This window comes from Polaromonas sp. P3_B1 (assembly GCF_056402935.1).
Genome location: NZ_JBFUGK010000017.1, coordinates 1 through 52,647 on the forward strand (window position 1 = coordinate 1; position 52,647 = coordinate 52,647).

A 52,647-nucleotide genomic window follows, 5' to 3' on the forward strand; every position below is an offset into this window, starting at 1 on the left:
CCGCGCAATGTGTCGGAAGCCATCATGGCTGCCCGCGCCAAGTAAGTAACGTCAGCTGCCGACCCATGCGGGCCGGCAGCTTTTTTTCTTGTCTGCGATTGTGTGCCGCTTTGTGCCCGTGCGAAGCGAACCAGCAACACAGTGCAGACGTTAAACCGTACACGGGCATGTTCTTTATCTGGAGAGAAAAATGGCAAAAGGCAAATTTGAGCGGACCAAGCCGCACGTCAACGTAGGCACGATTGGCCACGTGGACCACGGCAAGACGACCCTGACGGCGGCGATCACGACCGTTCTGGCATCGAAGTTCGGCGGCGAAGCCAAGGGCTACGACCAAATTGACGCGGCGCCCGAAGAAAAAGCGCGCGGCATCACCATCAACACCGCCCACGTTGAATACGAGACGGCGAACCGCCACTACGCCCACGTGGACTGCCCAGGCCACGCCGACTATGTGAAGAACATGATCACCGGCGCCGCCCAGATGGACGGCGCGATCCTGGTGTGCTCGGCCGCTGACGGCCCCATGCCCCAGACCCGTGAGCACATCCTGCTGGCTCGCCAGGTGGGTGTTCCTTACATCATCGTGTTCCTGAACAAGTGCGACATGGTCGACGACGCCGAACTGCTCGAACTCGTTGAAATGGAAGTGCGCGAACTGCTGGACAAGTACGACTTCCCCGGCGACAAGACCCCCATCATCCACGGCTCGGCCAAGCTGGCCATGGAAGGCGACAAGGGCGAACTCGGCGAAGGCGCGATCTTCAAGCTCGCAGAAGCCCTGGACACCTACATTCCCCTGCCGGAGCGCGCAGTTGACGGCGCCTTCCTGATGCCCGTGGAAGACGTGTTCTCCATCTCCGGCCGCGGCACCGTCGTGACCGGCCGTGTCGAGCGCGGTGTGATCAAGGTCGGCGAAGAAATCGARATCGTCGGTATCAAGGACACGCAAAAGACCACCTGCACCGGCGTGGAAATGTTCCGCAAGCTGCTGGACCAAGGCCAGGCCGGCGACAACGTCGGTATCCTGCTGCGCGGCACCAAGCGYGAAGACGTCGAGCGCGGCCAGGTGCTGTGCAAGCCCGGCTCCATCAAGCCGCACACGCACTTCACCGGCGAGATCTACGTTCTGAGCAAGGACGAAGGCGGCCGYCACACGCCTTTCTTCAACAACTACCGTCCCCAGTTCTACTTCCGYACRACGGACGTGACCGGTGCGATCGAGTTGCCAGAAGGCAAGGAAATGGTCATGCCAGGCGACAACGTGTCGATCACCGTCAAGCTGATCAACCCGATCGCCATGGAAGAAGGCCTGCGCTTCGCCATCCGTGAAGGCGGCAAGACCGTCGGCGCCGGCGTCGTGGCAAAGATCATTGCGTAATTCTGCGAATCACTAAGGAATTACCATGGCCACCAAGCAAAAAATCCGCATCCGCCTGAAGGCGTTTGACTACAAGCTGATCGACCAGTCGGCAGCTGAAATCGTTGACACCGCCAAGCGCACCGGCGCGATTGTCAAGGGCCCCGTGCCCCTGCCAACCCGCATGAAGCGCTTCGACATCCTGCGTTCGCCCCACGTCAACAAGACGAGCCGCGACCAGCTGGAAATCCGCACCCACCAGCGTCTGATGGACATCGTGGACCCTACGGACAAAACCGTGGACGCCCTGATGAAGCTCGACCTGCCGGCCGGCGTGGACGTCGAAATCAAGCTGCAGTAAGCGAAAAATCGGGGTTTCGGCCACAAGCCGGGCCCCAAATCGACAGGTTTTAGCCCAGGTTTGCCATTTTTGGCAGCCTGGGCTATACTCTTGGGCTGTCCATTGCATATTGGCTTTGTTGCCTGTATGGATTGGGCGGTTTTATTAACTGTCTTTCACGTCAAAACGTCTGCGGCCAATTGAAGTCGCAGCGGTGAAAGTTACGAAAGAACACATCATGAGTCTGAGCAACTCCCTCGGGTTGCTGGGCCGCAAAGTTGGCATGATGCGTCTGTTCACGGATGATGGGGACACAGTTCCTGTCACCGTGGTGGATGTATCCAACAACCGCGTGACCCAGGTTAAAACCGAAGCAAATGACGGCTACGATGCCCTCCAAGTGGCATTCGGCGCGCGCAAAGCATCGCGTGTGACCAAGCCGGCCGCCGGCCACCTTGCGAAAGCAGGCGTTGAAGCTGGTGAAATCCTGAAAGAATTCCGCGTGACGCCAGACGTCGCAGGCAAATACGCTGCCGGCACCGTTGTGCCCGCAGCCGACGTGTTTGCCGTGGGCCAGCTGGTGGACGTGCAGGGCACCTCCATCGGCAAAGGCTACGCCGGCACCATCAAGCGCCACAACATGAGCTCGCAACGCGCGTCGCACGGTAACAGCCGTTCGCACAACGTTCCCGGCTCCATCGGTATGGCGCAGGATCCCGGCCGCGTGTTCCCTGGCAAACGCATGACGGGCCATCTGGGCGACGTCACCGTGACCACGCAAAACCTCAACATCGTGCGCATCGACGAAGCCCGTCAGCTGCTCATGATCCGCGGCGCTGTGCCTGGTTCCAAAGGTGGTTTTGTCACGGTTCGCGCCGCGATCAAGGCCAAGCCCGCCAACGCTGCTAAAGGAGCGAACTGATGCAGGTCGAACTCCTGAATGACCAAGGTCTGGCTTCGTCCAAAGTGGACGTGCCTGATACCGTGTTTGGTCGCGAATACAACGAAAGCCTGGTTCACCAGGTGGTCGTGGCCTTCCAGGCCAACGCCCGCCAAGGCACCCGCGCACAGAAAGACCGTGAGCAGGTCCGCCACTCGACCAAGAAGCCTTTTAAACAAAAGGGCACCGGTCGCGCTCGTGCCGGTATGACGTCTTCGCCCCTGTGGCGCGGCGGCGGTCGTATCTTCCCGAACATGCCTGACGAAAACTTCACGCAGAAGATCAACAAGAAGATGTACCGCGCCGGCATGGCGTCCATCCTCTCGCAGCTGGCTCGCGAAGGCCGCCTGGCTGTGGTTGACTCCCTGACCGTGGACTCGCCCAAGACCAAGGTCCTGGCCGACAAGTTCAAGGCCATGAACCTCAACTCGGTGCTGGTCATCGCTGATGAAGTTGATGAAAACCTGTACCTGGCTTCCCGCAACCTGGTGAACATCCTCGTGGTTGAGCCCCGTTACGCCGATCCGGTGTCGCTGGTTCACTACAAGAAGGTTCTGGTCACCAAGGCCGCCATGGACCAACTCAAGGAGATGTTCGCATGAGCGCCCGTAACCCATCTTCTCCAAAACTGAAATTCGACGAAGGCCGCCTGATGCAGGTCCTGGTCGCGCCCATCGTGTCCGAAAAGGCCACCATGATCGCCGACAAGACCAATGCCGTGACCTTCAAGGTGCTGCAGGATGCCACCAAATTTGAAATCAAGGCCGCTGTGCAGTTGATGTTCAAGGTGGACGTCCAGTCGGTCGCCGTTCTCAACATCAAGGGCAAGACCAAGCGCTTTGGCAAGTCCATCGGCCGCCGCGACAACGTTCGCAAGGCCTATGTGACGCTCAAGCCCGGTCAAGAGCTCAACCTCGGCGGGGAGACTGCGTAATGGCTGTCATTAAAATGAAACCCACCTCCCCCGGCATGCGCGGGATGGTGAAGATTTCCCGGGACCACCTGCACAAGGGTGAAGCTTACGCGCCGCTGCTGGAGCCACAATTCCAGAAGTCCGGCCGTAACAACAACGGGCACATCACCGTTCGCCACAAAGGCGGCGGTCACAAGCACCACTACCGTGTGGTGGACTTCAAGCGCAACAAGGACGGCATTCCGGCCAAGGTCGAGCGTATCGAGTACGACCCCAACCGTTCCGCCCACATTGCCCTGCTCTGCTACGCCGACGGCGAGCGCACCTACATCATCGCCCCTCGCGGCCTTGAAGTCGGCGCCACGCTGGTGAGCGGTTCGGAAGCGCCGATTCGCGCCGGCAACACGCTGCCGATCCGCAACATTCCCGTGGGTTCCACCATCCATTGCATCGAGATGYAAATCGGCAAGGGCGCGCAAATCGCCCGCTCCGCCGGCACCTCGGCAACGCTGCTGGCCCGCGAAGGTACCTACGCCCAGGTGCGTATGCGCTCCGGTGAAGTTCGCAAGATCCACATCGAGTGCCGCGCCACCATTGGTGAAGTCGCCAACGAAGAACACAGCCTGCGCCGTCTCGGCAAGGCCGGTGTGAAGCGCTGGATGGGTATTCGCCCGACCGTTCGCGGCGTGGTGATGAACCCGGTCGACCACCCGCACGGCGGTGGTGAAGGCAAGACCGGCGAAGGCCGCCATCCTGTCGACCCATGGGGTAACCTGACCAAGGGCTACCGCACCCGCAACAACAAGCGCACGCAAGTGATGATTGTTTCGCGTCGCAAGAAGTAAGGCTAACCCATGACACGTTCACTCAAAAAAGGTCCGTTTGTCGACCATCATTTGGTAGCAAAAGCCGACAAGGCCGTTACCAACAAGGACAAAAAGCCGATCAAGACCTGGTCGCGTCGCTCCATGATCCTGCCCGAGTTCATCGGCCTGACCATCGCCGTGCACAACGGCAAGCAGCACGTGCCTGTCTACATCACCGATCAAATGGTTGGCCACAAGCTGGGCGAGTTCGCACTCACCCGGACTTTCAAAGGTCATCCGGCTGACAAAAAAGTTGTGAGAAAGTAAGGAAAGACCATGGAAACACGTGCAACCCTCCGGGGCGTTCGTCTGTCGGTCGACAAGGGCCGTCTGGTCGCTGACCTGATCCGCGGCAAGAAAGTGGATCAAGCCCTCAACATCCTGAATTTCACGCAGAAAAAAGCTGCTGGAATCATCAAGAAGGTTGTTGAGTCCGCCATCGCCAACGCTGAACACAACGACGGTGCTGATATCGACGAACTGAAGGTGAAAACCATCTACGTCGAGCAAGGCGCCACGCTCAAGCGTTTCTCCGCGCGCGCAAAAGGCCGCGGCAACAGCATCAGCAAGCCCACGTGCCATGTGTACGTGGTGGTTGGCAACTAAAGGCAGCAGGATATGGGACAAAAAATCAACCCAACCGGGTTTCGCCTTGCAGTTAGCCGCAACTGGGCCAGCCGCTGGTACGCAAGCAACCGTGACTTCGCCGGCATGCTGGCTGAAGACATCAAGGTTCGCGAGTACCTCAAGGGCAAGCTCAAGAACGCCGCGGTTTCGCGCGTTCTGATCGAGCGCCCCGCCAAGAATGCCCGCATCACGATCTTCTCGGCACGTCCGGGCGTCGTGATCGGCAAAAAAGGCGAGGACATCGAGAACCTCAAGAAAGAACTGAGCCGCCAGCTGGGCGTGCCGGTCGCCGTGAACATCGAAGAAGTTCGCAAGCCTGAAATTGATGCCAAGCTCATCGCTGACAGCATCACCCAGCAGCTTGAAAAACGCATCATGTTCCGCCGTGCGATGAAGCGCGCCATGCAAAACGCCATGCGTCTGGGTGCCCTGGGCATCAAGATCATGTCGTCCGGCCGCCTCAACGGCATTGAAATCGCTCGTTGCGAGTGGTACCGCGAAGGTCGCGTGCCCCTTCACACCCTGCGCGCCGACATCGACTACGGCACCTCTGAAGCCAAGACCACCTACGGTGTGATCGGCGTCAAGGTCTGGGTCTACAAGGGCGACACGCTGGGCCGCAACGATGCGCCAGGCGCCAAGATGGCGGAAACACCGGCCGACGAAGAACGCAAGCCGCGCGGCCCACGCCGTGATGCACGTCCTGGCGATCGTCCTGGTTCCGACCGTCCTGCTCCACGTGGTGCTCGCGCACCGCGCGGTGCGACCAACACCGCTCCGGTAGATGGAAGCGACAAGCCGGCTGAAGCTACCCCAGGTAGCGAAGCCCCGAAAACCACCGTTAAGCGCGTCCGTAAAGCCGCGCCAGCTGCAGCAGCTGACGGTGCCAAGACCGAGTAATCGGTCTATTAACGGAGAATCAAAATGCTGCAACCCGCTCGCAGAAAATACCGCAAAGAGCAAAAAGGCCGTAACACCGGCGTCGCAACCCGGGGTTCCTCGGTTGCGTTCGGTGACTTCGGTCTCAAATGCACCGACCGTGGTCGCCTGACTGCTCGTCAAATTGAAGCCGCACGCCGTGCGATTTCCCGTCACGTCAAACGTGGCGGCCGTATCTGGATCCGTGTCTTCCCGGACAAGCCGATCTCCCAAAAGCCTGCTGAAGTGCGTATGGGTAACGGTAAAGGTAACCCAGAGTACTACGTGGCTGAAATCCAGCCCGGCAAGATCGTGTTTGAAATCGTCGGCGTGCCTGAAGAGCTGGCCCGCGAAGCGTTCCGCCTGGCATCCGCCAAGCTGCCGCTGCGCACCACCTTCGTCAGCCGCATGATTGGCCAGTAAGGGGAAATGACAATGACCAAATCTACTGAACTGCGCCAAAAAGACGTTGCCGGCCTGAAAGCTGAAGTCAAAGAGCTGCAAAAAGCCCACTTTGGCCTGCGCATGCAAAAAGCCACGCAGCAACTGACCAACACTTCCACGCTGCGCTCCACGCGTCGCAGCATCGCTCGCGCCAAGACTATCCTGGCCGAAACCATCGTCAAGCAAGGAGCCAAAAAATGACGGAAGCTAAAAAATCCCTCAAGCGCACCTTGATCGGCAAGGTGGTGAGCGACAAGCGCGCCAAGACCGTCACGGTCCTGGTCGAGCGCCGTGTGAAGCACGAGCTCTACGGCAAGATCGTGTCCCTGTCCAGCAAGTACCACGCCCATGACGAAAAGGGCGAGTACCACATGGGCGATGTGATCGAGATCACCGAAAGCCGTCCTATCTCCAAGACCAAGAACTGGGTTGTGACCCGCCTGGTTGAAAAGGCTGTGAACGTTTAAGTCCCGGGTTGACCTGGGGCCGGCGATCGCCAGTCTAAAAAAACGGCTCACCTAGGTGGGCCGTTTTTATTTGTGCCGGCGCCGGGTATGACCTTCAGCGCTTCATCGGCTTTTGCACAGTGAGCGCACGCTAGCCGCCTCCGCACTAAACTGCGGAGGTTGATTTTCAACCTATCCATTATTTTCAGAGGAGCACACCATGATTAAAGTAGGCGACACCCTTCCGGCCACCACACTGATGGAATTTTCCGAAGTCGAAGGCAATGGCTGCAGCATAGGCCCCAACCCGGTCGACGTGGCCAAGGCCACTGCCGGCAAGACCATCGCCCTGTTCGCCTTGCCCGGCGCGTTCACGCCCACCTGCTCGGCCAAGCATGTGCCCGGCTACGTGGAGAAATTCGCCGAGTTCAAGGCCGCCGGTGTCGATGAGATCTGGTGCCTGAGCGTGAACGACGCCTTCGTCATGGGCGCCTGGGCGCGCGACCAGAAGACCGGCGACAAGGTGCGCATGCTGGCCGATGGCAGCGCCGACTTTGCGAAAGCCGCGGGCCTGACGCTGGACCTGTCCGCGCGCGGCATGGGCCTGCGCAGCAACCGCTACTCCATGCTCGTCAAGGACGGCAAAGTTGCCAGCCTCAATGTGGAAGGCCCCGGCAAATTTGAAGTCAGCGACGCGGCCACATTGCTGGCGCAAGCCAAGGGCTGAGAGGAGACTCCTCGCCAGGAAGCCACCGCGCGCGAGCCCGGTGGCTTTTTGTTTGGCCCTACAGATCTACCTTGAGGTAATGCGCCCCCGCGATGGGGTTGTGATAGTAGGGCGGGATCTCGGTAAATCCGAGTTCGGCATACAGCGCGCGCGCCGACTCCATGTCGTCCAGCGTATCCAGCAGCACCGAGTGGTATCCCGCCACGCGCGCCGCGTCCAGGATGGCCTCCGCGAGCTGGCGGCCCAGGCCGAAACGGCGAAAGGGCTTGCGCACATAGAGGCGCTTCATCTCGCCGGCATTGGGGTAGTCGACCGAATCCAGGGCGCGCAGCGCGCAACAGCCGGCAACATCACCGTCCACCAGCGCCAGCAGCAACGCGCCTTCGGGCACGTCGTACTCGCCCGGCAGTTCAGCGAGTTCGGCCTCGAAGTTCTGGAAGCACAGGTCCACGCCCAGCTGTTCCGCGTACTCGCGAAAAATCAGCCGCGTGGCGGCCAGCTCCTCAGGTGAGTCGGGTGTGATGAACTGGATGGAGGGACGTTGCACGGGGTCAGCGGCGAAAAGTCGACAACCAGTTTAACGTGGTTTACGCCGGCACCGCCCCGTGCAAGCCCCGGCCTGGACCTGCGGCGGGCCTCAGAAAGCCGGCGCCGCCAGTGTGGAGACCCAGTAGGCCACGCCGGCACAAACAGCCAGGATCAAAACCGCGGCCACACGGGACACCGTGTCGTCGCGCGAGGGCGGCGCCGGCACCACCAGTTCCTTGTCACCATGCAGCATGGCGCCCACCAGGTTGTGCTTGCGGCTCAGGTAAAAAACAATGGCCGCGATGTGCAGCACCACCAGCGCCAGCAACACCCATTTGCCGATGTTCTTGTGGTAGTTGGTCGTCAGGCTGACCGTGGCGTTGGAAACAAAGCGCGTCAGCGGGCCGGCAAACGCGATCTCGTCGTCGCTGAGCAGCCCCGTGCCGACCTGGGCGACCAGGAAACCCAGCATGGCAAAAACCGACCCGGCGCCGATAGGGCTGTGGCCGACGCCATGCTCGGGCTTGCCTTGGCCCTTGAGGTAGTTGATGACGCTCTGGGGCGCATAGATGAAGGCGCCAAAACGGGACCAGCGCCCGCCCACCAGACCCCAGATGATGCGAAACAGCAGCAAGGCCAGCACCGTATAGCCGAAGCGGAAGTGCCAGACCATGGCGTTGCCCCCCACCGTTCCCGTGACGGCCAGGCCGATCACGCAGGCGACCAGCGCCCAATGGAAAAACCGTGTGGGCAGATCCCACACGCGCACCTTATGAAGGTTTTTATTGGTGTACATGCTCACTCCTCGTTCATGTAGGTTGTTCTGTGCAGGGCATTGTCCGCGGCCGGCCCGCTGCAGGCTTGGTGCTTTCCCGTAGAGCATAAGTTCCTGCGGAACTTATCGACCGCCGCTAAACTCAGCCACATGGCAACAGGCAAGCTGCGTTGCCATTGTCCCCATCTCAAGAATAAACCTACGAGGATCCCCATGAAAGCATTTGCCTGTATCGCCGCGGCCGCCACCCTGATGGCCCTGGCCGCCCCTGCTTCGGCGCAGTTTGCCAAGCCTGAAGACGCCATCAAATACCGCCAGAGCGCGCTGTTTGTCATGGGCCAGCACTTCGGCCGCCTCGGTGCCATGGCCAATGGCCGTATCCCGTTTGACGCCAAAGTCGCTGCTGAAAACGCCGACATCGTGGCCGACATGGCCAAGCTCCCATGGGCCGGCTTTGCACCTGGTACCGACAAAGGCGGCAACACCAAGGCCAAGCCCGAGATCTGGACCGAGCAGGCCAAGTTCAAGGAGGGCCATGAAAAGCTGGTCGCCGAAACCGRCAAGCTGGCGGCCGCCGCCAAAACCGGCAACCTCGACACGCTGAAGGCCGCGTTCACCTCCACGGCCGGCACCTGCAAGGCTTGCCACGATAGCTTCAGAAACCAGTAACACCCCCGTCCAGGCTCACGGCGTGTAGCTTGTCCCCCCTTGCAGGGGGCTGCACCTGCGGCCTGGCAAAGCCAGTTCCGCGGCGCATGCTTGAATGAGGGATATCTCCATCCGCGGGACAAGAAAAAAGCCGGTTCATTGAACCGGCTTTTCATTTGGGGGCGGCGAAACGCTTCAAGTTTCGGCCAGCAGCTTCTCGATCAGCTGGTGCAGCGCCGCGAAGTCCGGCTCACCGACATACTGCTTGACGATCTCGCCGCGCTTGTTCACCAGGTAGGTGGTGGGCGTGAGCTGCACGTCGCCCCAGGCCCTGGCGACCGCGCCGGTGTTGTCGATGGCCACCTTGAACGGCAGCTTGCGCGTTTCGGTGTAATTGACGACGTAGCTGGGCGGGTCGTAGCTCATGGCCACGGCCAGGGTGTCGTAGCCCTGGCTCCGGTATTTGTTGTAGGTGGAAATGACCTTGGGCATTTCGGCCACGCAGGTCACGCAGCTGGTGGCCCAGAAATTGACGAGGGTGACCTTGCCCTTCAGGTCGGCGGTGGTTTTTTTGCTGCCGTCCAGGAGCACGAAAGTCGACTCCGGCGCGGCCTGCGCGCCTGTGCATCCGGGTAGCGCGGCCAGGGCCGCCAGCGCCAAAATGCCGGCCAGCGCCATGCGGCATACTGTCTGGCTGGATGTCAATTTCATGGGAAGGACCTCATCATGCAACGTCGCAATTTTAACCAGGCCGGCGTCAGCGCGTTGGGCGCACTGATATTGGCCACCTACCACCAGGCCCACGCGCTATCGCTCGGAGACCTGGCCGGCATCAGCAACGCCGACGCCACCTCCGGCCTGAAAACCGCCCTCGAAAAAGGCGCCATCGCGGCCGTCGCCCTGCTGGGCAAGACGGATGGATTCCTCGGCAACCCAAAAGTTCGAATTCCTTTGCCCGGTTACCTCGAAGACGCGTCAAAACTGCTGAAAAACTTCGGCCAGGGCAAGCGCATCGACGAACTGGTCACCTCCATCAATCGCGCCGCCGAGGCGGCCGTGCCCATGGGCAAAGACCTGTTGGTCAGCGCGGTGCGCGGCATGAACGTGAACGACGCCAAGAACATCCTCACAGGTGGCGAGACTTCGGTCACCACCTTCTTCGCTGAAAAGACCCGCGCACCCCTGGGCGTGAAGTTCCTGCCCGTGGTGACCAAGGCCACCGAAAAGGTCGGGCTGGCCAACAAATACAACGAGTTCGCCGGCAAGGCCGCCGGGTTCGGCCTGGTCAAAAAAGAAGACGCCAACATTCAGCAATACGTAACGGGCAAGTCACTCGACGGCCTCTATCTCATCATCGGTGAGGAAGAAAAGAAAATCCGCCAGGACCCCGTGGGCACCGGCAGCGCCATCCTCAAGAAGGTGTTCGGCTCGATGAAATAAAAAGTTCTAACAAACTGGGTGGGCGAAAGACTGAGCGCACCGGCGATTCCCGTTCTCCTCTATTTGAAGGAGGCGAAGCATTTTCTTACATAGTGTTGGTAAATATGCCCACTCGGGAAATGCCCTTGCGGCGCGGCTGATAAACGTGCTCTGATTGAGACTGGTTGCAGTTAACGATCAGGAGGACAGCAGCCGTGCAAATAACAAAGTCGGTGTTGGCGTACGTCCGCGGGAGCAGGCACTGCATGCGGCCTGGGAAGGCCGGTGCACACCCGGCCGTAACGCGTCTTGCGGCGCTGCTTCTGGCAGCCACAGCCGCCTGGGCATCGCCCGCCGCCGCCGCGGCGCCTTTGCTCGATGAACCGATACAACCGGTTCCCCTGACGCTTAAACAGGACCCCGCCCGCGCGGAAATCGGGCGCCAGCTGTTCCGCGATACGCGCCTCTCCGGCAACGGCCGCATCTCCTGCGCCAGCTGCCACGACATCAGCAAGGGCGGCGGCGACGGGCGCGACCGCTCGGTGGGCCTTCATGGCGGCCTCACCAGCGTCAACGCCCCGACCGTGCTCAATGCCGCGCTCAATTTCAAGCAGTTCTGGAACGGCCGCGCCGAATCGCTTGAGTCGCAAGCCGACCACGTCATGCAGAACCCGGTCGAGATGGGCTCGCAATGGGCGGAGGTGGTCCAGAAGGTTTCGCAGGACCCCAAGTACAAGGCCGCGTTCGCCGCCTCCTACAAGGACGGCGTCACCAAGGCCAACATCCAGAATGCCATCGCCACTTTCGAGCGCACCCTGATCACGCCCAACTCGCGCTTTGACAAATACCTGCGCGGCGACGCCAATGCGATCACCCCTGCGGAGAAAGCCGGCTACGCGAAGTTCAAGCAATACGGCTGCGTCGCCTGCCATCAAGGCGTCAATGTGGGCGGCAATATGTTCCAGAAGTTCGGCGTCATGGGGGACTACTTCGCAAAACGCGGCAACCCGACCGAGGCCGACCTCGGCCGCTACCTTGTCACCAAGGTGGAAAGCGACAAATACGTCTTCAAGGTGCCCAGCCTGCGCAACATCGCGCTGACAGCACCCTACTTCCACGATGCCTCGGCAAAAACACTGGACGAGGCCGTCGACATCATGTTTCGGTACCAGCTCGGCCGTGTCGCCTCCAAGGAAGACAAGGACGCCATCATCCGCTTCCTCAATACCCTCACCGGCGAACTGGACCCCAAACCGTGAAAAAAACGAATCGACTGGCCTGGGTGCCCATGGCGGCGGTCAGCGCCGTGCTGCTGTTCATCCTGGTATTCCTGTACAGCAAAACCCAGAGCTTCGACGAGTCGCATTACTTTGAGGATATTGCCGTGCTGCGGCACTTGAAGCAGCTCGACGCGCAATGGGAGCTGGACGTGCTGAAGTCCAGGATCGGCATCAACACCCACTACGATGCGCTGGCCGACCAGCAGGGCGAGATGGCCCGGCTCTTGGAGGAAATGCAGGCGGACGCCGACACCCACAAACACGATGCATCCGGTGAGGTGGCCAGGGTCTCGACGCTACGGCGCGCTGTCCAGGACAAGGCCACCCTGATCGAGCAATTCAAATCGCACAATTCGATCCTGCGCAACTCGCTGGCATTTCTTCCCACGGCGGCGGAGGACGTCCAGCAGTCCCTTGGAGGCCGCGGCGCCGCGCAGTCGGCGTTCCGGGAAATCTCGGGCAGTGTCAGCCGGCTGCTGCTTGCGAGCATGCTGTACAGCCAGAGCCCGACCGGCGAAAAAGGGGGCGAGATACAGGATGAGCTGGACCGGCTTGACGGCAAGCTGCAACTTGCCCCGCCGGGCATAGCGGACAGGCTGGGAATTTTCCGCGCGCACATCCAGACGGTGCTGCGCGAACAGAAAATAGTCAATGAACTCCTCGTCGGCATTTCCTCGGCACCGACTGGAAAACTGCTGGATGAGGCCAACGACGCATTGGCGGCCGAGCAGCAGAATGCAGGGGTGGAGGGCGAGCGCTACGGCCGCTACCTGCTGATTTTCTCGGCGGTGCTGGTGGTGCTGCTGCTGTATGCGGCGGTCGACCTCATCGGCAGCCACTCGACCATCCAGCGCGTCAACGAAGAGCTCAAGAGCGCCAATGAAACCCTGGAGCAGCGTGTTCGGGAGCGCACCCTCGCGCTCCATGCCAGCGAAACGCAGCTGCACCAGATCACCGACACCGTGCCGGCGCTGATTGCCTACATCGACGCCGAGCAGCGCTTCCAGTTCCACAACCTCGCCTACGAAGAGCGCTTTGGCCTCAAACCCGACCAGGTCCGCGGCAAGACCATGCGCGAGATGATGGGCAAGGAGCTCTACGAAAAAGAGCGCGTCAAGATCGAGGAGGCCCTGGCGGGTTACGCGGCCGAGTATGACCGCGTCCAGCAAACCACAGACGGCCAGGTGCGCGACTATGTCATGCAGTACTTTCCGCGCTACGGCGAAGGCGAGGATGAAGGCAAGGTGCTGGGCTTCTACTCGCTGGGCACCGATGTGACCGCGCTCAAGCGTGTCGACCGCATGAAGAGCGAGTTTGTCTCCACCGTCAGCCATGAGTTGCGCACGCCGCTGACGTCCATACGCGGCTCGCTCGGCCTGATCGTCGGCGGCGTCGCCGGAGACCTGCCGCCTATGGCCAAGAACCTCGTCGGCATCGCCACCAGCAATTGCGAGCGGCTCATACGGCTCATCAACGACATCCTCGACAGCGAAAAAATCGAATCCGGCAAGATGCGTTTCGATATGCAGGCCGTGGAGCTGCGGCCCTTGCTGGAACAGATCCTCGTCGCCAATGAAGGCTTCGCGGGCCAGCACAAGGTCAAACTGGCCCTGGATGTACGGACGGAAGGAGTCAGAGTCAGTGTCGACAGTGACCGGCTGACCCAGGCCGCCACCAACCTGATCTCCAACGCCGTGAAGTTCTCACCCGCCGAATCCACCGTGTTTGTCAGGCTGCAGTGCCGCGACAGGCGGGTCAGGGTCGAGGTGATTGACAGCGGCCCCGGCATTCCCGAAGAGTTCCGCAAGCGCATTTTTCAGAAGTTCTCGCAGGCCGATACATCGGACACCCGGCAGAAAGGCGGCACCGGCCTGGGCTTGAATATCTCGCGCGCGATTGTGGAGCGCATGAACGGCAGCGTGGGCTTCACCTCGCAGACAGGAGTGGGAACGGTTTTCTATTTCGAGCTGCCAGAAGCGGCTGCGCTGCCGGTGGAAGAAGTCAGCGCCCCCGCAAACAAGGCCAGGCACAACGGGCCGGCAAGGCCACTGATCCTGGTCTGCGAGGACGACCGCGACATCGCCCATCTGATCAAGCTGATGCTCGACAAAGGTGGGTTTGATGCCGACCTGGTCCACCGCGCCGATCAGGCCATGGAGCAGGTCGTGCGCAGGCCCTACGCCGCCATGACCGTCGACCTGGGCCTGCCGGACCTGGACGGCATCAGCTTGATCAGATCGCTGCGCCGCGAAGAGCGCACGCGCGAGCTGCCCATCGTGGTGGTGTCGGCCAATGCCGAGGCCGGCGAGCTGGAATTCAACAACCAGCCGCTCGCGGTTTCGACCTGGCTCGAAAAACCCATCGACGAAAACAAGCTCATCCTCAGCCTTCAGCGCGCCATTGCCAACATGGCCGAAGGCAGGCCGCGCATTTTGCATGTCGAGGACGACCTGGACATCCAGCGCATCGCCGCCACCATTGCCCAGGATTTCGCGACCTTTGAGTTCGCCGGCTCGCTGCACGAGGCGCGCGAACAACTGGACAAGCACCACTACGACCTGGTGCTCCTCGACCTCACGCTGAAAGACGGCTCCGGCTGGGAGCTGCTGGACACCATAGAAGCGTTGAACCCAGCGCCGCCCGTGGTGGTGTTCTCCGCGAGCGACACGGTCTCCAAGGAAAGCGATCGCGTGGAAGCCGTGCTGGTGAAGGCCTACACCTCCAACGACCAGCTGTTGCGCACTTTGCAGCGCGTGCTCGACGAAAGCCTTTGGGGCACCGTGCACCCCTTGCTTAGCGAATCACGCCCGTCCAGGCTCACCGGAGGCTAGAGGCTCCCCCCTGTCCAAGCTCATTGCGTGTAGCTTGTTCCCCCCTCAAGGGGGCGGCGCCTGCGGTCTGGCAAAGCCAGTCCCGCGGCCCCCAACCGGATATGACATCATCGCTCCGTTCATGGCCCACTTCGCCCACACCTATCGCTACGCCGAACCGTCGTCACTGGAATTTTCCGGCGGCGCGCACATGAGGCTGGCCACTTCGTCCCCTGGCGCAAGTCCCCACCCGCATTTCTTTGACGGCGTGCTGCACCAGCCACAACTCGCCGCGCAGCTGCTCAGCGCCGTGCACCTGCTGGTGGGTTCACGTTTTTTCACGCCAGCCAACAGCGTGGGCCTGGCGATCATGCTGGCCGACCCCGTGGTCACATCCGGCGGTGGCATGTTGCGGCTGGAGGGTTTTTCGGCCTGCTGCAGCACCTACATACGGGTGGACATGGAGCCGCAGGCCTACACAGGAGACATCGCCGGCAAGGGAACGACCAATATCGACTTCAATGCCACCATGCGCGCCGCGCTGGCCAAGGTGCGGGATGCCGATGGTCTGGCGCTGTCGGTCGGGCGCACCGAATTCTCGCTGCGCACGGCGGGCGCCTCGGTGGTAGAGAAAAAAGTGGAACTGCCCCTGCGCTGGTTGCGCAGCATGGTGGCCGTGCAGGCTTACCAGGCCGCCATGCACAAGGTATTTGAAGTGGACGCCATCCCTGCCTTGCGTTTTCTGCGCGGCCTGCCCAAAGCCTCCACGAGCAAGACACCGCTCTGGGTGATGGCCGGCCCGCAAGGCCTGCGAACCACCACGCAGGGCGATGGCACCGGTGTGCGCTTTACCGACAGCACCCGCTTGCGTGTGCTGGAAAGCTTGTTGCCCAAGGCCAAAACCCTGACTTTGTACGCCGATGCCCAACAGCAAGCCAGCGCCTGGTGCCTGGACTTTGGAAACATGCGGCTGACGCTGGTGCTCAGCGCCGAGGTCTGGCGGGGGTTCTCGGGGGAGGGTCAGGCGCTGCATGCGCTCATGCTGGCGGACGAACGCCGTCCCGTTTCCGCAGTGCGCGCGCAGCTCAACTGGCAAGATGCCTTGCGCCCGGGCGCGCTGGCCGAGCAGTTGCAATGGCCAGTGCCCGATGTGGACAAGGCCTTGCAGGTGCTAGGCGTCGCGGGCCTGGTGGGATTTGACCTGGCGCACAGCGCCTACTTCCACCGCGTGCTGCCCTTTGACTTGAGTCTGCTGGAAGACATGTCCCCCCGTTTGGCTGATGCCCGCGCGCTCCTGCGCGAGGGGGCGGTGCATCTGGTGTCCACCACGCCGCTGGAAGCGCTCGTGCAAAGCGCCGACGTGAGTTACCGCGTGCGCGAGCTGGACGGCCTGATGCGCTGCACCTGCCCATGGTTTGCCAAACACCAGGGTGAACGCGGCCCGTGCAAACACGTGCTGGCCGCACAAGCCGCACTGAACCTGAACTCTTCCGAGCCTCCGCAAATCGATGCCAGAAACTGATTCACAGCCCGCCTGCGATTCGCCGCTTGAAGCTTGCATACTGGCCGGCGACATCACCGGTGTGATGGACCTGGTCGATGCCATGAGCCCCGCCGAACGCGCCGCCAGCCTGCCTGCCGTGGAGCGGCTGGTACACGCGCGCTGGCGCATGCTCAGGCCGCAGCAGCCCAACCCCGCGAACCCGACCCAGGCCCTGGACAAGCACCAGGCCAACAGGCTGTTTCGCGCCATCGACCTGGCCCGCTTCCTCTGCACCTCCGGGCATCCAGCGGCGGACTACTGGATGCACATCGGCGTGCAAGACATTGCCGCTTTCAGGCAACGTTATCAGCCCGCGCCGTCAAGCCAGCCCATTGAGGAGCAACTGCGTGGCGAGCACAACTGGCACTACCGGCGCCATGTTCACCGCGCCATCGTCGCCGGGCTGATCGAGCGGCCGCAAACCGACGAGTATCTGCAAGCGCTCTTTTTTGGTGACTTGCGGGCCGAGTCCAATATTGTCCTCAACCACGTGGACGCGGACCCCGGCCTGGCACCGCATCTGCTGCAGCTGTTTGGCCACGAGGGCACATCGGATGGCAGCTTTGCGGCCGTTGAAAAGTATTGCCACGACCCGGCGCTGACCTGGACCCAGGCTTTCCTGACCCTGTGCGAACGCGGCGTCTATACCCGAACCCAGTTACTTGACAAAACCCTGGGTGCCCTGGCCTGCGACTGGCCGCAATTCAAGTCCGGCTGGTTCTCGCGCTTTCACGAGCGCCTGGCCCCCGCCGTGGATGAAATGGCCGCCTTTGCACCCCGCTACCTGGCGCTGTGCCACAGCCGTATTGCGCCCACCGTGGGCCTGGCCATGGATGCCCTCGAGCACCTGTACAAGGCGGGCCACATAGACGATACGCAGGTCTGCGAGGCCATGCAGCCCGTGGTGACCTCCGCCGTCAAAGGCCGCGTGCTGTCGGGGCTGGAGCTATTAGGCCAGGTGGTCAGGGACACGCCCGCGCGTGCCGCCGGCATCAGCGCCATGGCCGCGCATGCGCTGGCCCATGCGGCCCCGGACGTGCAGAAAAAAGTCATTGCCTGCCTGCAAAGCTGGGGGCTGGACGCTGTAGGCCAGGAGGTGGCGCGCGGCTACCTGCCGTTTGTGTCGGCCGTCAACCAGGCCGCGCTGGGCAAGCTGGTGGGCGTTGCGCAAGCCGTTGCAGTGGCCAGCACGCGGCCGCCGGCAGGCGCCGGTGCATCGGCCCCTGCATTGCTTCCCGCGCCTGCCAGGCTCTCGCCGCTTGACGCCAGCCGCGCGTTGCAACCCCTGGCCCAGGTAGCCGACCTGGTCGAGCGCATGGCCTACGCCTTGGAAAATCCGGCCGATGTAGACGAGTGGGAGCGCGTGGCAGAAGCCTTGGTACGCCTGGCCCCGATACCCGCGGCAGACCGGGCGGCGTTCCTGGCTTTGAAGAAGCGCGCCAGGCGCCTGGACTGGAGCAGCAAGCCGCTGGGCTTTGCGCTGGCTCAGCTTATGGCGTGCGCACTGGGCGACCAAGCCGCCGACATGGCATCCATGGACTCCTCGGCAGGCAAGGTCAGCACCCATGACTTTATCGCCCAGCGCACGCTCGGCCTGATGTCGCAAGCCGCTGCCGGCCTGGGCCTGACACCTTTGTCTGCGCCCACGCACCGCGGCGGCTTCATAGACCCACGGCAACTGGTGGCACGCATCGCGGCCTGCCGGCAGGCGGATGCGGTCTTACCCTTGTCAGAGCAGGTGTTTGCGTTGATGCGCCTGGTGCCCGCCAGCGTGGACGCGGACGCCGCCCGCGGCGCATTGCAACAGGCCTGCACGTTGAGGGACCAACCGGTGGTGCAAGCCCTTCGCCATGCGCTGGGGGACACGGTGGCCGTGCCGCATGATGACGCTGCGCAAGCATTGTTCGTGGCTGCTGCCCGCATACGCTCACCCCGCATGGACGATCCACTCACGCTGGCAGCCTTTGGCGGCCTGGGCCCCGATGGCCCGGCTGCCGCGCAATTGGACTGGCATGTCAGCAGCAGCGAGCCCAGCGAAGCCGGCTATGCCGTATTTCACACCCTGCATATCACTTGCAGGCCCGAGCCGCAACGAGCTGGCTCGCACCACCACGGTATGGCTTTGTGCGCAAAGCACCTGACGAGCGAGCGATGGCAAACCGAAATCGACGCGTCCACCATCGGCTTTGCCGCCAGCCTGCAGCCCTCCAACCTGGAGCCTTTTTTTGCCGAAGGCGCACGGTCCCTTGGCAACAATGTGGATTGGTGGGCAGCGGAGTGGCAAAACCGCGCCTACCTGGATGTGCTGCTTCAGCCCACCACACCGATGACGCCGATGGCATGCCTGCTGCTAGCCGTGGGCCTGGCCGGCAAAGAACCGGGCCAGGGCGCACTGGCGGTCGACGCGCTGGTGCGCAGCATGCAAGACGGGCGCCTGGACGTGACGGCCATGGGCCGGACATTGGCGCGCCTGTGGGCTACGCCGCTCGTCAAAGGCCCGCGCCTGGCAAAGAGCCTGGCAGCCGCCGCGCAGGCCCATGCCGCCATGCCTGCCGCCGTGTTCGCATTGCTGTGCGCCATGGCAGAGGTGGAGTCCGGCGCACCGCGCAAAGACCTGTCGCCCCTGCTGGAGCTGCTGCTGGAACTGAAACTGGCGCAAGGCCTGGATTTGCCGGCCAGCACGCGTACGGCACTGCAGGCCATGCGCCTGAGCGGCAAAAGCAAACTCGCCGTGAAAGCACTCACGCCCGTCCAGGCTCACTGCGTGTAGCTTGTTCCCCCTCAAGGGGGCGGCGCCTTGGGCCGGCCCTTCGACAGGCTAAGGACAGGCCAAGGCCGGACCCTCGGCCCCCGCTGGTGAAATACCCCACCACCAGGTTTGTGCCCAAGGACTCTTCAACCCAGCATGAGCCGCGGGACTGGCTTTGCCAGACCGCAGGCGGGCGGCCCCCCCGGGGGGCAGCGCATTACACGAAGTGAAAAGCGTGGGGGCTTTATTTCTTTTGGGTGGAGCGATAGACCTGCATCACCGTGGCGAAATCGCGGTCGAAATTGATCGGCAGGAAGGTGTCGTTGCCGGGCAGCTGCTTCTTCAGCGTGGGCGAGAAGCTGTAGCTGAACGAGCATTTCTTGACCCTGGCCTGCAGCTCCGGCGACACCTCTTTGTTCATGGTCCAGGTCTCCGTCATGAAGGGCGGGCTTTCCCAGATCGTGCGAATGCTCGAGCCCTTGACGTCGCCCTTGACGACCATGCGCTGGTACAAATCGCTGGCCACGGCGGCGGCAGGGTAAAAACCATGCATCACGCCCGTCACCGAGCGCTCATGCCCGTTCGAAAAAACCACCTCGTAGTCCTTGTCCGGCGTCAGGCCCAGGGCCGGGAACAGCGCGCGCGGCGCCAGGTTGCCCGAGTTGGAGGTGGGCGTGGTGTGCGCGATCTTCTTGCCCACCAGGTCCTTGGGCTCCCTGTACGGGCTGTCGATGCGCGTGATCAAAATCAGCTTGTAGGAATTGCGCTGGCCCGTCGCCTTGTTGCCCGGCACCGCGAAGGGCGCGGCCTGCCCGGCGGTCACCATCTGCGCGGCCAGGCCGGGGTTCACTTGCCCGATCTGGGCCTTGCCGGTCGAAAGCGCCTCGATCAGTTCCTTCTCGCCCAGGATGTCGACGTTGCTGGTGCGCTCCAGCGAGTCGCCCTGGGCGTTCTGCAGTTCCACATTGGCGCAGCGCGACAGGTGGCTGAAGTAATCGCCCCACAGGGCCATGGTCTCGGTCTTGCCGTAGGTTTTGGGCATGGCCACGACCATTTTTTCGCGTGGGCCGGTGAATTTTTCAACCGGCGCCGCCGCAGCGGCCCTGGTTTTTTTGGGGGGCGGAGTTTCGGTTTGTGCCACGGCAGAACCCAGAGCCAGCGCCGCGCCCGACAACACAGCCACATTACGCAATAAAACCTTCATGTCGATCATCCCAGTAGTCATTGATTGAGCCGCAGTTGCGGAAAGCACGGCCGCGAAGCCGTTTCCTCAGTGTGAGGCTGAATTAACTTCTACTTACAAGTGGGCCGACTCTAAAGGGTCATAAAGCGGGAATACCCCCGCCCAGCTGTGGTTTTTTTACTGAAAAAGGGGCCGACAAGGTAGCGCGAAAAGCGCCTTTCCTGATAAGGGCGGCGTTACAAATTGCCGTCGGCCCTCGTGGCGCCGGCCGCATCCATCTTGCCGAGCAGCCACTGCAGGCCGGCCAGGTGCTGCTGGTCATGGCTGCACAGGTAGTGCACCAGGCTGCGCAATGTCAGCGCGCCGTAGCCTTCGAATTCGGCGGTGCGTTCCAGTGCTCCGGGTGCCAGGCCCGTGAGCATATCCATGGTTGTGGCGCGCGCCGCGCGAAACGCCGCCAGGGCTTGCCGCGCATCGGTTGTTGCATAGCCGCGTTCCCGCTCCAGCGCATAGCCGTCCAGCGATGCCAGCACCGGGTTTGTTTCCGAAAGCGTGCGCCGGATGCGCACGTGGTAGCCGTCCACCTCAATGTCGCGCACATGGCAGATCTGTCCCAGGGCCGAGAAGGTCTCGCTCGGGATGCCCTCCCACGATGGCGGCGTCCAGTTCCGGTGGCTTTCGGGAATGGCCGCGTAAAACGCCTCCAGCTGGCGCGGGAAATCCGCCATGGCCTGCAGCGTCGCGGGGTTGAGGGGCCGGGACGCGCTCATTCGCCGCTCTTGCTTGCCGAAGGCCAGAGCAGCGCCTGCGCCACGATCACGCGCTCGCCGTTGAAGGTCGCCGCCGGCGAGCCGTAAAGCGCGTAACCCAGTGCGAGGGCTTCGCTGACACGGTGGCAAAAGCTCGCGTCATCCGGGCCTGTGAGCAGGCGATAAATGGGCAGGCCCTCGGGCGGTGTGTTCGTGGTGGGTGTCATGGCTGCATAAGCTGGCTGATGAACGGAGGGCGATATTACCGTGTCCGCCCAAAGCCTGCTGACGCTGCGCCCGCCCGCGCTCAGGCTTTCGCCATACTCGACAAAGCCATGGTGCGGCCGGGCGCCGGCATGCCGGTAAACGCAAAGTCCAGCTCCGGCACGCGCCCGCTCACGATGTCGGCAATCGCCGCGCCCGATCCGCAGGCATGCGTCCAGCCTAGCGTGCCGTGGCCCGTGTTGAGGAACAGGTTACTCGTCTTGCTCTTGCCGATGTAGGGCACATTGCTCGGCGTTGCGGGGCGCAGGCCGGTCCAGAACTGTGCGCCTTCGCCGTCCGTCATTTCCGGGAAAAGCTGCTTCACTCGGCGCACGATGGCCTGGCAGCGCACCAGGTTCAGCTCGGTGTTGTAGCCGTTGAGTTCCGCCGTGCCCGCAATGCGCAGGCGATTGCCCAAACGCGAGAACACCAGCTTGTATTCGTCGTCGGTCAGGCTCACCTGGTAAGAGACCGCTTCATTGATCACCGGCAGCGTCACCGAATAACCCTTGGCCGGGTAAATGCGCAGGCTTTGTCCGAGCCGCTTTGCCCAGGGCGCGCTGAAGGCGCCCAGGCACATCACGTAGGCATCGGCCTTCAGGGTTTCCACACGCCCGCCCGCTTCGCCGCTGCCTCTGGCCGCCAGCACACCCTCCAGCCGCCCGCCGCCGGCCAGCACGTCGAGGATGTTGGTGTTGTAGAGAAACTTCACGCCCGCCTGCTCGCAGCGCGCGGCCAGCGCTGAAGTAAAGGCCTGCGCGTCGCCCGACTCGTCGCTGGGCGTCATGCTGCCGCCCACGATGCTGCCGCGGCATTGCGCCAGCGCGGGCTCTATGGCCACGCATTCATCGGCGGTTTTCATGTCGAGCTCGCAGCCGTGTTCGCGCATGATGCGCGCCGGCTCCTGCGCCGCGTCGTACTCGGCCTGGCTGGTGTAGAAGTGCAGGATGCCTTGGGTCTTCGCGTCATACTCAAGCCCCAGTTCGCCCCGCAGCTTTTGCAGCGCGCCGCGGCTGTACATGCCCAGGTTCACGATCTGGCGGATGTTTTGCGCGGTGCGCGCCGGCGTGCAGTTGCGCAAAAACTCCAGGCCCCACAGCCACTGGTTCATATCGGCCCGCAGCCGGAACAGCAGCGGCGCGTCTTCACGCGCCAGCCACTGCAGCACCTTGAGCGGCGCACCCGGGTTGGCCCAGGGCTCCGCGTGGCTGACGGAAATCTGCCCGCCGTTGGCAAAGCTGGTTTCCATCGCGGCCGCGCCGCGCCGCTCGACCACCGTGACCTCATGCCCACGTTGCGCCAGATACCAGGCCGTCGTGACCCCCGTGACACCCGCACCCAAAACCATGACTTTCATGGCGATTCCTTCTCAAGTAGAAATTGCAGTTGCGCAAGCGCAATGCCTTGAGGGGTGCTTGAATTCAAAGAAAGAATTGTGGCAACCGCCAAGCCATCACCTGCTTGCGGCCGCTTCCACTGTCCTTGTTACCTGAGAGATTCAGCCGCGGCTTTCGCCTCGGCCTTGCTCCTTCGGTGCGCCGCATATTGCATGCGGCGTCTCTCCAGACGGCTGTGTGTTTCCGGGCAGTACGGGACCTGAGCGATTATGGAAGTTTGCGCCTTCGGTGGCTGCCATCTTTACGGCAGCGCTCTCCTGCTTGAACGGCTTGAATTTACCACCGAAGCCTGTGCCGCCACACCAGGCCGGGGAGAACAGTACAGGTCCAGCGGACTGATTCAAGCGCTTAATAGTAGGCGCCGGTCAACTGCGGAGCTCAGGCTCAGCCTTCGCAAACCGACCGCACGAAGGCGGCCTTCGCCTCGGTATAGGCCTCGCGGTCAGCGGGGTATTTCGCGGCCAGCTCGGTTTTGAGCGCGGCATAGTTCCACGCCAGTGCCGGGTCCGCACGCAACGCATCGCGAAAGCGCAGGCGCTGGTCCCACACCGGGCCGCCATGCACCACCAGGTGCAGGTGGTGGGTGCGATGCCCGTCGGCCCAGCGCATCAGCCACTGGCGGTCCGTCAGCGTTGCGTTGAACTCGGCGGACGCTGTATAGCCCTGCGCGCACAGCGGCGCCACGAGCGCCCTGGCAGCTTGCATCGAGGCCACACCGCCCAGGATGTCGATCACTGGCTTGGCCGCCAGCCCCGGCACGGCCGTGCTACCCATATGCTCGATCGCGATGAAGTCATCGGCAAACAGGAAGCGCAGCCGCTCCCGTTCGGCCTCGAACATCGCGGGCCAATGCGGGTCATATGCCCGCAGCGCCACTTCTTCATGGATGGCAGCCTGCAGCGATTCTTCGTCCGTCATGATGATCGAGCCCTAACGCAGCGCGAAAAATGCCGTGCTCGCCAGCACCAGCCGCTCGTCGAGATAGGCACCATAAAAGTCCGGGACGGCCACGCCCACCAGGGGCTCGGCAAGCTTCTGTCCCTCCGGGCCCAGAAACAGCACGGTCGGCGTGAAGGTGGCCTTCCAGGCCTTGGCCTGCGCGGCGGCCGTTGTGGATTTGCCGTCAAAGCCGGTCAGCGGCGTGCTGTTGTCGTTGATATTGATCTGCCAGGCCTCCAGGCCGGAGTCATTGCGGGCCGGCAACAGGTAGTTGCGCCGCACCAGTTCGCAGTAGGGACAGCCGGGGAGGCTGACCAGCAGCACCAGCGGTTTGCCCTGCTTTGCCGCCAGCCCGGCGGCTTCGGGCAAGGAGGCTGGCACAGGCAAGGTGGCCATTTTGACCCGTGTGCGCTCCTGCCATGCTAGCGCGGGCAGGGCTAAGCTGCCCGCCAGTGCCGCCGTGAAGCCCCGTCGACCCAGCGTCTTCATTCAGCGCACTCCAGCAGGATGCGCGCCAGCGCCGCCGGCTCGGTGACCATGGGGTCGTGGCCCGTGGCCAGCTCCACCACGCGCGAATTCGGCAGCCAGGCGCCGCCCCAGAATTGCGGGTCGCGCACGCGCAGCCGGCTGGGCGTGATGGTCGCCAGTGCCGGCGTGGTGCAGCTCACAAAAGTGCGTGGCACGCTGGCTACGCGCTGCACATCAAAATCCAGCGGCGCCTGGTAGGTGTTGCCCGGGTGCGGCGTCTGCCGGCGCTGCACCCAGTCGTGGTCGGCGCCCTGCAGGCCGAAGACCTCCGGGTCGGGTGGCGCAAAGCTGAAATTCGCCGTGGCCTGCGCACCCGCCATGCGCTTTTGCTGCGTGGCGGCATCGTGCGTGCTGCTCCAGCTTTCGCCCGGCTGCGGCACCACCGCATCCACATACACCAGGTGCTTGAGGCGTTCGCCCATGCGGTCGGCCACCGCCGTGCCAATCATGCCCGCGTAGGAATGCACGGCCAGCGTCACCTCGTGCAGCTCTTCGGCTTCAATGAGGTTGATCACGTCGTTGATGTGGGTATCCAGGTTGATCGCGGGCGAAAGCAGGTGCGCCCGCTCGCCCAGGCCCGTCAGCGTGACGGCAAAGGCTTTGTGGTGGTCCAGCTGCAAGACCTGCGCCACACGCCGCCAGCACCAGCCGCCATGCCATGCGCCGTGTACCAATACGAAGTTGTGTTTCATCGCCTCGGCTCCTTGTGCGGACGTGCCGCGTCAAATCGTCTTGCCGCTCTTTAACTCGGACAGTTTCGCGTCGGAATAGTTCAGCAGCTCGCGCAGCACCTCATCGGTGTGCTGGCCCAGCAGCGGCGGCGGCAAATCGGTGCGCACCGGCGTCGCGCTCAGGCGCATGGGGCTGGAGACCAGCTTCAAATCGGCCTTCACCGGGTGCTGCCACTCCGTCACCATTTTGCGCGCCTCAATTTGCGGGTCGGCAAACACCTCGGCCAGGTTGTTGATCGCGCCGCAAGGCACCTTCGCCGCCTCCAGCGCCGCCAGCCAGTCGGCCTTGGCGCGCGTCTTCATCACCGCTTCCAGAATCGGCACCAGCTTGGCACGGTTCAGCACACGGTCGCGGTTCTTGGCGAACAGCGGGTTGGTCGCGAGTTCAGGGATATTCGCCACCGTGCAAAACTTCGCATACTGCGAGTCATTGCCCACGGCCAGGATCAAATGGTCCTTGCTGCCATCGGCGGCAGGCGCCACTTCAAACACCTGGTAGGGCACGATGTTCTGGTGCGCATTGCCCGCCCGGCCCGGCGCCTTGCCGCTGACCAAATAATTGGCGCCCAGGTTGGCCAGCATGGCCACCTGCGTGTCCAGCAGCGCCATGTCCACCTGCTGGCCCTCGCCGGTTTTTTCGGCATGGCGCAGCGCGGCCAGGATGGCCACCGTCGCATACATGCCCGTCATCAAATCCGCCACCGCCACACCCACTTTTTGCGGCCCGCCACCCAGGTCGTCGCGCTCGCCCGTCACGCTCATCAGCCCACCCATGCCCTGGATCGCGTAGTCGTACCCCGCACGCTCGGCATAAGGCCCGTTCTGCCCGAAACCCGTGACAGAGCAGTACACGATGCGCGGGTTGATGGCTTTGAGCGAGGCGTAATCCAACCCATAGCGCGCCATATCGCCGACCTTGAAGTTCTCGACAAACACATCGCAGTGCGCGGCCAGCTCCCGCACCAGCGCCTGGCCCGCGGGCTGGGCAATGTCGCAGGTCACCGAGCGCTTGTTGCGGTTGGTGCCCAGGTAATAAGCGGCCTCGGTGTCCGCGCCATCGGCATCTTTCAAGAAGGGCGGCCCCCAGGTCCGCGTGTCGTCGCCCGTGCCGGGCCGCTCGATCTTGATCACATCGGCCCCAAGGTCGGCCAAAGTCTGGGTGCACCAGGGGCCCGCGAGCACGCGGGAGAGGTCGAGGATGCGGATGCCGCTTAGGGAGTTCATGGGGGCATTTTGCCTCCATGAAGGCCGCCGCCCTCACCCCTGCCCTCTCCCAGGGGGAGAGGGAGGAAAGCCGCTTGATCGGCGGTCAATCCTGGACCTCGGTTTTTACTCTTTCTCCCTCCGGCAGAAGGTTGGGATGAGGGCTTTCGGCCAGTGTCGTTCCGCAGCCTGAATCAATCCAAATGTCTTATATGTCAAAGACTTGCTTGACAGCTCCTCCGATTGGAGGAGGACCTCAGCCGTGACTGAGCAACCCGGATGCATTGCCCGCCATGAGTGTTTTAGACCTCTATCTAGAGGATGACAGGCAGTGGCAATCGCCGTTTAATTATTGCGGCAACAGCACCACTGCAACGATGTTTACACAGGAGTTCACGATGACTGACGCGACCCAAGCTCCCTCGCCTCCGCCTCCGCCTCCGCCTCCGCCTCCGCATACACCGCCGATACCAAATAACCAGCCGATAACGGAAACGCCATTTCGTGGATTTGGTTCAGCGAAGAAGAACTCGCGACGCTAAAGAGGAGAGACCATGTCATCGATATCTGCAATCGGCCGAAATCCGAATCCCGATCCGCGTCCCAATCCGTCTCCGCAGCCGGCCCCCGACCGACGGGATTCCCCATTCCGCGGCTTTGGCTCTGCGCTGGGAAAAAAGCGAAAGGGCTAACTGCCATGTTTAACAAAGGATGTGTGACGTGTCGGCTCCGAGTTTTTCGATTCGGGTGGAGCATCCTTGCGCCAAACAACAACAATTCTCAAGTTGCGCTGGCCATTGTGGTGATTGCCTTCTCTTCGCTTATCGGTCTCCTTTGCGCCTTCATATACGGTTTGGCGTCGCGCAGTGCCGGAGGTTGGAACAGCCTTACCGGTGGATGTGTGGCGGTACTTGCATGCGTCGGCGCCTTTTCGGCTGGTGGGATGCTCGGATTGCTGTTTGGCTCGCCTAACTGGGGCAGCGCAGGCGCACAGGCGAAAGAAGGCAATGGCGAGAAGTCACAACAGGGGATCCGCCCCAATACGAGCCTGGAACGCATCGCCGACTGGCTGACAACCATGATTGTGGGGTTGAGCTTGGTGAACCTGAAGGCCATCGAAGAGCGGTCCAGTGTCCTCGGGGTTTGGTTGACGCAGGCGATTTCTGGAAGTGCTAGTGCCGGTAACGGCACGCCTGGCATTGTCATCGCCATTTCGTTTGCATTCTTCGGCTTCTTGCTCGTTTACTTATGGGCTATGCGGTTCTTGCCAGCCGAATTGCGCAGTTCATATTCCGATCTGTCCGCACGTATCAACGATATCGAAGTCAAATTCCGAAAAGAGCCGCTGTACAAAGTGCCCGCAGAAACATTGAGTAGTACGGAGACAGTGCTGAGGGTAGGCGGCGTGGATGACAGAACCATCAAGGACGTGACCAGTCGTTACTCTGCCGCTCAAGCGATGGACGATGAACCCATGAAGGACTTCGGGCCTACCGATGCACAAGGCTATCGCGTCTCGGCCAAGGTGAGCAATGTGGGGGGCAGGCAGTGCCAGATCGAAACACAGGTAAAAGTGCCGGATGGCAGCACTGCAACGAAAGTGTTTTGGCTGTTTCACAACACCTTCACTCCCGGGTTGGTTGCAGAGTGTCCCGTCAAGGATGGCTATGCCACATACACCACGATGGCCGACGAGTCGTTCTGGCTAGGCTTGATAGTGCCATTGGCTGGTACCGATTCTGTACGTCTGGCGATGAACCTGGCGGAGGCTGAAGGAGCACCCGACGCTTTTAAAGCGATCAGCTAATTCTGAAAGGCAGGCGATCATGGCTACAGCGAAGAAGTCATTGACTCTCAAAGTCGCGTCCAAGAAGGCGGTAGCCAAAAAGCCAGCAGCCAAGAAAGTGGCCGCAAAGAAGGCGCCAGCCAAGAAGGCTGCAGCGAAAAAAGCGCAAGCTCCTTTTCGCGGGTTTGGCTCCGCAACGGGAAAAGGCTAGCACTTGTTTATTCGTCAAAGCATTCAGTCCGACTACTGCGCGGTCTATGCCACAGCAATGTGCTTATCGGCGTCCGGCACGCCAACGTCGCGCAAGGAAGCTCTGAGATTGTTTGGCGCGCGGGCGCGGCAGTGGGCAGGTGCTTCGCATGCGGACATTCGCCGTGCTGTTGTAGCAATGCGGCCGGACATCAGAAGTCGATGGGTGCATATCAGGCAACCAACACCACAAAACGTGGTGCACGCTTTAGAACTGGTTGCAGCCCGAGGTGCGCCGGCCATTGTGGCTGCATTCTGCCGGCATCGTCATTTGGGGCTGACCTGCGGTCACGCCTTTGTACTCATACCCGGCCACCTTCCACGTCTCGCGATCCTCGATCCTCTCGGGCGTCCGCCTCTAGCTTTACAAAGCCACAATGCTGAGATTGAGCGTCCCGATAAGCAACGACAGCGCCTGCTGGCTGTGCGGGGTTCTCCCTGGGATATTTCCCTGGATAAGCCGGTTTCTTTGCTTCGTGTTCCCGTTCTTGCTGACCGCAGGATGCACATGATCCACCTGCCCGGCGCCACGACTGGCCATGATGAAGAAAACCACTGCCGCCTCAAGCCCTGACGCTTACGTCGCGGCCCTGCCCGGCTGGCCGCGTGTCACGGTCGAGCAGTTGCGGACCACGGTCCTGGGGAGCGCCAAATTTGAAGAAACCATCAAATGGGGATACCTGGTCTATCTGTCGAACCCCGTGCTGCTGATTCGCGCAGAGGAGAGCCGCGTGCATCGGCTTCTGGCGGGGGGCAACGCCTGCGCGAGATAGACCCGCTGCTCAAACCCGGCGGCAAGTATGAAATGGCGACGAGAGAGTTTCACGAGGGTGATGAGGTCAATGCCGCCTTGTCGCGCCACCTCGCCAAAGAGGCGGTGCGGCTTAACAAGATGCTCGGCGACCCCACCAAGCTTTAGTAAGAGGCTTGCATGTCCAGCCCAGACCGTAGCCGTCAAGTTTGATCGCGGGTCTTGCGGCATACACTGCGGGAGAACATGAACCAGCTTTCGATCATTCGAGCAACTGCCGCCGTGCTCTTTGCGGCGGGTCTTTGGGGTCTGTCAGTGCCCGCCCATTCACTTTCCTGCATGGGGTTCGAAGACCGATTCTTCATGCAGTGTTCCAACGGAAGCTGCACGACGAAGTTTCGGGCGAGGGATATTCCCGCGCCCGGAGCTTGTGCGCGGCGTATCGTGGTCGAGGATGTTCACGCCGACGTAGCGGAAGTCCTGTTGCACCGGCTCTCGAATGAACTGGGCTCGGGTATTTACGAGGTCACGCTTGTCCATCGCTATTACGCAGACCCTCCGGTGAGTGCGCAAGAACTCTCCCAGGCGTTTGCCGCGGATCAGTTCAGGGCGCCGCGTGTACATGTCGGCCAACCTGCAGTTGGTTCAAGCCTGGACCAGCTTCGTGAGGATTGGGTGCGGCGCGCCTGGTGGTCGCTGTGGGCACTGTTCACGCATTGGGCTTTTGAATTCGCTCTTGTCGCTGGCGGTATGTACGTCTTGTATCGGACGACAGCCATCTTCCTCCAACGTTTGCGACTGGCGCGTCCCGCTTCGCTGGCCGGCCCAATTGCCCTTCAGGCGGGCTTTTTTGCCCTGACGATTCTCTGCCTGGGATTTATAGCCGGGCCTGTCTTGCCGGGCATGATGGTCCTTGTGATCCCACCCCTTTGGGTCTATGAGCTCGGCGCGTATTTCTGGGCGCGCCATCGATCAAGAAGCGCAAATGAGTTCTTTTAGGGCTGCTCAGCGGCATCAATAAGTCTTGTACGGCAAAAACTTCCCCGACAAAACCACATTGACCCGGTCCCCCTTGGGATCAGGCTGGCGCACGATGTCCGTGCTGAAGTCAGTCGCGCCCATCCCAAACCTGAGTATCAAGCCATGAAAAAACTCATCGCCGGCGCCCTTGCCGCATTGGCTGTGCAAGTTTCCGTAGCGGCGTCTACCGAGCAGCCCATTTCACTGAACACCATCCACGGACGGATCGCGGGTTCGCTGATGCTGCCGGCGAGCAGCGACAAAAAGATACCCCTTGTGCTGATCATTTCAGGATCGGGCTCCACCGACCGCGACGGCAACAGCGCGGGTATTCAAGGGAAAAATGACAGCCTCAAGATGCTGGCCCAGTCCCTGGCCGATGCGGGCTTTGCCTCGGTTCGTTATGACAAGCGCGGCTTGGGTGCGAGTGCCTCGGCGGCAGGGCGAGAGGTCGACCTGCGCCTGGATGATTTTGTTGAAGATGCGGCCGCGTGGATTGACCTGCTGGCCAACGATGCGCGCTTTTCAGGCGTCGCCGTGGTGGGCCACAGCGAGGGCTCCCTGATAGGCATGCTGGCCGCGCAAGGGCGGGCCGTCAGCGCATTTGTTTCCATTGCCGGTGCGGCCCAGGGCGCAGCCACCATCCTGCGGCAGCAGCTGGCGTCCCAGCTGCCTGCGGACCTGGCCGAGCGCAACGAGTCCATCCTGTCCTCGCTGGAGAGGGGTGAGGCGGTCGGTGATGTTCCCGCGGCCTTGGCCGCTTTGTACCGGCCCAGCGTCCAGCCTTATCTGATCTCCTGGTTCAAACGCGTTCCTGCGCAGGAGATCAAGCAGCTCCGCGTGCCATGCCTGATCCTTCAGGGCGACACCGATATCCAGGTTTCCGTCGCGCAAGCCATGGCGCTGGGCGCGGCGAAACCAGACGCCGAGCTGCGCATCATCCCGGGCATGAACCATGTGCTCAAGCAGGTCCCTTTGGACCCGGCCCGGCAGATCGCCTCTTATGGTGATCCGGCCTTGCCGATTGCGCCCGGCTTGAGCGAGAGCCTGGTGCGTTTTCTCTCCGTACACCAGCACGCCCGCAACGTGTTTATGATCCGGCGAAAGCGCTGAGGCGAAACCTTCACAACAACCATCCGTATGCCTGAACAAAACCCCTATGCCCCACCCCAGGCGCAAGTCGCTGACGTCGACGAGTTAATAACTGGCGAAAATGCGCCCGCACTCTGGAATCCCAATGCCGCCGCCAGCTGGAGCCTGCTCTTTAGCCCCATCTTTGGGGCTTACCTTCATATGCGCAACTGGGAGGCGCTTGGGCAGCCAGAGAAAGCCGCGAGATCGAAGAAATGGGTCACCGGAAGCATTGTTTTTATCCTGCTTGTTGCCATCGTTCCTTTGTTTTTGCCGGAATCCAAAGGCGTGGACGCACTTGGGCGCGTGTGTGGCTTTGCCCTGCTGATCAGCTGGTACTACGCCATCGGCAAGTCACAGCAGGCATTTGTCCTGGGAAAATTCGGAAAGGCCTACCCGCGACGCGGCTGGTCCAAGCCTTTGCTGGCTGCGGTCGGGGCCGTGATCGCCTTGTTTGTGGTCGCTGTCGCCGTGGCACTTGTCATCGACATGGTCGGTCGTCAATCTTGACGGCCTGCGGTATGGGATCGGCGAGGCCGGTACAAAATTCGAGCCCCCTTTTGACAAAGGATCCCTATCCAATGGAATACAACCCCTACGCACCACCCCAGGCCAAGACGGAGATGCCCTTGCTGCGGGAGGCCGCTCCCAGGCCCGTGGCGGTTTGGCTGCTGATCATCTGTCTTCTGGCATCTGGCTTGCTCTTCGTCATCGGTAGCGCCCAGTTTGTCGGAACAATTTTTACGCACTGGAGCGAAATTCGAAGCTTTGGTCTCTTGGTCGGCTCCTTGGCGTGGCGTTTGGCGCTCATTGCCGCCTTTCTCGCAGCTACATACAGCCTGTATTGCAGGCACCCATGGAGCCGGTGGCTTGGTGTGATGCTGATCGTCGCCCTCGCCGCCTTCAGTATCTTCAGGCCCGACACCACGTTCTACGCCAATGATGCCGAGCGGGTAGGCGGGAACCTTGCCCGCCTCATCATGTTTCCCCTCCTTTTTGCTTGGTGGGGCTACGCTCTCGCGTTCTCTTCGAAGGCTAAACGATACTTTTCCAAGCCTTCTTCTGATGCAAACTAAGCTCCCGGTCGAGGCGAGGTCGCTTTGAACCTAGGCCTCATGAAGAACTTCTTTGCCATCGCCGCTCTGATTCTGATGCCCCTCCATGCCTTCTCGGCTGACATTCCAGAATGTTTTCTTGGACGGTGGAAGTCCGACGAAGCGCTGACGCTTGAAGACATGCGAAAGCATCCCGAGGTCACCGAGAAGGCCAGGGCATTCTTCGAGAACAAGTTCTTCGGGAGCCTGGTTCTGGTCTATGGGCCTGGCTATGGCGGTGGATACCTTGAGGGAGAGCAGACTCGCGCGGATCTTTTCTTCGAGAAATTCGACGTCATGGAGCGCGGAACGGACTGGGTAACTTTGCGAATCCGCACCTTGGGAGTCGAGCAGCATCAGCAATGGTTCTGCGAAAGCGGCCGAATCTACGTACTGGTAACTAGGTGGAAGTTTCGCGAATACTTCTCAGCGTTGCCGTGACGCCTGGCCCTTCGTTCAGGCGGGCACGCCTGCGGCAAGCCACTTCAATCAAACGGTAATTAGGAAGATGCGCACACCTCCTACATTTCAGCGATGGGCTGTTTGGATAGCTAAATACTTTGGAATCATCTTCCTGGTTTGCATCGCGCCCGCACTCGCATCCTTGATTGCAATGCTGTTCCTGTCAAAAACTGCTCAGGAAATGGCGGGTGCGCTACAGGCCGCGGCAACGACGGCCCTGCTCACCTTTGTATGGGTTCATGAGCTCTTTATCCCGCGGCAGGGGAAAGCCACAAAGTTTTTAGAGTTCTGGCCGGTTTCTCTCGTGCGACTGGCACTGTTTATGGTCGTCACGCCTTTTCTTCTTTTCATGACGATCTTTGGCGTCACTGACCTTGTTCATCAGTTATTGCAGCTGTAGCAATCTCGGTTCATGCTCACACAAGGGCCAGATCCGTCCGCTGAGCTGGGCGTTCAACCGGACTTCAACCTGCTGTGCATGTCAGAGTCGGCTGAGTAGATGGTTGGAACTTTCAGCAGATCAATACGTCTTGTAAGGCAAAAATTTCCCCGACAACACCACATTGACGCGATCGCCTTTTGGGTCGGGTTGCCGCACGATGTCCATGCTGAAGTCGATCGCGCTCATGATGCCGTCGCCGAATTCTTCGTGGATCAGTTCCTTGATGGTCGTGCCGTAGACGCTCACGATTTCATACCAGCGGTAGATCAGCGGGTCGGTGGGCACGGGCGTGGGCAGCGAGCCTTTGTAGGGCACGACCTGCAGCCACTTCTGTTCTTCGGCCGTGAGGCCGAATATCTTGCCGATCACTTTGGCCTGCTTGGCGTCAAAGGTCATCTGGCCCAGGCAGCCGGCGGTTGTCCATTCCTTGCTGAGGCCGACCTTTTTGGCAACGGACTCCCAGGTGATGCCTTTGCTGACTTTGACGGTGATGATTTTTTCGGTGATGTCGTTGCGGTTCATGGTTTTTGGCTCCTGGGTTTGAGGTGGTTTGAAAGAGTGAAAGAAAAAAGCAGCGGTCAATGCGCCTTGGCGCGCGTGACCAGGAAATCGACGATGTGGTTGCGCAGCTCGTAGTAACCGGGCAGGTGGTGCAGGCCGGCGCGGGTGCGTTCGCGGGGCAGCGGGTTGACGACTTCTTCGGCGATGCGGCCGGGCGCGTAGACGCCCTCGTTGTCGCTGCCATTGCTCATCAAGAGGATGCGGTCGGCCAGCAGGATGGCTTCGTCCACGTCGTGGGTGATCATGAAGACCGTCTGCTGGGTCTCGCGCACGATGGCCATCAACTCATCCTGGATGGTGCCGCGGGTCAGCGCGTCGAGTGCGCCAAAGGGTTCGTCGAGCAGCAGCATCTTGGGCTGGATGGCGAAGGCGCGGGCGATGCCGACGCGCTGCTTCATGCCGCCTGAAAGCTGGGAAGGCTTTTTGTCGATGGCGGCCGACAGGCCCACCATGGCGACAAATTTTTCGACATGGGTGTTGACCTGCGCGGCCGTCCAGTCGGGCCAGCGCGAGACCACGGCAAAGGCGATGTTTTTGCGCACCGTGAGCCAGGGCATGAGCGCATGGCTCTGGAACACCACGCCGCGCTCCAGGCTGGGGCCGCCTATCTCGCGCTTGTCCATAAACACATGGCCGGCGCTGGCGCTGTCCAGCCCGGCCAGCACATTGAGGATGGTGGTCTTGCCGCAGCCCGAGTGGCCGATGATGCAGACAAACTCGCCCTTGCTGATGCTGAAGGACACATCGGCAAACACCGGCCTGCCGGGCGTGAAGGTCTTGCTGAGCCCTTCGATCTTGAGAAATCCCTGCATGCTGTGTTCTTTCGGTGGTGTGGCGACGGGTATGCGCGTAGAAGGATCACTCCACATAGGTGACCACCTTCTGCAACTGCGCAAACGCCAGGTCCAGCAGCATGCCGACAATGCCTATGACCAGGATGGCGAAGATCACGTTGGTGAGCGAGAGGTTGTTCCACTCGTTCCAGACGAAGTAGCCTATGCCGGTGCCGCCCACCAGCATTTCGGCGGCGACGATGACCAGCCAGGCGATGCCCATGGAGATGCGCATGCCGGTCAGTATGGTGGGCGCGGCCGCGGGCAGGATGACCTGGAAGGCCTTGCGCAAGGGGCTGACTTCCAGCGTGCTGGCCACGTTGAGCCATTCGCGCTTGACCGAGGCCACACCGAAAGCGGTGTTGATCAGCATGGGCCAGACCGAGCAGATAAAGATCACAAAGATGCCGGAGGTCGACGAGTCCTTGATGGTGTAGAGCGCCAGCGGCATCCAGGCCAGCGGCGAGATGGGCTTGAGCACCTGGATGAAGGGGTCAAACGCGCGGCGCAGCAGCGGCGACATGCCGATCACAAAACCCAGGGGAATCGCCACCAGGCTGGCCAGCAGAAAGCCCAGGCCCACACGGCCCAGCGAATGCGCGAGCTGGATAGCGATGCCCTTGTCGTTGGGCCCGCGATCGTAAAACGGGTCGCGCAGCTGCCTGACGAAGGTCTCCCCCATCTGCATGGGCGTGGGAAAGCCCGAGGCCTTGGCCGCGCCCGGGTCTTTGCCCATCATCTTCTGGTACTCGACCTGTTCGGCCGTCATGCCCGCGCTGCCGGCGCCTGTGCCGGCCGACGAGGCCGTGGCGGCGTACCAGATGGCGACAAAGACCACCAACAGCAAGGCCGAAACGATGCCGGCGCGAAAGCCCAGGGTTTTGAAGATATTCATGGCGAAGGGGCGAAGGGGAAAGACGGTGCGCCTGTGTCAGGACATCTTGTTGATGGCGAAGCCTTTGGCATAGGCATCCGCCTTGGCCGCATCAAACTCCTTGCCCATGATGGTGAACTTGGGATAGCTGCCTTCCGGCACCTTCTGGCCCAGTTCCTTCATGTACTTCTTCGCGTCGGTGATCAGGAAGACCTTCTCGGCGATCTGCTTGTAGTTGACCTCGCCCTTGACGTAGCCCCAGCGCTTCATCTGCGTGAGCATCCACACCGCCATGGACTGCCAGGGCATGGGGTCGAAGTCGGCGCGGTCGGGCACGGTCTTGATGTTGCCCAGGCCGTCGGCGAACTTGCCGGTCAGCACCTGTTGCAGCACCGCCTCGGGCTGGTTCAGGTAGGCCTGCGGCGCGATCACCTTGGCGATCAGTTCGCGGTTTTTCGGGTCGCGCGCCATGGCGGCGGCCGTCAGCACCGCGCGGTAGAGCGCGGCAAAGGTGTTGGGGTTCTTCTGGATGAATTCGGTGGAGGTGCCGAAGGCGCAGCAGGGGTGGCCGTTCCAGATGTCCTTGGTCAGCAGGTGGATGAAACCGATCTCTTCGTAAACCGCGCGCTGGTTGAACGGATCGGGACCCAGGAAGCCGTCGATGTTGCCGGCGCGCAGGTTGGCCACCATCTCGGGCGGCGGCACCACGCGCAGCTGCACGTCGGTGTCGGGGTTCAGGCCGGCCTCGGCCAGGTAGTAGCGCAACAGGAAGTTGTGCATCGAGTACTCGAAGGGAATGGCGAACTTGAAGCCTTTCCAGTTCTTCGGGTCGCGGTTGTTTTTGTGCTTGAGCGCCAGCGTGATGGCCTGGCCGTTGATGTTCTGGATGGTGGCCACGTTCATGGGCGTGGCGGTGGAGCCCAGGCCCATGGAAATCGCCAGCGGCATGGGCGACAGGAAATGCGTGGCGTCGTATTCCTTGTTGATCATCTTGTCGCGTATCAGCGCCCAGCCGGCGGTCTTGGTGACTTCCACCTCCAGGCCTTGCTGCTTGTAGAAGCCCAGGGGGTGGGCCATGATGAGCGGCGTCGCGCAGGTGATGGGGATGAAGCCGATCTTCAGGTTGGTTTTTTCGAGCTTGCCTTTTTCCTGGGCCATGGCCTGCATGCTGGCCACGGGCAGCACGCTGGCGATGGCGGCCATGGCCGTGCCCTTGCCGACGGCGCGCAGGAAGCGGCGGCGCACCTCGTCCTGCGGGAACAGGGCCTTGACCAGCGTCGCTTCAATGAATTCGTTGGAATAGGCTTCGAACTCGCTGCTCAGGCTGCGCTTGCGCAACTCCACGGCGGCGGCATCGGCGGCCACGGCAGCGTGGTGGTCGGCCGCGCTGTGGTCCTTGCCGCAGCTGCACTTGAGCATCAGGGGCTGATCGGCGTCGTACGGAGAAAAGAATTCAGACATGGCGCGCACCTTTCGTTGGAAGATGCGGCTGTCTTGCAAGCAGCGGGCCACTTTGGGGGCGATAGCGGCGAAACCGCGGCCTGCGCCGTATTTCGCCGTTGATGCGATGACAGTGTGTAGGGCGCCCACTACAAAACCAGCATGCAAAAGCGGCATCGCGGAGCCGCCGAGCTGATTTTGGGTTCGAAGACCGAGGCCTGGGACTGTTTCTTCAGCCTCGAGCCGCTTCGCACGGGGTCACGGCGCGCGCGGGTTTCCATCGCCGCACCAAATTCGCGCAGGGCGCGGGCCCCTGCCCGTAGCCCTGCCGCTCAGGCCGGGGAGGAGATATCGGCCAGCGACTGGCCTACATCCTCTTCGTCCTGTCCCTTGACCGCGATGTCGCCGATGGAAATGATGCCGGCCAGGCGCTGCGACGCGTCCAGCACCGGCAGGCGGCGGATCTGGCGGGACGCCATGTCGGCGAGGACGGTGTCGAGGTCGTCGGTTTCACGCGCGGTGCGTATGTCGGTGCTCATCACGGTGGACAGCGGCGTGCCGCCGTCCAGCCCCTGCGCCACGGCGCGAAGCACGATGTCGCGGTCGGTCACCATGCCGAGGAGCTTGTCGCCCTCGCACACGGGGATCACGCCCACGTTGAGTTCGCGCATGGCTTTCGCGGCGTCCGCCACGGTAGCGCCGGGGGCCAGGGTCCGCACATGGCGGGTCATCACTTCGTTCACGGTGGTCATAAAAATCTTCCTTGGATGGGGTTGGGGCTTGGGCGAGGCATCGCCGTCTGCAGCCAGCATGACCGGATAGCGCGTGTTATGTGAGTCAACGGGCGCCCAAGCGGCCGTAGGACAAGGCCGTGCGAAGTTTCGCCCTCAGGCGCCGGACGGCGCCTTGCCGTGGCGCTCGGCATACAGCGCCAGCTCCACGTCGTTTTTGGCGCCGGTTTTTTCGAGGATGCGCAGCCGGTAGGTGCTGACGGTGTTGGACGCCAGGCCCAGCTGCGTGCCGATCTCGCCGACGGACTTGCCGGCCGTGAGCAGCCGGAACACCTGGTGCTCGCGGTGCGACAGGGCTTCAGCGCCGCTGCGCCCGCCGCTGCCGCCGACCGCGCTGGCCAGCGCTTCGGCCGTGGCCGCTGACACATACAGGCCGCCCGCCGCCACCTTGCGCACAGCCGCGATCATGTCGTCGGGATTCGCGCTTTTGTTCAGGTAGCCGGCCGCGCCCAGCTTGATGCAGCGCACGGCGTATTGTTTTTCGGGGTAGGTGCTGAGCATCAGCACCGGCAGGCGCGGCCAGCTTTTCCTGAGGGCCTGCAGGACGTCCAGGCCGTCGCGGTCGGGCAGGGCGATGTCCAGCAGCACCGCGTCCAGGCCCTTGTCGCCGCCCAGGGCCTCCACGCGCTGCAGGATGTCCGGGCCGGTTTCGGCCTCGGCCACGACCTCGATTTCAGGGGCGTCGGCCAGTACCTGCTTCAAGCCCTCGCGCACGATGCGATGGTCGTCGCCGATCAGGATTTTGAGGGTGTTCATGGCGGTGGTGGTCATGCGGCCCTTATGTGGCCGGTAGCGCGATGCGCAAGTGGAACAGCGAGCCGCGGCCAGGCGCGCTGCTGATCTCCAGGCTGCCACCCAGGTGGCGCGCACGTTCGCGCATGCCCATCACGCCGTAGGCGTTGGCGGCTTCGAAGGCGGCGGCTTCGGCGCCGCGGCCGTTGTCCTGCACCGCGATGCTGATGCCGGCCGCGTCGGCCTGGATGCGGATGGCGACCTCGCTGGCGGCGGCATGCCGGCCCACGTTGCTGAGCATCTCCTGGAAGATGCGGAAGATGGCGATGGACCAGGGCTCGGGCAGGGGTGCGGCGCCGGCGACGTCCATGCGCCAGTCCAGCGCCAGCTCGGCCGACTGCACGAACTCGTGCGCCTGCCAGTCGAGTGCGGCCCACAGGCCCTGGTGGTCCAGGATGCTGGGTCGCAGGTCGGTGATGATGCGGCCCACGTTGTCGACGGCGCTTTCAATCAGCCGGCTCATGTTCTGGCATTTGCAGCGCATGGTCTCGCGCATGGCCTGGGCGGCTTCAGGGTCGCGCTGCTGCTGCTCGCCCAGGCGCTTGTCCAGCCAGCCCACGTCCATCTTGAGCGCCACCAGCAGGCTGCCGAGCTCGTCGTGCACCTCGCGCGCGATGCGGGTGCGCTCTTCCTCGCGCACGCTGTGGGTGTAGGCCGTGAGTTCACGCAGGTGCTGCAGCGCTTCCGAGAGCGCGTGGGTGCGTTCGCTTACGCGCTGCTCCAGCACCGCATGGGCCTGGCGCAGCGCGTCCTCGGCCTGGCGGCGCGCCGAGATGTCGACAAAGGTGACCACCGCGCCCTGCACCACGCCGCCTTCGACGATGGGGTAAGAGGAATACTCGACCGCGAAGGCGCTGCCGTTCTTGCGCCAGAAAAACTCGCTGTCGATGCGGCAGGGCAGGGCCTTGCGAAAGGCGTTGAAGATGGGGCACAGCTGCTCGGGGTAGTGGTCGCCGCCGGCATGCGAGTGGTGGGCCAGTTCGTGCATATTGCGGCCCAGCACTTCGGCCGGCGCATAGCCCAGCTGTTCGGCGCCGGCCCGGTTGATAAAGGTGCAGCGGCCGTCCATGTCGATGCCGAAGATGCCTTCGCCGGTGGATTCCAGCAGCTGCGACAGCCTGTCGCGCCACACGGCTTGGTCCGCGCCCGGCAGGTGGGGCGGCAGCGGCCTGGCCGGCGGCGGCATGGCGGGCAGGTACACGTCTTCGAACATGCATCCCCATTAGCAAGCAACGTGCCCAGCTTGGTGCAAAGGTGGCGGCCCTTGGCGCGCCAAAGCGGTGCAAAAACCCGTCGAACTGCCGGGCTAGCCTCGCGAAAAGCGGGCCGCAAGTTTCCAGCTGCCGTCTGCCCCGGGGTTTCCGGACACCACCAGCTGGCGAACGTTGGGATTCGGCTGGTCGAAGTCCTGGCGGGGCGCGGAAATATCGAGCACGTCCAGCTCGATTCCGCTGCCTTCAAACTGCACGGCCAGGCGTTTGCCTTTTTGTGTCAAAAAAGCGATCGTGCCCTCCAGCCTGACCTCGGCCTCGGTGGCCATGGCCCATCGGATGGTGCTGCCGGGGCGGGCGCCGAGAAGCTCGTCGTCAAGTTGCACCGCATCGTCCAGGAAACGGGCGCGGCGGGTGGCCTGCGTGACCTGGCCGGGCAACAGCGCGGGGGTCAGGTCTATCAAGGCCTCGCGCTCGGCAAGCATGCGCAGCGTGGCCATGCCTCGGACACTGTGCGCCTGGCCGTCCAGCGTCAGCGTGTTGTGTGCCTGGGCAGACAGCCTGAAGACCTGCCAGCGTGTCGAATCCGCCTTCATGTTCCACAGGTCTATGCCGCGTGATTCCAGGCTACCGTAGTCCTGCATGCCGAGGTCTTTGGCCCAGCGCAGGCCGTCCAGTTCGAGCACAAAACTGCCGGCATCCATGTGCGCATGGCTGTGCGCCGCTCCGCCCGCCTTGATGGCGAACCACCACGCGTTGGGGTCGGACCATGATGAGCGCCAGATGGCGAGCGGCTGCGCCCCCTGGCCCGAGAAGCTTGTGGACAGGGTATTTCCGCCCGTTTTGGTGGGCCACCACAACACCGAGAGAGGCGCGAAGCGGTCAGACAGGCCCTGCTGCTGGCGGATCATCTCTCGCTTGGCCGTCAACAGTGCGGGCTGGTTCAGTTCACGGGCCAGGTAGACGATGGCGCATGGCAATTCCTGGCTCTCGATGCTGTCGGCAAAATCGAAGTGCTTCCCGGACGGGCCGATGGCGTGTGTATAGAACTCGGCACTGCGCCTGAAGCCAGGCGCATCCAGCAAGCCCCAGTCGCCGCCTTTGCGGCCACGGAGTGCGGCGGCCAGCAGCACCGTAAAGCTGGTCCCATAGCTCCAGTAGTTCGGCCCTTCAGGGTAGACCCCGTCCGGCCGGTAGGCATTCAGCCCGATGGATACGCCTTCGCGCGCTGCAGCGAGGAGGTCGGCTGCGAGTGCGGGTTCATCTTCCTCCACGGCCAGCGCTCCCAGGACCATGCCGCCGATGCAAACCTGGTTCCAGTTGTTGGTGGACCTGAAAGCCCTGTTGCCGTGGCGCGCCTGGGCAATGCTCTTGTCGACCATCGCGGCGCGCAGGGTGGCACGGTCACCGGCCGACAGGTCCTTGAAAAGCCAGCCATAGGAAATGGCCATGCCCGTGGTCGTCTCGGCAAGCTCCAGATAATGCTCCGGCCAGTCGCTGAATGCGGCGACGGCGAGCATTTCCTGCCGGGCGCGGTCCAGGAAAACCCGTTCCCTTGTCACCCGGTACGCGTAAGCCCACTGCAGGCTTCGGCGAATGAATTCGCGCGAAACAGGGAGCAGGCGGCCGTCCTCGGGTGTGCGCTCCAGCGAAGGCAGGGCGATGTCATTGCGGGCGCGTGCCAGCAGTGCTGCGTTGAAACGGCCAAGATCAGGGTCTGCCTTGCATCGATCGGCCAGGGAGGACCAATCGCTTTCGCTTGCAAGCAGTGGCGGGTGAGCTTGAACTTGCTCTGCCGGCGGCGATTCGGCAACCGCCTGCATGCTCCCGCACCCAGCCAACGGGGCGGTGGCCGGCAACATCGCTGCAAGAAATTCACGGCGGTTGAAAGGCATCCTTTTGGTCCTTCACCCTTTTGTCGTTCATTCAGATTGCGTTGGCTTGCGTTGGCTTTACACCCTGGCCAGAGCTTTGACTACTCCGTAAATTCAGTGAACATCGGCTCAGGGCAACGCCCGCTTGCACCATTGCGTGCGTAGTAGTTCCAGCGCCAGGCCATTTCGGTGTTGTCCCGGCAGGCCGCGCCCTTGTATAGCTTGCCATAAGTGGCCCTCGCACCTGAGGACGACCGGTAGCTGTCCAGCGTTTCAGTGACCAGCACGCCGTCTTTGGGGTAGACCTTCAGCACGCCAAACGACGCATTGCTCGGGATGTCGTATTCAACATACAGTTGGGTCCGCTCAGGGTCGGGGTAGGCCTTCTCGACCAGGATAAAAACCGCCTGCTGTTGCGCCACCAGTTCTTGCTGCGTCAGGTGGGTAAAGGTTTGGGACTGGACTTTTTTGCCGAATTTCAGCGCCGGGCCCAGCACCAGCAAAGGTTTGCGCTCATCCGCAGCGGCCGGGTTGAAGCGATGCAGAAGCGGCTTTTTAAACCGGTTCACGACAGCCGAGAAAATTTCATCGTCGCTGAAGTTCTGGTTCTGCAGCTCCAAGGCCCGAACAGGGTTTGCGGCACATAGCAGCATGGCCGCCATGAATATGTGTGGTTTGAAAGAGGTCATCACCAAAGCTTAACAAGCCCACCAGGTGCGCCGAAGCTGTCCGAAAACCGGACGGGCTGGCCTGATGGGCCGTCACGGTGCATGAATCACTGTAAAGTTGAAGGCATGCTTACGATTCGCGGCGATACCGCCGCACACTCCGTGCCGCGGCCGGTGGCAGCTCCGTTTTTATGGGCCGCGCTGGTCCTGCTCCAAACCTTGATCGCGGCCTGCAGCCCCGCCCTGAACTGGCGCGAAGTGCGGCCCGAGGGCACGCGCCTGGCGCTGCTGCTGCCCTGCAAACCCGACAAGGCGCAAAAGACCGTGCCCCTGGGCGGTCCGGCGACGCCGCTGTCCATGCTGGGCTGCGATGCCGGCGGCGCGACCTTTGCCGTGGCGGTGGCGCAGCTGGGTGATGCTGGCCAGGCCGCGCCCGTGCTCGCGCAGTGGCAAAGCCTGACGCTGGCGAATATGAAAGCCGGGCCCGCGCAGGTGTCGCCGCTCAAGGTTCCGGGCGCTTCAGCCGTGCTGGTCAAGGCCCAGGGCCGGCGCGCCGACGGTGCGGTGGTGCAGGGGCAGGCCGCCTATTTCGCCCAGGGCTCTCAGGCCTTCCAGGTGGTGCTGTATGCCGACCGCATTGCGCCCGAGGTTGCCGAGACCTTTTTCTCCAGCCTGAAATTCGAATGACGGCCAGCGCCGAAACCTCTTTGTCCGCCGCGCGCAATGCAGCGGCCGCGCCCTCCGAAGCCGGCCGGCTCGATGCCTGGACGGGGGCCATCGTGTTTCTGGCCTTTGCCGCGGCCTACTTTTGTTCGGCGCTGGTGCGGGCCATCACGGCTACTTTGTCGCCTGTGCTGACGCAGGATTTTTCGCTGCATGCGCGCGACCTGGGGCTGTTGGCCGGCGGTTATTTTTTGGGCTTTGCGGCCACGCAGTTGCCGCTGGGCGCCTGGCTGGATCGCCACGGCCCCAAGCGCGTGATCCTGAGTTTTTTGAGCATCGCCGTGCTGGGCTGCCTGGCGTTTTCGCTGGCGACGAGTTTTGCCTGGCTGCTGGCGGCGCGTGTGCTGGTGGGTATGGGTGTGAGCGCCTGCCTGATGGCGCCGCTCACGGGCTACCGCCGCTGGTTTGAGCCGGGCACGGTGTTGCGCGCCAATTCCTGGATGCTGATGACGGGCTCGCTGGGCATGCTGGCCTCTACGCTGCCGGTGCAGTGGCTGATGCCGGTGACCGGCTGGCGGCCGCTGTTCTGGATACTGGCGGCCATGATTGTGCTGTCCATGGCGGCCATCGCGTGGGTGGCGCCGGCATGGAAACTGAACCATGCCGCTTCGCCTGCGGCTCCTGCCGAGGCGGGCTATGCGCCCATCTGGCGCAGCCGCTATTTCCGCAAGATGACGCCCATGGCGTTTTTCAACTACGGCGGGCTGGTCGCGGTGCAGACCTTGTGGGCCGGCCCCTGGATGGTCAAGGTGGCGGGCTACACGCCGCTGCAGGCGGCCACCGGCCTCTTTTATATCAATGCCACCATGCTGGCGACCTTCTGGAGCTGGGGCATGGTCAACCCCTGGCTGTCGCGCCAGGGCTGGTCGGCGACGCGGCTGATCACCTGGGGCGTGCCGGTCAGCATCGCGCTGCTGGCTTTCAACATCGCGGCCGGCGCGTCCACCGGCTGGCTGGGCTGGGCGCTGTTTTGCATGGGCTGCAGCGTCATGGGGCTGGCGCAGCCGGCGGTGGGCATGGCGTTTAAACCCGCGCTGGCGGGGCGGGCGCTGTCGGCCTACAACCTGATGATTTTTGCCGGTGTGTTTGTCGTGCAGTGGGGCATAGGCCTGCTGATCGACGTGTTTGCCGCCCTGGGCTTGGGGACGGTAGCGAGCTTCCAGGCGGCCATGGGGGTGTTATTGTGTTGTTGTATCGCCTCATATGGGTATTTCCTCAGTGTGCGCGCCGATAATTCAGTGGAACCCGAAAACCCATGAACGGCATCTTCATCATCGCCCACGCCCCGCTGGCCTCCGCCCTGCGGCAGTGCGTGCTGCATGTGTTCCCCGACAACGCGCCCGGCGTCGCAGCGCTGGACGTGCAGCCCAACATGCCGCCCGAGGAAACCCTGGCCCAGGCCCGCATCATGCTGGCGCAGCTGGGCACCTCGCACGCGCTGGTGCTGGCCGACGTCTTCGGGGCCACGCCCTGCAACGTGGCGCAAAAGTTAGTCGACGGCGTTCATTCCAAACTCATCACCGGCATCAACCTGCCCATGCTGCTGCGCACCGTGTCCTACCGGCACGAGTCGCTCGACGCCCTGGTGGCGCGCGCCCTCATAGGGGCCACGCAGGGCGTGATGCAGGTGGCCATTACCGCACCGCAAAACCAGGTGCGCCGAAACCATGATCAAGACCAGCACGAACATCAGCAATAAGCTGGGCCTGCACGCCCGCGCCTCCGCCAAGCTCACCAAACTCGCCGGCAGCTTCGGCTGCGAAGTCTGGATGAGCAAGGGCGAGCGCCGCGTCAATGCCAAAAGCATCATGGGCGTCATGATGCTGGCCGCCGGCCTGGGCAGCACCGTCGAAGTCGAGACCAACGGCAATGACGAGCAGGCGGCGATGGAGGCCATCCTGGCGCTGATCGCGGACAAGTTCGGTGAAGGTGAATGAACGCGCCGGCCGGGCCCACCACCCAAGCGCTGCCACTGCGGCGCATGACAGCCTGCGACCAGCCCGGATCTCTGCCGCATAACTGGCGCCGCGCCGCCTTGCCGGCCGGCGCGCTGATGTTTTTACTCTCGGTTGTTTCAGCCTGGCCGGTGCCGGCTCAAGCTTTGAGCGTACGGCCGTTTGGCGAGGCGGTCCGGCAGCAGTTGGCATCGGGAAGTGGGTTTTTTCGCAGCGAGGCGGGGGAGTTTTTGCTGGCGCCGGATGGCCATTTCCGCCACGCTGCGGCATTGGCTCCTGACGGGTCCGGGCCATGGCTGGGCACCTGGAGCTTCAATGCCGACTCCGGTGATCTTTGCCTGATGCCCTTGCCGGTGCAGGTGGCATTGCTGGCTGGCGGCAGGCTTGGCAAGCGCCCGCAGGCTGTGCATTACAGTGCCGCGCTCGCGCGCGCCGGGCTGGTGGCTGATGGGGCGACTTTCGACGGGCCCGCGCAACTTAAGGCGCTTGCCGCGACGCAGGCCATCGACATCTCCGCCAACGGCCGCGAAGCCAGCGCGATAACGCTGGACCGTGGGGCGCGATTCGTCCACGTGGCGGTTCCCGTGCGGCGTGAGAACCGCGAGGTCATTTACGCCACTTATCGCTTTCCGGTCACCAGGGACGCGGCGGTCTATCGCATTGTCTTGTCGGGTGTTTCAGCGCACGGTGCCCCCCCGCATCCGCTCGCGGGTTGTCGGCCGCTGGCGGCGCTTGGCTTCTTCGACGTGCGCGGGCTTGAGGCGACGGAGCGCACGGCGCTGCAGACGCAAATTCAGCAGACGCTGGCTGCGCTGCCCGTCGAGCCAGACCATGCGCAAGGCCTGCCGCGTGCGCAACAGCAGCAAGCGTGGCGCCGCATCCAGCCGCAAGACACCGGCCGCTTCTCTGTGCCGCAGACTTCCGTGCGGCTTACCGTGGGGCGCCGCCAGCCGGACCTTTACCAGGCTGCGACGGACGCCCTGACGGAAGGGGGCCCCGCCTTCAGCCAGGATCGCACGGCCGCGCAGGTGTCCAGGCCCGATGAGCGCGTGCTGGGTGCTGCAGCCGGGCTGCAATCGCCGGCTGACTTCGACGTGGACATGCGCCTGCTGGGCGAAGGCCGGCTGGACATAGCCGTGCTGTCGCGGCGCGCTCCGATGGAAATCAATGAAGAGCGCGCACGCTCCCGCGAGTTGTTCGATCGTGTCCTGAATGCATTCCCGATGCTGGCACCGGGCGGTCCGCGCAGCAAGTCGCCTTCCTCTACGCAGGATAAAAAACCATGACTTTTTCCGTCCACGGTCTCGCCGTTTCACGCGGCATCGCGATTGGCCGCGCCGTGCTCGTCGCGTCCAGCCGCGCCGACGTGGCGCACTATTTCATCGAGGACGACAAGACGGCCGATGAAATCACGCGGGTGCGGATTTCGCGCAACGCGGTGATGGAAGAAATCACGCGCCTGCAGCAGGACCTGCCCAAGGACGCGCCGCATGAGCTGGCCGCGCTGCTTGACGTGCACCTGATGCTGCTGCAGGACGAGCAGCTGATCAGCGGCGTCAAGCACTGGATCACGGACCGCCACTACAACGCCGAGTGGGCGCTGACCACGCAGTACGAAATCATCGCGCGCCAGTTCGACGAGATGGAGGACGAATACCTGCGCGAGCGCAAGGCCGACCTGGAGCAGGTGGTGGAACGCATCCTGCGCCACATGAAAGGTGTGGCCTCGCCGGTGCAGCCGGCCGCGCAGGCGGGCGCGGGCCGCAAGCTCTCGCAGCAGGACTTGTTGCTGGACGACACCACCGACGTGCCGCTGGTGCTGGTGGCGCACGATTTGTCGCCGGCCGACATGCTGCAGTTCAAGCAAAGCCTGTTCGCCGGCTTTGCCACCGACGTGGGCGGCAAGACCTCGCACACCGCCATCGTGGCGCGCAGCATGGACATCCCGGCCGTGGTGGGCGCGCGCAGCGCCAGCCAGCTGATCAAGCAGGACGACTGGGTCATCATCGACGGCGATGCCGGCGTGCTGATCGTCGACCCTTCGCCCATCATCCTGGCCGAGTACGGCTTTAAGCAGCGCCAGGGCGAGCTCGAACGCCAGCGCCTGAACCGGCTGAAAAACACGCCCTCGCTGACGATTGACGGGCAGCGCATCGAGCTGCTGGCCAACATTGAAATGCCCGACGACACGCTGGGCGCGGTGAAGGCCGGCGCGGTGGGTGTCGGGTTGTTCCGCAGCGAATTCCTCTTCATGGGGCGCAGCGGCAAGCTGCCGAACGAGGAAGAGCAGTACCAGGCCTACCGCAAGGCCATCGAGGGCATGCACGGCCTGCCGGTCACGATACGCACAGTGGACATCGGCTCCGACAAGCCGCTGGACCGGCACGCCAAGGCGCAAGACACCCACCTGAACCCGGCGCTGGGCCTGCGCGCCATACGCTGGAGCCTGGCGGACCCGCCCATGTTCCTGACGCAGCTGCGTGCCATCCTGCGCGCGGCCACGCATGGCCAGGTCAACCTGCTGGTGCCCATGCTGGCGCACGCTTCCGAGATTCGCCAGACCATGTCGCTGATAGACCATGCGCGCGCGACGCTGGACAACAACGGCACGCCTTACGGCCCGGTGCGGCTGGGCGCGATGATTGAAATCCCGGCGGCCGCGCTCACGCTCAAGCTCTTCCTCAAGTACTTCGACTTTTTGTCGATAGGCACCAACGACCTGATCCAGTACACGCTGGCCATAGACCGCGCCGATGAAACCGTCTCGCACCTGTACGACCCCTGCCACCCGGCGGTGTTGCGCCTGATCGCCGACACCATTGCCGAGTGCAATGCCCAGGGCAAGGGTGTGAGCGTCTGCGGCGAAATGGCGGGTGATGTGGCCATGACCCGTCTGCTGCTGGGGCTGGGCCTGCGCAGTTTTTCCATGCACCCGTCGCAAATCCTGGCGGTCAAGCAGCAGATCCTGCGCGCCGATGCCTCCAAGCTCCAGCCCTGGGCGGCGGAGGTGCTGGCCAGCGAAGACCCGGCGGCGCTGCTGCAGTCCGCCTGATCGTTCAGGCTCTTCAGGTTCCCCAGTTTTTTCCGGTCACCAGCCGCCAGGCATTGCCATAGGCGATCTTGTGGCGGGCGGCTTCGCTCAGGGGCGCCAGGATCAGGTTGCGCTGCCGGCCCATGGCGGTCCTGTACATGGATTCGACCGGCGGTCGGTAGTCGCTGGCCGCCAAAAATCGCTCGGGAAATTTCTCCAGCAGGGCCTGCCATTCGCTGCCCAGCCGCCCGCCCTGGAACAGGGTGGAGTCGCGCGCGCCCGAGGGGCGGTAGATGCTTTCCGGGCGGGGCACCGCCAGGTCGAAATGAAGGCCTGGAAAGCGCGTGATCAGCGAGGCCACATAGGCGGGGTTGTAGGTCTTGGCGCGCTCCGGGTAACGGACCATGCCCAGATGGCACCAGATGACCTGCGCTTTGGGATAGCGCGCCAGCATGGATTCCAGCACCGGCAGCAAGGCGTCTTCGATCTCATAGTGGATCTGAAAGGCCGTCCCGGTGTCTTCGCTGAGCTGGAACAGCGCCTGGCCCGCGGGCCCTTCCAGCGGCACAGTGATGTCGCGGGCGAAGTTACGGGCTTCAACTTGTTCGGGGGACGGGTAGTGGCGAAATTCGTACTCCCCCATGGTGTGGTAGCGGCCGGTCTTCAGGTCGCCGGCCACCTTGCTCACAAAGGCGTCGGGGTTGTTCCACCAGCGCGGGAACTCGCCGCTGCTGGTCGTGGGGATGAAATAGCCGGGGTACTGACGGTGCAGCTCGAGCGAGGGCTCGGAGTCCGGTGAAAACGCCGGCGCAAAAGCGATCTGCGCAATGTCGATTTCGTCCATCCAGGCCATGAGCTGGGGGATGTTGGTGGTGCCGGCCACATAGGTCGCTTCCATGTCGATGATGGGCAGGCGGCCCTTGTCAAGCATGGCCTGCAGCCTTTGCCGCCAGGCTTCGATGGAGGCGGCGCGTGCGGCCGGGTCGGCGGCGCCTGCGGGCAAGGGTTGCGAAAAAGCCGGCCAGCCCAGGGTGGCCAGCGCGGCGGCCGGTGCGGCGGCGCGCTGCAGAAATTGTCGACGATCCATGTGTTGTATCCCTCCTCGGGCCCCCGGCCCTTTTTTCGCTAGCTATCTTAGGGGATGGCCGCCCCGGCCGAAACAAAGCGAAACATGCCGCAACCGGCGCGAAAACACGGCGGCGCCCGGCCTGGGCACCATGAAGACCTTCCAACCTCTCGCAAGGCTCTTCATGAAACATCGCGTCAAAAAAATCCTGCTCGGCCTGTTTGGCGGGGCCCTCATTGTCGGTAGCTTGGGCGCCTGCTCGCACGGCGGCCACGGCTGGCATGGTGACCCGGGCTCGCCCGAAGCCCGCGCCCGCATGGTCGAGAAAATTGGTTCGCGCCTGGACCTGGATGCTGCGCAAAAACAAAAGCTCGCCGTGCTGGCCGACAAGCTGCAGGCCCAGCGCACCGCGCTGCGCGGCGCCACCGAACCGCGCGAGGCCTTTCGCGGCCTGTTCGCCGGCAACAAGCTGGACCAGGCCGGCGCCAAAAAGCTGATCGATGAAAAAACCGCAGCCCTGCAGTCCGGCAGCCCCGAGGTGATCACCGCCGCGGCCGACTTCTTTGACAACCTGCGCCCCGAGCAGCAGCAGAAAGTGCGCGACTTCATGGAGCGCGGCCGCCGCTGGGGTTACCGTGGCTGAGGCGCTGGTCTTTTTGCCGGGGCGCATCGCACAGGCCGCGCGCCGTGAAGCAGCAGCGGCGCCCGGCAGCGCCAACGGCGGCGTGCGCCTGCTGCTGCGCGCCGAAGGCCTGGTGGTGCTGGCCGCCTCGGTGGCGGCGTATGCCCAGTTCGGCGCGGGCTGGGGCTGGTTCGCGGGGCTGTTCCTGCTGCCTGACCTGGCTTTCCTCGCCTACCTCGCCGGGCCGCGTTGGGGCGCGCTGGCCTACAACGCGGCGCATTCCTATCTAGGCGCCGTGGGCCTGCTGGCCGTTGGCGTGCTGGGTGGCTCACCCCTGTTGCTGGCCACGGCGCTGGTCTGGTGCGCGCATATCGGCTTTGACCGGCTGCTCGGCTACGGCCTCAAGTACGGCGCGGGTTTTGGCCATACCCACCTGGGCCGGCTGGGGCCACAGGACCCATGGTGATAGCCGCCCGGGCTGCGCGCATGCTGCGCGGCTTTCTGCTGCTGGAAGCCGGCCTGTTGGGCGCGGCCTCCGCAGTGCATTCCGGCCTGCTGCTGCAAGGCCATGCCCACGGCCAGGCCCGCATCGCCGAAGCGGTGATTGCCGTCGTGCTGCTGGTGGGCTGGGCCCTGAGCCTGCTGTGGTCTGCACGCACGCGCAAGCTGGCGCTGCTGGGCCAGGGCTTCGCGCTGCTGGGCACGCTGGTGGGCCTGTTCACCATTGCCGTCGGCATAGGGCCGCAGTCGGCGCCCGACCTGGTGTTTCATTTCGCGCTGGTCGCCTTGCTGCTGGCGGGGCTGTACTTCGCGCGCCGCGCGCACGCCTGAGGCGGGCCCCGATTTCTCCCTATGATGGCCGCATGCCCCGCATCCTCCTGATTGACGACGACGAGCACCTGGCCGCGCCGCTGGCCGCGTATTTCGCGCGTTTTGACTTTGTGCTGGACAGCGCGCTGCGCCCCGGAGAGGGCCTGGCCCTGCTGCGCGCGGGCGCCTACGACGCGGCCATCCTGGACGTGATGCTGCCCGAGATGGACGGCTTCGCGTTGTGCCGCGAAATTCGCAAGCAAAGCGACATCCCGGTCATCATGCTGACCGCGCGCGGCGACGTGATGGACCGTGTGGTCGGGTTGGAGCTGGGCGCCGACGATTACCTGCCCAAGCCTTTTGAGCCGCGCGAACTGGTGGCGCGCCTGCAGACCATACTGCGGCGCCAGCGCGCGGTGGCACCGGCCGCCCCGCGCCGTGTGTTCGACGGCCTGGCGATCAACCTCGAAACCCGCGAGGTGCTGCGCCTGGGCGAGAAAGTCGAGCTGACCGGCACCGAGTTCGAGCTGCTGGCGCTGCTGGCGGCTGACCCGGGCAAGGTCTTCAACCGCGATGACATCCTGAACCGCCTGCGCGGCCACGAGGCGGAGCTGTACACGCGCGCCGTCGACATCGTGGTGAGCCGGCTGCGCAAAAAACTCGAGCCGCTGGACTGCATCAAGACACTGCGCAACGCCGGCTACACGCTGGCGGTGGGCAAGCCGGGCGCGCCATGAGGCGAAACCGCTGCCGTCCTTCGCGGCCTGAGCGCTGGCGCCACCGCTGGGGGCATTCGCTGCGCCTGCGGCTGATTACGGTTTTTCTGTTGCTGGCGCTGGCCATGGGCGCGGTGTTCATGGGCGGCATGCAGCGCGCGTTTTCCAGCGGCTGGCGCGACGCCGCCAGGCCTCTGGTCAGCGACTACATGGACAGGCTGGTGGCCGACCTCGGCTCGCCGCCCGACCTGGGCCGCGCGCAGGCGCTGGCGGCCCGCCTGCCGATTTCGATACGCATTGAAGGGCCGCAGGTGAACTGGCAGTCGCACCCGGACCGGCAGTTCTTCGGCGGCCGCGCCAGCGAGTGGCTCAGCCGCACCACCGCCGACGGCCACAAGGTGATCTTCGGCCCCGGCACCATTCCCTCGCACGGCATGTTCGGCTGGATCACGCTGTCGCTGCTGCTGTGCCTGCTGGTGGGTGCCTATGCCTATGTGCGGCGCCTGCTGCGCCCGCTGGACGACATACGCGCCGGAGCCGAGCGCTTCGGCCGCGGCCTGTTCGATACGCCCATCCCGCTGCGCCGGCGCGACGAACTCGGCGACCTGGCCGCGCGCGTCAACACCATGGCCCACGACATCAAGGCCATGCTGGACGCCAAGCGCGGCTTGCTGCTGGCGCTGAGCCACGAGCTGCGCTCGCCGCTGACGCGCGCGCGCCTCAATGCCGAGCTGCTGCCGGTGGAAGGCGAAGGCAGCGCGCCGCGCGAGCGCGACGCGCTGCTGCGCGACCTTGGCGAGATGCGCGACCTGATCAGCGACCTGCTGGAAAGCGAACGCCTGGCCAGCCCGCACGCGGCCTTGCAACGCGAGGCCGTGGACCTGGCCGCGCTGGCGCGCGAGGTGGCGGCCGACATGCCGCAGGCGGCCGCCGTGGTGCTGGACCTGGCGCCGGACCTGCCGGCGCTGCAACTGGACCGCATGCGCGTGCGCCTGCTGCTGCGCAACCTGCTGGACAACGCGCTGCGCTACAGCGCCGGGGCGGAGCGGCCGCCGAGCCTGTCGCTGCGGGCGGAAGACGGCGGCGTGATGCTGGAGGTGCGCGACTTCGGCCCCGGGGTGGACCCGGAGCAACTGGCCCATTTGACCGAGCCTTTCTTCCGCACCGACGGCGCGCGCCAGCGCGCCACCGGCGGTGTCGGCCTGGGCATGTACTTGTGCCGGCTGGTGGCGCAGGCGCACGGCACGACGCTAGAGGTGCGCAACGCGGCGCCGGGGCTGGCGGTGCAGGTGCTGTGGCGCTAGCCGCGGTTCAACTGGCCGGCGGCGTGTTCTTTCGGTACATCACATCGGTGCGCAGGACATACTTTGTGCCGCTGGCAATGGGCGCGCCCTGGTGCCTCATGGCATGGGGAAATA

The 52,647-nt window shown here is 63.3% G+C and carries 62 protein-coding genes, 1 pseudogene and 1 riboswitch (1 of these 64 only partly in view); of the genes and pseudogenes, 40 read left to right on the plus strand and 23 right to left on the minus strand.

Annotated features, from left to right (window positions below; all coding sequences use genetic code 11):
* The first annotated feature begins 190 nt into the window (after positions 1-190).
* The 13 genes from tuf (at position 191) to AC1DXS_RS11610 (ending at position 7,581) form a co-directional block, all read left to right on the plus strand.
* Positions 191-1,381 carry an elongation factor Tu gene (gene tuf / locus AC1DXS_RS11550; RefSeq protein ID WP_036840184.1) on the plus strand — a complete coding sequence of 397 codons (1,191 nt, stop codon included), beginning with the start codon at positions 191-193 and terminating at the stop codon, positions 1,379-1,381.
* Between the two features lie 25 nt (positions 1,382-1,406).
* On the plus strand, positions 1,407-1,721 hold the full coding sequence (gene rpsJ / locus AC1DXS_RS11555) for a 30S ribosomal protein S10 (RefSeq protein WP_007838118.1): 315 nt from the start codon (positions 1,407-1,409) through the stop codon (positions 1,719-1,721).
* A 217-nt stretch (positions 1,722-1,938) separates the two neighbouring features.
* On the plus strand, positions 1,939-2,622 hold the full coding sequence (gene rplC / locus AC1DXS_RS11560) for a 50S ribosomal protein L3 (protein ID WP_007866493.1): 684 nt from the start codon (positions 1,939-1,941) through the stop codon (positions 2,620-2,622).
* On the plus strand, positions 2,622-3,242 hold the full coding sequence (rplD, locus tag AC1DXS_RS11565) for a 50S ribosomal protein L4 (RefSeq protein WP_007866495.1): 621 nt from the start codon (positions 2,622-2,624) through the stop codon (positions 3,240-3,242). Before rplC ends, rplD begins: the two co-directional genes overlap by 1 nt.
* Complete coding sequence (gene rplW / locus AC1DXS_RS11570) at positions 3,239-3,574, plus strand: 50S ribosomal protein L23 (RefSeq protein ID WP_007866498.1); 336 nt, start codon at positions 3,239-3,241, stop codon at positions 3,572-3,574. The genes rplD and rplW overlap by 4 nt, the downstream gene beginning before the upstream one ends.
* Entirely contained in the window at positions 3,574-4,398 is an 825-nt protein-coding gene (rplB, locus tag AC1DXS_RS11575) for a 50S ribosomal protein L2 (protein WP_477737645.1), read from the plus strand. The genes rplW and rplB overlap by 1 nt, the downstream gene beginning before the upstream one ends.
* 9 nt (positions 4,399-4,407) lie before the next feature.
* Positions 4,408-4,686, plus strand: a complete 279-nt coding sequence (rpsS, locus tag AC1DXS_RS11580; protein ID WP_007866503.1) for a 30S ribosomal protein S19 — start codon at positions 4,408-4,410, stop codon at positions 4,684-4,686.
* Positions 4,687-4,695: 9 nt separating this feature from the next.
* The gene (rplV, locus tag AC1DXS_RS11585; RefSeq protein WP_007866508.1) at positions 4,696-5,025 is read left to right on the plus strand and encodes a 50S ribosomal protein L22; all 330 of its coding nucleotides are present in this window, start codon (positions 4,696-4,698) and stop codon (positions 5,023-5,025) included.
* 12 nt (positions 5,026-5,037) lie between these two features.
* On the plus strand, positions 5,038-5,946 hold the full coding sequence (gene rpsC, locus AC1DXS_RS11590; RefSeq protein WP_477737646.1) for a 30S ribosomal protein S3: 909 nt from the start codon (positions 5,038-5,040) through the stop codon (positions 5,944-5,946).
* 24 nt (positions 5,947-5,970) lie between these two features.
* A complete protein-coding gene (rplP, locus tag AC1DXS_RS11595; protein ID WP_007866520.1) occupies positions 5,971-6,387 on the plus strand; it encodes a 50S ribosomal protein L16 in 417 nt (138 codons plus the stop codon).
* A 12-nt stretch (positions 6,388-6,399) separates the two neighbouring features.
* Positions 6,400-6,609 carry a 50S ribosomal protein L29 gene (rpmC, locus tag AC1DXS_RS11600; RefSeq protein WP_007866523.1) on the plus strand — a complete coding sequence of 70 codons (210 nt, stop codon included), beginning with the start codon at positions 6,400-6,402 and terminating at the stop codon, positions 6,607-6,609.
* Complete coding sequence (rpsQ, locus tag AC1DXS_RS11605; RefSeq protein WP_477737647.1) at positions 6,606-6,875, plus strand: 30S ribosomal protein S17; 270 nt, start codon at positions 6,606-6,608, stop codon at positions 6,873-6,875. Before rpmC ends, rpsQ begins: the two co-directional genes overlap by 4 nt.
* Before the next feature lie 199 nt (positions 6,876-7,074).
* Positions 7,075-7,581, plus strand: coding sequence for a redoxin family protein (locus AC1DXS_RS11610; protein WP_477737648.1), 507 nt, complete (start codon positions 7,075-7,077; stop codon positions 7,579-7,581).
* 58 nt (positions 7,582-7,639) lie between these two features.
* Here the strand turns inward: AC1DXS_RS11610 and AC1DXS_RS11615 are convergent, their stop codons facing one another.
* Both AC1DXS_RS11615 and AC1DXS_RS11620 read right to left on the minus strand, forming a co-directional pair.
* Positions 7,640-8,128 carry a GNAT family N-acetyltransferase gene (locus tag AC1DXS_RS11615; RefSeq protein WP_477737649.1) on the minus strand — a complete coding sequence of 163 codons (489 nt, stop codon included), beginning with the start codon at positions 8,126-8,128 and terminating at the stop codon, positions 7,640-7,642.
* A gap of 90 nt (positions 8,129-8,218) precedes the next feature.
* The gene (locus AC1DXS_RS11620) at positions 8,219-8,905 is read right to left on the minus strand and encodes a cytochrome b/b6 domain-containing protein (RefSeq protein ID WP_477737650.1); all 687 of its coding nucleotides are present in this window, start codon (positions 8,903-8,905) and stop codon (positions 8,219-8,221) included.
* A gap of 192 nt (positions 8,906-9,097) precedes the next feature.
* Between AC1DXS_RS11620 and AC1DXS_RS11625 the strand changes: the two genes are divergently transcribed.
* The gene (locus AC1DXS_RS11625; RefSeq protein WP_477737651.1) at positions 9,098-9,553 is read left to right on the plus strand and encodes a c-type cytochrome; all 456 of its coding nucleotides are present in this window, start codon (positions 9,098-9,100) and stop codon (positions 9,551-9,553) included.
* Between the two features lie 174 nt (positions 9,554-9,727).
* On the opposite strand, the gene AC1DXS_RS11630 is transcribed toward AC1DXS_RS11625, so the two are convergent.
* Positions 9,728-10,243, minus strand: a complete 516-nt coding sequence (locus AC1DXS_RS11630) for a TlpA family protein disulfide reductase (protein WP_477737652.1) — start codon at positions 10,241-10,243, stop codon at positions 9,728-9,730.
* Positions 10,244-10,258: 15 nt separating this feature from the next.
* Between AC1DXS_RS11630 and AC1DXS_RS11635 the strand changes: the two genes are divergently transcribed.
* The 5 genes from AC1DXS_RS11635 to AC1DXS_RS11655 all read left to right on the plus strand — a co-directional run bounded on the left by AC1DXS_RS11635 (position 10,259) and on the right by AC1DXS_RS11655 (position 19,354).
* Positions 10,259-10,972, plus strand: coding sequence for a DUF4197 domain-containing protein (locus AC1DXS_RS11635; protein WP_477737653.1), 714 nt, complete (start codon positions 10,259-10,261; stop codon positions 10,970-10,972).
* 245 nt (positions 10,973-11,217) lie between these two features.
* Positions 11,218-12,210 carry a cytochrome-c peroxidase gene (locus AC1DXS_RS11640; protein ID WP_477737654.1) on the plus strand — a complete coding sequence of 331 codons (993 nt, stop codon included), beginning with the start codon at positions 11,218-11,220 and terminating at the stop codon, positions 12,208-12,210.
* Positions 12,207-15,062 (plus strand): DAHL domain-containing protein, encoded by a 2,856-nt coding sequence (locus tag AC1DXS_RS11645; RefSeq protein ID WP_477737655.1) that lies wholly within the window; start codon positions 12,207-12,209, stop codon positions 15,060-15,062. Before AC1DXS_RS11640 ends, AC1DXS_RS11645 begins: the two co-directional genes overlap by 4 nt.
* Before the next feature lie 121 nt (positions 15,063-15,183).
* Positions 15,184-16,563, plus strand: a complete 1,380-nt coding sequence (locus AC1DXS_RS11650; protein ID WP_477737656.1) for an SWIM zinc finger family protein — start codon at positions 15,184-15,186, stop codon at positions 16,561-16,563.
* Positions 16,550-19,354 (plus strand): DUF6493 family protein, encoded by a 2,805-nt coding sequence (locus tag AC1DXS_RS11655; protein ID WP_477737657.1) that lies wholly within the window; start codon positions 16,550-16,552, stop codon positions 19,352-19,354. The genes AC1DXS_RS11650 and AC1DXS_RS11655 overlap by 14 nt, the downstream gene beginning before the upstream one ends.
* A gap of 223 nt (positions 19,355-19,577) precedes the next feature.
* On the opposite strand, the gene phnD is transcribed toward AC1DXS_RS11655, so the two are convergent.
* The 8 genes from phnD to AC1DXS_RS11695 form a co-directional block, all read right to left on the minus strand.
* Positions 19,578-20,537, minus strand: coding sequence for a phosphate/phosphite/phosphonate ABC transporter substrate-binding protein (gene phnD, locus AC1DXS_RS11660; protein ID WP_477737658.1), 960 nt, complete (start codon positions 20,535-20,537; stop codon positions 19,578-19,580).
* 215 nt (positions 20,538-20,752) lie between these two features.
* Entirely contained in the window at positions 20,753-21,286 is a 534-nt protein-coding gene (locus AC1DXS_RS11665) for a DinB family protein (RefSeq protein ID WP_477737659.1), read from the minus strand.
* Complete coding sequence (locus tag AC1DXS_RS11670) at positions 21,283-21,492, minus strand: DUF1737 domain-containing protein (protein ID WP_477737660.1); 210 nt, start codon at positions 21,490-21,492, stop codon at positions 21,283-21,285. The genes AC1DXS_RS11665 and AC1DXS_RS11670 overlap by 4 nt, the downstream gene beginning before the upstream one ends.
* An 80-nt stretch (positions 21,493-21,572) precedes the next feature.
* On the minus strand, positions 21,573-22,886 hold the full coding sequence (locus AC1DXS_RS11675) for a D-amino acid dehydrogenase (protein ID WP_477737661.1): 1,314 nt from the start codon (positions 22,884-22,886) through the stop codon (positions 21,573-21,575).
* 110 nt (positions 22,887-22,996) lie between these two features.
* Positions 22,997-23,105: riboswitch (glycine riboswitch) on the minus strand.
* Positions 23,106-23,310: 205 nt separating this feature from the next.
* Positions 23,311-23,844 (minus strand): GrpB family protein, encoded by a 534-nt coding sequence (locus AC1DXS_RS11680; RefSeq protein WP_477737662.1) that lies wholly within the window; start codon positions 23,842-23,844, stop codon positions 23,311-23,313.
* Positions 23,845-23,856: 12 nt separating this feature from the next.
* On the minus strand, positions 23,857-24,354 hold the full coding sequence (locus tag AC1DXS_RS11685; RefSeq protein WP_477737663.1) for a thioredoxin fold domain-containing protein: 498 nt from the start codon (positions 24,352-24,354) through the stop codon (positions 23,857-23,859).
* Positions 24,351-25,085, minus strand: a complete 735-nt coding sequence (locus tag AC1DXS_RS11690) for an alpha/beta fold hydrolase (RefSeq protein WP_477737664.1) — start codon at positions 25,083-25,085, stop codon at positions 24,351-24,353. Before AC1DXS_RS11690 ends, AC1DXS_RS11685 begins: the two co-directional genes overlap by 4 nt.
* Before the next feature lie 30 nt (positions 25,086-25,115).
* Positions 25,116-26,348, minus strand: coding sequence for a CaiB/BaiF CoA transferase family protein (locus AC1DXS_RS11695; protein ID WP_477737665.1), 1,233 nt, complete (start codon positions 26,346-26,348; stop codon positions 25,116-25,118).
* Between the two features lie 676 nt (positions 26,349-27,024).
* On the opposite strand from AC1DXS_RS11695, the gene AC1DXS_RS11700 reads away from it, so the two are divergent.
* The 5 genes from AC1DXS_RS11700 to AC1DXS_RS11720 all read left to right on the plus strand — a co-directional run bounded on the left by AC1DXS_RS11700 (position 27,025) and on the right by AC1DXS_RS11720 (position 30,112).
* Positions 27,025-28,134 carry a hypothetical protein gene (locus AC1DXS_RS11700; RefSeq protein ID WP_477737666.1) on the plus strand — a complete coding sequence of 370 codons (1,110 nt, stop codon included), beginning with the start codon at positions 27,025-27,027 and terminating at the stop codon, positions 28,132-28,134.
* A 19-nt stretch (positions 28,135-28,153) separates the two neighbouring features.
* A complete protein-coding gene (locus tag AC1DXS_RS11705) occupies positions 28,154-28,324 on the plus strand; it encodes a hypothetical protein (protein ID WP_477737667.1) in 171 nt (56 codons plus the stop codon).
* Between the two features lie 3 nt (positions 28,325-28,327).
* The gene (locus AC1DXS_RS11710; protein ID WP_477737668.1) at positions 28,328-28,936 is read left to right on the plus strand and encodes a hypothetical protein; all 609 of its coding nucleotides are present in this window, start codon (positions 28,328-28,330) and stop codon (positions 28,934-28,936) included.
* Positions 28,902-29,135: a hypothetical protein gene (locus tag AC1DXS_RS11715; RefSeq protein WP_477737669.1), complete on the plus strand. Its 234-nt coding sequence runs from the start codon at positions 28,902-28,904 to the stop codon at positions 29,133-29,135. The genes AC1DXS_RS11710 and AC1DXS_RS11715 overlap by 35 nt, the downstream gene beginning before the upstream one ends.
* A 224-nt stretch (positions 29,136-29,359) precedes the next feature.
* Positions 29,360-30,112 carry a hypothetical protein gene (locus AC1DXS_RS11720; protein WP_477737670.1) on the plus strand — a complete coding sequence of 251 codons (753 nt, stop codon included), beginning with the start codon at positions 29,360-29,362 and terminating at the stop codon, positions 30,110-30,112.
* Between the two features lie 15 nt (positions 30,113-30,127).
* Here AC1DXS_RS11720 and AC1DXS_RS11725 read toward each other — a convergent pair.
* A pseudogene (locus AC1DXS_RS11725) lies at positions 30,128-30,235 on the minus strand (cyanase); the annotation flags it as partial.
* A gap of 21 nt (positions 30,236-30,256) precedes the next feature.
* Between AC1DXS_RS11725 and AC1DXS_RS11730 the strand changes: the two are divergent.
* The 5 genes from AC1DXS_RS11730 (at position 30,257) to AC1DXS_RS11750 (ending at position 33,220) form a co-directional block, all read left to right on the plus strand.
* Positions 30,257-31,246, plus strand: a complete 990-nt coding sequence (locus tag AC1DXS_RS11730; protein ID WP_477737671.1) for an alpha/beta hydrolase family protein — start codon at positions 30,257-30,259, stop codon at positions 31,244-31,246.
* A 27-nt stretch (positions 31,247-31,273) separates the two neighbouring features.
* Positions 31,274-31,774, plus strand: coding sequence for a hypothetical protein (locus tag AC1DXS_RS11735; protein WP_477737672.1), 501 nt, complete (start codon positions 31,274-31,276; stop codon positions 31,772-31,774).
* Between the two features lie 71 nt (positions 31,775-31,845).
* Entirely contained in the window at positions 31,846-32,340 is a 495-nt protein-coding gene (locus AC1DXS_RS11740; protein WP_477737673.1) for a hypothetical protein, read from the plus strand.
* 39 nt (positions 32,341-32,379) lie between these two features.
* On the plus strand, positions 32,380-32,799 hold the full coding sequence (locus tag AC1DXS_RS11745; RefSeq protein WP_477737674.1) for a hypothetical protein: 420 nt from the start codon (positions 32,380-32,382) through the stop codon (positions 32,797-32,799).
* Positions 32,800-32,866: 67 nt separating this feature from the next.
* Positions 32,867-33,220, plus strand: a complete 354-nt coding sequence (locus tag AC1DXS_RS11750; protein WP_477737675.1) for a hypothetical protein — start codon at positions 32,867-32,869, stop codon at positions 33,218-33,220.
* Between the two features lie 120 nt (positions 33,221-33,340).
* Here the strand turns inward: AC1DXS_RS11750 and cynS are convergent, their stop codons facing one another.
* The 9 genes from cynS to AC1DXS_RS11795 all read right to left on the minus strand — a co-directional run bounded on the left by cynS (position 33,341) and on the right by AC1DXS_RS11795 (position 42,300).
* The gene (cynS, locus tag AC1DXS_RS11755; RefSeq protein ID WP_122954467.1) at positions 33,341-33,784 is read right to left on the minus strand and encodes a cyanase; all 444 of its coding nucleotides are present in this window, start codon (positions 33,782-33,784) and stop codon (positions 33,341-33,343) included.
* A gap of 56 nt (positions 33,785-33,840) precedes the next feature.
* Positions 33,841-34,692, minus strand: coding sequence for an ABC transporter ATP-binding protein (locus AC1DXS_RS11760; protein ID WP_477737676.1), 852 nt, complete (start codon positions 34,690-34,692; stop codon positions 33,841-33,843).
* Positions 34,682-35,551, minus strand: a complete 870-nt coding sequence (ntrB, locus tag AC1DXS_RS11765; protein WP_477737677.1) for a nitrate ABC transporter permease — start codon at positions 35,549-35,551, stop codon at positions 34,682-34,684. The genes AC1DXS_RS11760 and ntrB overlap by 11 nt, the downstream gene beginning before the upstream one ends.
* Positions 35,552-35,587: 36 nt before the next feature.
* Entirely contained in the window at positions 35,588-36,991 is a 1,404-nt protein-coding gene (locus AC1DXS_RS11770; protein WP_477737678.1) for a CmpA/NrtA family ABC transporter substrate-binding protein, read from the minus strand.
* A gap of 311 nt (positions 36,992-37,302) precedes the next feature.
* Positions 37,303-37,722: a CBS domain-containing protein gene (locus AC1DXS_RS11775; RefSeq protein WP_477737679.1), complete on the minus strand. Its 420-nt coding sequence runs from the start codon at positions 37,720-37,722 to the stop codon at positions 37,303-37,305.
* Positions 37,723-37,857: 135 nt separating this feature from the next.
* Positions 37,858-38,517 carry a response regulator gene (locus AC1DXS_RS11780; RefSeq protein ID WP_477737737.1) on the minus strand — a complete coding sequence of 220 codons (660 nt, stop codon included), beginning with the start codon at positions 38,515-38,517 and terminating at the stop codon, positions 37,858-37,860.
* Positions 38,518-38,539: 22 nt separating this feature from the next.
* The gene (locus AC1DXS_RS11785; RefSeq protein ID WP_477737680.1) at positions 38,540-39,766 is read right to left on the minus strand and encodes a sensor histidine kinase; all 1,227 of its coding nucleotides are present in this window, start codon (positions 39,764-39,766) and stop codon (positions 38,540-38,542) included.
* A gap of 93 nt (positions 39,767-39,859) precedes the next feature.
* A complete protein-coding gene (locus tag AC1DXS_RS11790; protein ID WP_477737681.1) occupies positions 39,860-41,587 on the minus strand; it encodes a heparinase II/III domain-containing protein in 1,728 nt (575 codons plus the stop codon).
* A gap of 152 nt (positions 41,588-41,739) precedes the next feature.
* Entirely contained in the window at positions 41,740-42,300 is a 561-nt protein-coding gene (locus AC1DXS_RS11795; RefSeq protein ID WP_477737682.1) for a hypothetical protein, read from the minus strand.
* A 132-nt stretch (positions 42,301-42,432) separates the two neighbouring features.
* On the opposite strand from AC1DXS_RS11795, the gene AC1DXS_RS11800 reads away from it, so the two are divergent.
* The 6 genes from AC1DXS_RS11800 to ptsP are packed head-to-tail and all read left to right on the plus strand — an operon-like array spanning position 42,433 to position 48,036.
* Positions 42,433-42,993 carry a hypothetical protein gene (locus AC1DXS_RS11800; protein ID WP_477737683.1) on the plus strand — a complete coding sequence of 187 codons (561 nt, stop codon included), beginning with the start codon at positions 42,433-42,435 and terminating at the stop codon, positions 42,991-42,993.
* Positions 42,990-44,288, plus strand: a complete 1,299-nt coding sequence (locus AC1DXS_RS11805) for an MFS transporter (protein ID WP_477737684.1) — start codon at positions 42,990-42,992, stop codon at positions 44,286-44,288. Before AC1DXS_RS11800 ends, AC1DXS_RS11805 begins: the two co-directional genes overlap by 4 nt.
* Positions 44,285-44,728 (plus strand): PTS sugar transporter subunit IIA, encoded by a 444-nt coding sequence (locus AC1DXS_RS11810; RefSeq protein WP_477713814.1) that lies wholly within the window; start codon positions 44,285-44,287, stop codon positions 44,726-44,728. Before AC1DXS_RS11805 ends, AC1DXS_RS11810 begins: the two co-directional genes overlap by 4 nt.
* On the plus strand, positions 44,697-44,966 hold the full coding sequence (locus AC1DXS_RS11815; protein ID WP_007869021.1) for an HPr family phosphocarrier protein: 270 nt from the start codon (positions 44,697-44,699) through the stop codon (positions 44,964-44,966). The genes AC1DXS_RS11810 and AC1DXS_RS11815 overlap by 32 nt, the downstream gene beginning before the upstream one ends.
* Positions 44,963-46,270 (plus strand): hypothetical protein, encoded by a 1,308-nt coding sequence (locus tag AC1DXS_RS11820; RefSeq protein WP_477737685.1) that lies wholly within the window; start codon positions 44,963-44,965, stop codon positions 46,268-46,270. Before AC1DXS_RS11815 ends, AC1DXS_RS11820 begins: the two co-directional genes overlap by 4 nt.
* Positions 46,267-48,036 carry a phosphoenolpyruvate--protein phosphotransferase gene (gene ptsP / locus AC1DXS_RS11825; RefSeq protein ID WP_477737686.1) on the plus strand — a complete coding sequence of 590 codons (1,770 nt, stop codon included), beginning with the start codon at positions 46,267-46,269 and terminating at the stop codon, positions 48,034-48,036. The genes AC1DXS_RS11820 and ptsP overlap by 4 nt, the downstream gene beginning before the upstream one ends.
* A gap of 13 nt (positions 48,037-48,049) precedes the next feature.
* Here the strand turns inward: ptsP and AC1DXS_RS11830 are convergent, their stop codons facing one another.
* Positions 48,050-49,102 (minus strand): amidohydrolase family protein, encoded by a 1,053-nt coding sequence (locus AC1DXS_RS11830; protein WP_477737687.1) that lies wholly within the window; start codon positions 49,100-49,102, stop codon positions 48,050-48,052.
* A 163-nt stretch (positions 49,103-49,265) separates the two neighbouring features.
* On the opposite strand from AC1DXS_RS11830, the gene AC1DXS_RS11835 reads away from it, so the two are divergent.
* The 5 genes from AC1DXS_RS11835 to AC1DXS_RS11855 are packed head-to-tail and all read left to right on the plus strand — an operon-like array spanning position 49,266 to position 52,533.
* Positions 49,266-49,724, plus strand: a complete 459-nt coding sequence (locus AC1DXS_RS11835; RefSeq protein ID WP_477737688.1) for a Spy/CpxP family protein refolding chaperone — start codon at positions 49,266-49,268, stop codon at positions 49,722-49,724.
* The gene (locus AC1DXS_RS11840) at positions 49,717-50,169 is read left to right on the plus strand and encodes a DUF4260 domain-containing protein (protein WP_477737689.1); all 453 of its coding nucleotides are present in this window, start codon (positions 49,717-49,719) and stop codon (positions 50,167-50,169) included. Before AC1DXS_RS11835 ends, AC1DXS_RS11840 begins: the two co-directional genes overlap by 8 nt.
* A complete protein-coding gene (locus AC1DXS_RS11845; RefSeq protein WP_477737690.1) occupies positions 50,163-50,534 on the plus strand; it encodes a hypothetical protein in 372 nt (123 codons plus the stop codon). The genes AC1DXS_RS11840 and AC1DXS_RS11845 overlap by 7 nt, the downstream gene beginning before the upstream one ends.
* Positions 50,535-50,566: 32 nt before the next feature.
* Positions 50,567-51,250 carry a response regulator transcription factor gene (locus AC1DXS_RS11850; protein ID WP_477737691.1) on the plus strand — a complete coding sequence of 228 codons (684 nt, stop codon included), beginning with the start codon at positions 50,567-50,569 and terminating at the stop codon, positions 51,248-51,250.
* Positions 51,247-52,533 (plus strand): sensor histidine kinase, encoded by a 1,287-nt coding sequence (locus AC1DXS_RS11855; protein WP_477737692.1) that lies wholly within the window; start codon positions 51,247-51,249, stop codon positions 52,531-52,533. Before AC1DXS_RS11850 ends, AC1DXS_RS11855 begins: the two co-directional genes overlap by 4 nt.
* A gap of 7 nt (positions 52,534-52,540) precedes the next feature.
* Here the strand turns inward: AC1DXS_RS11855 and AC1DXS_RS11860 are convergent, their stop codons facing one another.
* Positions 52,541-52,647, minus strand: the 3' portion of a protein-coding gene (locus AC1DXS_RS11860) for a prolyl hydroxylase family protein (RefSeq protein WP_477737693.1). It continues 454 nt past the right edge of the window; 107 of the gene's 561 nt are visible here — the last part of the coding sequence; its start codon lies beyond the right edge, outside the window; its stop codon occupies positions 52,541-52,543.

What these genes read in the sequence shown, in the direction of transcription:
- rpsJ (WP_007838118.1), top strand. Translation starts at nt 1,407, where the DNA reads ATGGCCACCAAGCAAAAAATCCGCATCCGCCTGAAGGCGTTTGACTAC.
- rplC (WP_007866493.1), top strand. Translation starts at nt 1,939, where the DNA reads ATGAGTCTGAGCAACTCCCTCGGGTTGCTGGGCCGCAAAGTTGGCATG.
- rplD (WP_007866495.1), top strand. Translation starts at nt 2,622, where the DNA reads ATGCAGGTCGAACTCCTGAATGACCAAGGTCTGGCTTCGTCCAAAGTG.
- rplW (WP_007866498.1), top strand. Translation starts at nt 3,239, where the DNA reads ATGAGCGCCCGTAACCCATCTTCTCCAAAACTGAAATTCGACGAAGGC.
- rpsS (WP_007866503.1), top strand. Translation starts at nt 4,408, where the DNA reads ATGACACGTTCACTCAAAAAAGGTCCGTTTGTCGACCATCATTTGGTA.
- rplV (WP_007866508.1), top strand. Translation starts at nt 4,696, where the DNA reads ATGGAAACACGTGCAACCCTCCGGGGCGTTCGTCTGTCGGTCGACAAG.
- rpsC (WP_477737646.1), top strand. Translation starts at nt 5,038, where the DNA reads ATGGGACAAAAAATCAACCCAACCGGGTTTCGCCTTGCAGTTAGCCGC.
- rplP (WP_007866520.1), top strand. Translation starts at nt 5,971, where the DNA reads ATGCTGCAACCCGCTCGCAGAAAATACCGCAAAGAGCAAAAAGGCCGT.
- rpmC (WP_007866523.1), top strand. Translation starts at nt 6,400, where the DNA reads ATGACCAAATCTACTGAACTGCGCCAAAAAGACGTTGCCGGCCTGAAA.
- rpsQ (WP_477737647.1), top strand. Translation starts at nt 6,606, where the DNA reads ATGACGGAAGCTAAAAAATCCCTCAAGCGCACCTTGATCGGCAAGGTG.
- AC1DXS_RS11610 (WP_477737648.1), top strand. Translation starts at nt 7,075, where the DNA reads ATGATTAAAGTAGGCGACACCCTTCCGGCCACCACACTGATGGAATTT.
- AC1DXS_RS11620 (WP_477737650.1), bottom strand. Translation starts at nt 8,905, where the DNA reads ATGTACACCAATAAAAACCTTCATAAGGTGCGCGTGTGGGATCTGCCC.
- AC1DXS_RS11630 (WP_477737652.1), bottom strand. Translation starts at nt 10,243, where the DNA reads ATGAAATTGACATCCAGCCAGACAGTATGCCGCATGGCGCTGGCCGGC.
- AC1DXS_RS11635 (WP_477737653.1), top strand. Translation starts at nt 10,259, where the DNA reads ATGCAACGTCGCAATTTTAACCAGGCCGGCGTCAGCGCGTTGGGCGCA.
- AC1DXS_RS11640 (WP_477737654.1), top strand. Translation starts at nt 11,218, where the DNA reads ATGCGGCCTGGGAAGGCCGGTGCACACCCGGCCGTAACGCGTCTTGCG.
- AC1DXS_RS11650 (WP_477737656.1), top strand. Translation starts at nt 15,184, where the DNA reads ATGGCCCACTTCGCCCACACCTATCGCTACGCCGAACCGTCGTCACTG.
- AC1DXS_RS11655 (WP_477737657.1), top strand. Translation starts at nt 16,550, where the DNA reads ATGCCAGAAACTGATTCACAGCCCGCCTGCGATTCGCCGCTTGAAGCT.
- phnD (WP_477737658.1), bottom strand. Translation starts at nt 20,537, where the DNA reads ATGAAGGTTTTATTGCGTAATGTGGCTGTGTTGTCGGGCGCGGCGCTG.
- AC1DXS_RS11665 (WP_477737659.1), bottom strand. Translation starts at nt 21,286, where the DNA reads ATGAGCGCGTCCCGGCCCCTCAACCCCGCGACGCTGCAGGCCATGGCG.
- AC1DXS_RS11670 (WP_477737660.1), bottom strand. Translation starts at nt 21,492, where the DNA reads ATGACACCCACCACGAACACACCGCCCGAGGGCCTGCCCATTTATCGC.
- AC1DXS_RS11675 (WP_477737661.1), bottom strand. Translation starts at nt 22,886, where the DNA reads ATGAAAGTCATGGTTTTGGGTGCGGGTGTCACGGGGGTCACGACGGCC.
- AC1DXS_RS11680 (WP_477737662.1), bottom strand. Translation starts at nt 23,844, where the DNA reads ATGACGGACGAAGAATCGCTGCAGGCTGCCATCCATGAAGAAGTGGCG.
- AC1DXS_RS11685 (WP_477737663.1), bottom strand. Translation starts at nt 24,354, where the DNA reads ATGAAGACGCTGGGTCGACGGGGCTTCACGGCGGCACTGGCGGGCAGC.
- AC1DXS_RS11690 (WP_477737664.1), bottom strand. Translation starts at nt 25,085, where the DNA reads ATGAAACACAACTTCGTATTGGTACACGGCGCATGGCATGGCGGCTGG.
- AC1DXS_RS11695 (WP_477737665.1), bottom strand. Translation starts at nt 26,348, where the DNA reads ATGAACTCCCTAAGCGGCATCCGCATCCTCGACCTCTCCCGCGTGCTC.
- AC1DXS_RS11700 (WP_477737666.1), top strand. Translation starts at nt 27,025, where the DNA reads ATGTTTAACAAAGGATGTGTGACGTGTCGGCTCCGAGTTTTTCGATTC.
- AC1DXS_RS11705 (WP_477737667.1), top strand. Translation starts at nt 28,154, where the DNA reads ATGGCTACAGCGAAGAAGTCATTGACTCTCAAAGTCGCGTCCAAGAAG.
- AC1DXS_RS11715 (WP_477737669.1), top strand. Translation starts at nt 28,902, where the DNA reads ATGATGAAGAAAACCACTGCCGCCTCAAGCCCTGACGCTTACGTCGCG.
- AC1DXS_RS11720 (WP_477737670.1), top strand. Translation starts at nt 29,360, where the DNA reads ATGAACCAGCTTTCGATCATTCGAGCAACTGCCGCCGTGCTCTTTGCG.
- AC1DXS_RS11730 (WP_477737671.1), top strand. Translation starts at nt 30,257, where the DNA reads ATGAAAAAACTCATCGCCGGCGCCCTTGCCGCATTGGCTGTGCAAGTT.
- AC1DXS_RS11735 (WP_477737672.1), top strand. Translation starts at nt 31,274, where the DNA reads ATGCCTGAACAAAACCCCTATGCCCCACCCCAGGCGCAAGTCGCTGAC.
- AC1DXS_RS11740 (WP_477737673.1), top strand. Translation starts at nt 31,846, where the DNA reads ATGGAATACAACCCCTACGCACCACCCCAGGCCAAGACGGAGATGCCC.
- AC1DXS_RS11745 (WP_477737674.1), top strand. Translation starts at nt 32,380, where the DNA reads ATGAAGAACTTCTTTGCCATCGCCGCTCTGATTCTGATGCCCCTCCAT.
- AC1DXS_RS11750 (WP_477737675.1), top strand. Translation starts at nt 32,867, where the DNA reads ATGCGCACACCTCCTACATTTCAGCGATGGGCTGTTTGGATAGCTAAA.
- cynS (WP_122954467.1), bottom strand. Translation starts at nt 33,784, where the DNA reads ATGAACCGCAACGACATCACCGAAAAAATCATCACCGTCAAAGTCAGC.
- AC1DXS_RS11760 (WP_477737676.1), bottom strand. Translation starts at nt 34,692, where the DNA reads ATGTGGAGTGATCCTTCTACGCGCATACCCGTCGCCACACCACCGAAA.
- ntrB (WP_477737677.1), bottom strand. Translation starts at nt 35,551, where the DNA reads ATGAATATCTTCAAAACCCTGGGCTTTCGCGCCGGCATCGTTTCGGCC.
- AC1DXS_RS11770 (WP_477737678.1), bottom strand. Translation starts at nt 36,991, where the DNA reads ATGTCTGAATTCTTTTCTCCGTACGACGCCGATCAGCCCCTGATGCTC.
- AC1DXS_RS11775 (WP_477737679.1), bottom strand. Translation starts at nt 37,722, where the DNA reads ATGACCACCGTGAACGAAGTGATGACCCGCCATGTGCGGACCCTGGCC.
- AC1DXS_RS11780 (WP_477737737.1), bottom strand. Translation starts at nt 38,517, where the DNA reads ATGAACACCCTCAAAATCCTGATCGGCGACGACCATCGCATCGTGCGC.
- AC1DXS_RS11785 (WP_477737680.1), bottom strand. Translation starts at nt 39,766, where the DNA reads ATGTTCGAAGACGTGTACCTGCCCGCCATGCCGCCGCCGGCCAGGCCG.
- AC1DXS_RS11790 (WP_477737681.1), bottom strand. Translation starts at nt 41,587, where the DNA reads ATGCAGGCGGTTGCCGAATCGCCGCCGGCAGAGCAAGTTCAAGCTCAC.
- AC1DXS_RS11795 (WP_477737682.1), bottom strand. Translation starts at nt 42,300, where the DNA reads ATGGCGGCCATGCTGCTATGTGCCGCAAACCCTGTTCGGGCCTTGGAG.
- AC1DXS_RS11800 (WP_477737683.1), top strand. Translation starts at nt 42,433, where the DNA reads ATGCTTACGATTCGCGGCGATACCGCCGCACACTCCGTGCCGCGGCCG.
- AC1DXS_RS11805 (WP_477737684.1), top strand. Translation starts at nt 42,990, where the DNA reads ATGACGGCCAGCGCCGAAACCTCTTTGTCCGCCGCGCGCAATGCAGCG.
- AC1DXS_RS11810 (WP_477713814.1), top strand. Translation starts at nt 44,285, where the DNA reads ATGAACGGCATCTTCATCATCGCCCACGCCCCGCTGGCCTCCGCCCTG.
- AC1DXS_RS11815 (WP_007869021.1), top strand. Translation starts at nt 44,697, where the DNA reads ATGATCAAGACCAGCACGAACATCAGCAATAAGCTGGGCCTGCACGCC.
- AC1DXS_RS11820 (WP_477737685.1), top strand. Translation starts at nt 44,963, where the DNA reads ATGAACGCGCCGGCCGGGCCCACCACCCAAGCGCTGCCACTGCGGCGC.
- ptsP (WP_477737686.1), top strand. Translation starts at nt 46,267, where the DNA reads ATGACTTTTTCCGTCCACGGTCTCGCCGTTTCACGCGGCATCGCGATT.
- AC1DXS_RS11830 (WP_477737687.1), bottom strand. Translation starts at nt 49,102, where the DNA reads ATGGATCGTCGACAATTTCTGCAGCGCGCCGCCGCACCGGCCGCCGCG.
- AC1DXS_RS11835 (WP_477737688.1), top strand. Translation starts at nt 49,266, where the DNA reads ATGAAACATCGCGTCAAAAAAATCCTGCTCGGCCTGTTTGGCGGGGCC.
- AC1DXS_RS11845 (WP_477737690.1), top strand. Translation starts at nt 50,163, where the DNA reads ATGGTGATAGCCGCCCGGGCTGCGCGCATGCTGCGCGGCTTTCTGCTG.
- AC1DXS_RS11850 (WP_477737691.1), top strand. Translation starts at nt 50,567, where the DNA reads ATGCCCCGCATCCTCCTGATTGACGACGACGAGCACCTGGCCGCGCCG.
- AC1DXS_RS11855 (WP_477737692.1), top strand. Translation starts at nt 51,247, where the DNA reads ATGAGGCGAAACCGCTGCCGTCCTTCGCGGCCTGAGCGCTGGCGCCAC.